Genomic DNA, 56,032 nt, shown 5'->3' with positions numbered 1-56,032 from the left:
GCGAACGCGGCGGCGTTCCCGAGTTCCCGACCACCATCCCGGTGCGCCGGGCGGTGGTACCACGTCAGGGTTTCAGAGCCGTCGGCGGCGAGCGTTCCGCCGTCGACGTCGTCTGATTCGTTCGGGCCGCCCAGGACTTCCTCAATCCTGTGCATTGTCGCGGGCCGTGGTGTCACCCGGCCCGTCGTCCACGACGAGACGGCGGCTGGGGTGACCCCGACGAGATCGGCGAAATCCTTCCGACTCAACCCGCGGGCCTGTATGCGGGCCTCCAGCGTCGAGCCGAAGTCCTCGGTGGAACTCATCGGCGAAACCTGTCCGTTCGTTGTCGGCGGTCGGTTGGGTGATCAGCGCCCGCGGATCACGCAGGCAGCATCGACGGCGTCGGTCAGTCGACTTCCGCCTGCGCCCTCTCGATGATCGCCTTCTTCTGCTGCTGTCGATTGATCGTGGTGAAGGTGATGAGACGTCCGTCGGCGGGGGCCGCCGTCACCGGCAGTTCCAGCCGGAAAGCGAGCACCACCTGCCCTGGATCGATCGCCGCCCCCGCCGGCACGGCATTGATATCACACTGGGGAACCGGGTAGATGAGCATCCGGGCAGCCGAGCTGTCGGCCCCGTCGGTGCTCTCCGCCGGCGTGCATTCGCGGTGCTTCGGGTCACTGATGAAGCCGTAATGATCGTCGCGGTCTGGGCGGCGCTGGCGATCGAAAAGACTGAACGGTCCACGTCCCTGGATCTTCGCCGCGGGTTCCCCTTTACGGGCTCGTTGTGGCAGAACGATGTGCCAGTGAGAGATCTGGCTCTCTCCCAGGCTTTCGAGCCAGCGAAGATCTGGCAGGAAGCTGTCGGGCACCTTCCACTTGAGCTGCGCCAGCGAGCTGATGACGAGCGAATGGGGGGCGGTCCCGAAGTAGGCACTGAACCTCTGTTTCTCGGTCCGCATGGTGGTCACTTCTTCCGCGAGGCTGTCCAGGATCGGCAGCATGGCCTCGGTATTGCTGCGGAGGTGCTTCTCCTCCGTCGGATAAGCACCGGGCTCGACAGCCCCGCCCGGAGACCTGCGCTCGACCAGCCGGACGTTGTACATCTTGCTCGCCGAGGTCGGCTTCAACCAGGGGAGGCGCTGCGCCACCAGCGGCGGGACCTGCTTCGGGGTCACCTGTTTCTGCCCGTGCACCGGCTTCGCATAGCGCTTGAGCTCGTTACGGAAGTACTGCTCGTCCAGCGCGATCGCCTCGAACCCCTCGTACAACTCCTCGTTGAGGAACAGGCGCATCAGGTCCGTGTAAGAGCGCCGGAATCCGAACCAGCGTCCCATCTGCATCATGGCATCGGCCATTTTGGTCTTGCGGAGGAAGTAAGCCACGGTGAGACCTTCGACGGTGAACCCACGCGCCAACTTGTTGCCGCCGACCAGGATTCGCCACACGTCGTCGCGGTCGAAATCCAGGTGCTCGGTTGCGGCGTCCTTGTCGCTGTTCACGACCAGGACGGGGTCGAACTGTCCCACGCGAGACACGGCCTCCGTGATGTACGGCCGTAGTTCGTCGAACTCGGGAACCGCCGCGGAGCTTTCCGAGCGGGCCAGCGAGACCGGCCTGATGTCCGCATCGAGCAGCCGGCGAAGTCGCTGCTCTGCGCCCGTCGAGTAATAGCCAGCGCTCTTCCACATCGTGCGGATTCGTCCGGCCTGCATGCTGTGATCCGCCGTGCGCATGGTCTCGTGCACCAACATGGTGTGGTGCCGGAACGTGCCCGCGCCGTGCTCCTGCCGATACAGCTTCACCGCACCGGTCAGTACGAACGTGTCAATTGCTTTCCGCAGCGTCTCGTCGTCCTCACCGCTCGGTTCGTGCACGAACCTGATGAACGCCTCGCGCTTCGAGTTCGCGTATGTTCGGTCGGCCTTGTCGAGGTCGCTGTCGAGATCGTGGAAGGCTGCGGCTCCGGTGTAACCGGGCGGTGGGTCCAGAGAGAGGATGAAGTCCTTCGGGAAGATGTCCTCGGTGTCGCTCGGGTCGATGAACACGTTGGCGAACGGGGTTGCGCTGTAGCCGACGTACTGGGCGCGCGGAAGCGCGTCGAGCAGGTGCGAGATGAGGCCGTTGATCGTCGTGCGCTCGACTTCGCCGTTCGTCCAGTTCTTCGGATTGCTGGTGTTCACCGAGGCTTGGTCAGACTCGTCGTCGATGATGAGCGCGGGGATCTCACCGAGATTGGTCTTCTTCTTGATCCGGTGCAGGTCTGACGCCAGTTTTTTCAGTACTGTGGCGTTCTTCTTCACGATCGCCACCTTGGCGTCGGCGGGGAGTAGATTCTCCAGCTCGAAGAAGCGCTTGCGCCGGTCCGCCTTCGGGAAGTTGAGTGCCTCGATGCCCTGCTTGAGGCTCTTGTAATCGCCAGCATAGGTAGTGAGTCGGTGGATCGCGGGGCGGTCCACGTCGTTCGGCTGAAACCCGTGGCTGAGGAACTTCCCCTTGATCCAGTCCGGGTCGTCCTGGTAGTCGACTCCGTCGAGCGAGTCCGCGTCGTCCGGATCGATGCCGCCGAGGATGTTCTCGACACCGATCAACTCCATGTCCAGCCTTCGTTGCGTTTGGCTGCGCAGCATGTCGGTCGTGCCGGTCAGAACGATGATCAGCCTGTATCCAGCGTCGATCGCCTTGGCTACCACGCCGGTGAAGTTTGCGGTCTTGCCGCTCTGCACGTGCCCGACGACGAGTCCCTTCGACTGGAACGCCTCCGGACGCGAGGGGTCTGACAACCGCTCGATCACCTGGTCGGTCGCCCCATCCAACGCGGTGACGGCATCGGCGTCCCAGCCCTTGCCGGTGAGCAGTTTTTTGTAGCTGCTCCAGTAGAAGTCCCGGGAGGATCGGATCTCAGGGGTGTACCAAGGCTGCCAATCGTCGTCATCCGCGATCAGGACTTCGTCTCTCACGACCACGCGGAACTTGTCCGAGAGGAACGCGCCCATCTCGTCCTCGACCTGCAACAGCCGCAGCACGAGTGCACGTCGCTCCTCGGTCTGCCGCTCCGTGTCCTCCGTCCACGCCGCCTTCTCGACCGCGTCCCAGGTGAGCAGCGACTGGTGCAGGCGTTTGCGCAGCGGATCTTCCCGGTCCGCGGCCACAAGGTGTGCATGCAGCGTGTCGTCGGTCGCCATCACACCCTCGGCTGCACCCATGAAGCGTGCCGTCTCGTGCAGCGGCATCGGACGCTGCTTGCCCTCCATTGCCGAGAGCGCTGCGAGATAGGCGTCAGTGAAGGCGGAACTGCTCATGCGAAATCCTTCGTGCTGAGTGCGGCGGTGAGGAAGTCGGGAATCGCGCCCGACGAGGACAGGCCGGTCAGGTCGATCTCGTAGTGGACGTTCGGAATCCGGCTGAGGTCGACCTCGGCTCGGGTCAGAGCATCGGTGGTGATGGCCGGGAAACCGGCGCCGACCTCGAAGGCGAGTCCGGCCGTGCGCTTTCGCCACTGGGTCGGGTACGCGCCGGATCCCGGACCCGACAAACCGGCCTGCTCCAGTAGCGAGTCGAACCGCCCGCGCTCGGAGGGCTCGACCTTCTCCCGGACGTACCGCACTTGGTCAGGCAACGTGCGGCCGCCGTGTGCGGTCCTGGTCAACTGGTAGGACACGAGCAGCAGCGGGCGTTCTGGGGAGGGCTGGAGTTGCTCGGTCGAACCGATATCGTGCCGCCGCCGTTCCGCGGCGGTTGTCTTCACCTCGAGGTCGAAGGTCGGGAGGGCGAAGTCGTGTTCCTCGCCGGTCGGTCCCAGCCAGGACTTCAGTGCGGCCGTTGGTCCGAGCGTGTCGCAGAGCCCTTCGAGCAGCAGTAGTTCCCCGAATAGCCCGATCTCGCGCTCGACGGGGAGCGTCTCCTGTCGCTGCAGCAACTGCCCGAGCACCCGCATGGTGATCGCCAGCGCCTCCTCGAGGGGCCGACCATCGAGCTGCATGCGGTCCGTGATCGACAGCAGCACTGGATAGCCGTCGAGGAAGAGACGGTCATCATCGACGTAGATCTCCGCCTCCCGACGGCCGCCCCGGTAGATCCGCCGCAGCGAGATGTTCCGCCAGCCGCTATCGGTGAGCCCAGACGCCTCCGTGACCGGCATGCGGATGCCGATCGCCGGTCGTTCCGGGTCGATGAACACCGACATGGGCGGTTTCCCGTCGATCGAGTACTCGACCGGGACGCCCTGTCGCAGGTATTCATCGAAACCGACCGTGCTCAGGTGTCTTTCCGTCATTCCTTCTCACTCTTGGCGGCGGTGGTCAGGACCTCTTGCCAGAGGCGGATGTTGTCCTTGTCGCGCGGGCCGAGGTACTCGCCTTGGAAGACCTCTTCGACGAGCAGGTACAAAGTCGCCTTCAGGAGAGGGGCGTCGTTAAGCCCGCTGCGCCTGCCTCCGAGTACCCGGGGCCGGTAGAGGTCGTTCAGCCACAGCGTGCGGTTGTCACGGTCGACCTCGAAGAAGTCGTCGTCTTCGAACCTCCGCCACCGGATCTCGATGGGCCGGTCCTGGTCGTCGGTGAACGGAACCTCCGCGCCGAGAGTCCGGCGCAAGGCAGGTGTGAACCCCCTGCCCGGCGGGATCATTGGGCGTCGGGTCCGCGTGCGCTTGCGGGATTCACGGAAAGCCTGTTCCGCGGTCTCGAGGTAGCCACCGAAGGTGGTGCCATCCGCGGCCTCCGCAGTCTCAGCCAGCCGGACGAATTCGGGCCCCGCTTGCACCAGCGACTTCTCCGGGTTCATACGGAAGAGCCCAGACATGTCGTCGTCGATGTCGACCGCGACCCGCGCCAGTTGCAGCCGCCTTCCACGGATCGCGAGTCCGCCCCAGTCACCGCCCGCCTGGATCAGCCGATCCCGCCGGTAGATGTAGAGGCCCTGGTGACGTGCGGGATCGGAGGAAAGTCGGAATTCCTGCATCCCGGATCGGCCCGGCCAGATGTGGCAGCGGAAGTTGAGCCGCGCGTCGGAATCTATCGTGGTGAATTCCTTGGGGTACCCGGAACGACCCGATCTGCGGTAGCCGAACGGGTCCAGCGGACTCACCTCGAAATGACCGCCGACCTGGTGCGAGTCCACGTCTTCGACGTCCAGGTGAATCGCGACCCGGTTCGCCGCGAGGATGCGGTGGTAGACGAGTCCGAGGTGGCCGGTTACGGAGCGCACCGCCTCCGAGATGAATTCCTCGACGCGGGAATCGTCGGTTGCCGCAGGGAATCCGGTGACGTCGTCCCACCTAACGACGGTGCCGTGTGCTCCGATTTTTATCGACCAGTCTCGGCCGAGTTCTCGTTCCGCGAAGGAGCTCGGCACGACGTCGGCGTGGAAATCCGAACGTTGGTGCAATGCGAGCCGTCTGCCGACTGCGTCGCACCCGGCCGCCCGAGATAACACCGTGAGTGTCCTTGCCTGGCTGAACGACGCGCTCTGCAGCCCCATCCCGAAATGACCGAGATCCTGGTCGTGGTACGTGCGACGCCCGCCGATGGTCATGGCATGGTCGATGGCGGCCGAAGACATTCCGCGGCCGTCGTCGACGACGTACAGCGAACAGATCCGCTCGCTGTGCCGGATGAATCGGATCAGCACGTTCTCGGCGCCCGCGTCCACTGAGTTGTCGACTAGATCGGCGAGCGCGGTCGCGAGCGAGTGGTTCCGGCCGAGGCTTTCCAACGCTCGTGGATCGGGGGTCAGCGGCACTGTGCCGTCGGTCGGGACGTCCGCGGCCCACCCCGACATCGCATGGTCTTCCCACGCATGGAGGTGCGGTCCCGGCCGTTCCGCGCCTGTATAAGTGCGGTGAGGCGCAGCTGCTTGTGCCATCGGGTCGAAGGAGTGGGAAGGACGAGGCGACATTGTTTTCGAGTATAGGCCTCACGTCGATCTCGGCGTTCGGCTTTGATGCAGGCAGCCGACAGGTAACTCCGAATGGCCGATCGGCTCTGATGTGATCGCGTTACAGATGAACCATCAGGGATACATTCTGTGATCAGCTGGCGCTTGGTTCACGCCGATGGACGCTTTGGTTGATCACGGTGCGTGCGCGTTCGAGCGCACCTTCGAACAGCGCGCACATTTGATGCGGCCGGTTCTTGCTACTGGGGATGTGGGAAGGCGGCTAGGAGTGTGGATAGCGGCGGTGCAAGCTCGATGTGGAGCCTCGGGTGACCGCGCCGGACACGCCACGGGAGCGGCGGAGAGAAATATCGTCGGGCACCGCCGCCACGCCCTTGGCTGCGCTGACGCCGCTCGCCTCGCCGGCTACACCGAAGACCTGCTCGGCCAGCTGGTCCGCTGAGGCCTAGTTGGGAGCCGCCGTGTTGTTCGGGAGCTGGCGAAGCTGTGTGTCGTCACAAGGCGCTCATTTCGGTCAAGCGAGACACCCGGAATATGACTCACACGATTTGGTGATTCATTTCATGATCACGGGGTGTCGCGCCGTATTTGGGAGTGCTTGGTTTCCCCGACAAAGGAGAACACGCATGCGTGACTACCTGCGACCCACGGCTCTGGAAGCGGTGGAGCGCCGGTTCAACGAGTTGACCGCAGCGCCGGCGCCGTTGGCCTTGGATGGCTGCACCATCGGTCATGGGTTGCCGCCGCGATCGATTCCGCTCGACGAGCTGAGGATCATCCTGCTGAAGAGGCAAACGAGCTGGCATGCCAAGGATGCCGCCTGGACCGAGCTGGTGCGGCGGGCACAAGAACAAGGCGAGCCGTGGATCACTGCTGCTATGGGGATGATGATGCCAGCACTGAAGAAGATTGCCGGCAACGCGGCGCGTGGCTTTCGTGGCGAGATCGCAGACTTCGACTCTGAGATCGTCGAAGGGTTCCTCTGCGCGCTGAACACGGTGGACGCAGCTGCACCGAAGGTCTACTCGTCGCTGTACTTCATGGCCAGGCGATATGGACAAGAGGCTCGCATCGGCGCGGATCGGCTCAATGGAAGGTCCGCTGAATACGACGAAATCGGTTCGGCAGGTTATCGGCCGGTCGTTGCAGGGCACCCCGATCTCGTGTTGGCACGCGCTGTGCGCGACCGCGGGATCAGCAGCGAAGAGGCTGATCTGATCGCAATGGCGCATCTTGATGGCGAAGGTATGTCGAAACTGGCTGAGGCGCAGGGGACTTCGCCCTACTTGGTGCGCCGTCGGCTGGCTGGCGCGGAGGAACGTTTGGCGAGGTTCCTCTCAGACTCGTTTCCGCGGGAGGCTGCCTAGCTAGCCGGCTACTCGTTGCGACGAGGCATGGAGCTGACTGCGTGCCTCGTCGCCTTCGGCTTTCCTCCTGTCGCTCTGCCCACCTGCCGTGCGGCGTCGGTTGCTTGCGGTGTCAGGCGAGGCCGGCGTCGTGGGCTAGGAGGGCTATTTGGGTTCTGTTGGAGCACGATGCCGGCGAGCACGATGCGCTTCTGCACGCGGCAAGGGTAGGTCGTGCCCCGGGGACGGGACATCAGACCAAAGTCGATGTCCGCCTAGACCGCGGTCGATCCGGCGATGGCCGTCGGCCCGACGCGGGAATCGAGCTTTCGCGGCGGGCATCTCCCGCCATGACGAGGACTGATCCGGTGGTATCGCGGGGAAAGCCGCCGACCAACCGCAAACGCGCTTTTCATCGGCACGGCGTGCGCTGCCGCCGTGCTCGCCACATCTCTCGCATCGTGCGCGGAGGAACCCAGCAGCGCGGGATCGGCCATGGCCGCATTCACCGGCAACGGCGGTCAACCCGGCGAGCTGGTGGCGACCGAGCCGCTGGTTTCGCTGGATGCGGGCGCGCTCGCCGATTACCTCGCGCAGCAGGGTTTTGCGCCCCCCGCATCCGCTAAGGCGTCGACGCGTACCGGTACCTCTACCGCACGACCAACTTCGCGGGTGAGCCGACGGTCGCCGGCGGCGTGGCCGCGTTCCCGCGAACCGAGCGGGAGGTGGAACTGCTGCTCACCGTCTACCTGCACGGCACCAATCCCGTTCGCGGGATGGCTGCGTCCGTCGCGGACACCCCGGACCGCGCCGGTGTCCTGCTGTTCGCCGGCACCGTCCAGGCCGCCACCGCCCCGGACTACTCGGGGCTCGGCATCGGGTTCGGCCACCCCGAGTACATGCTCGCCGAGCCGACTGTACGGAACTCGCTGGACAGCCTGAGTGCCACCCGCTCGATCGCCGAACGGGAGGGCAGGGAGCTGAGCAAGGCCGTCAACGTCGCCGGGTTCTCCCAGGGCGGGCAGGTTTCGATGCCGCTCGGCAAGGCGTTGCAGGACGGGACCGATCCGCGTTCGACGCTCCACGCGATCGGCGCCGTGGCGGGGCCGCACGACATCTTCGCCACCGAGCTGCCGGCCGCCTTCGATGGCCGGGTGGATCCGCGCGAGGGCGTGTTCTACCTCGGATACTTCGTCACCGCCTGGAATCGCGCGTACCACCTGTACGACTAGCCCCAAGGCCGTGTAGTTAGGGGGTTGTAGTGATCGTCAAGGGTCTGTGGGTGTGAGGATGTTGATGTTCAGGGTGGCTTTGTAGCTGGTCCGGTCGATTGCGGGGCCTCGTGCCTGGTATTTGGAGATAGCGCGTTTGACGACGCGGGGGCAGACCCGCAGTCGTCGAGCGAGCAGGAGGTTTGCCAGGACATGCCGTCCGATCGTGCCCACCAGATCGATGGTGGTGTCGGCGATGACGTTCGCGGCGTGGATGAGCTGGTCGCGGGCTGTGTGCCAGGCGATGCTGAAACTGGCCCGGTCCGGATCAACATCGGCTCGGGTGCTGGTGGCGTCGGCCATGGCGGTGCGCAGCAGTTGGTAGACCACCAGCAGGGCGTAGATCTCCTGCTCGACCCCGGTGGGGGTGCGGGCGCGCAGGACACGACCGCCGAGGATGCTGGATTTCAGTTCCAGATAGGCGGTTTCGATCTCCCAGCGTTCGTGGTAGAGCCGGAACAACTCGGCGGCCGGGTAGTGATGGTGGTCGAGCAGGGTGGTGACCAGCCGGTAGACCCCGGTGTGCTGGCCCGTGGTGGTGGAGATGCTGATCTCGCAGTCGACAACACGCACGCGAAGCCCTGCCAGCATCGACAGGTAGGAGCCATCGGCATAGCGGGCCAGCACCGGCATGATGCGGTTGTTTTTCAGGCGTAGCAAGAAATCCGCTCCACCCGCCGCGATCTCGGCCGCCAGCGCCTGGGTGCCGAAGTTACGGTCGCCCAGCAGGATCATGCCTGGCCGCAGGCTACGCAGCAGGTGCGGTGCGTAGTTGGTCTCACCGGTGGTGGTGGGGCCGAAGACAGCGTCGATGACGGTGCGGGTACCGCAGGCCACCAGTGCCAGCAGGCGAATCTGCGGGTAGCCGGCGCCGCCGTGATTGCCGGCCTGTTTGGTGAAACGGCTGAGCATGTCCGGGTTGTCGAGCACGGTCAGGGTGGTGCCGTCGATCGCGCATACCAATAGCCCGCGCCACCTCGTTCCCGGTACGCGTACCGTGGCTGCTGGGCCGCGCAGCAGGTCGAACAACCATTGCAGCGGTGCTGTCCCGATACGGCGACGGGCCTGAGCCAACGCGGCACCGGTCGGCGTCGCCGTGGGTATACCCCGCAGTCCTGCGGGGAACAGACCCGCTGCCAACAGCAGATAGACCACCACCCGGGACGGCAGATCCCTGACCCGCTGCTGCACCGTCCGGGTCTGGGTCAACGCCTCATCGATCATCTCGAACGGCACAAGTTGGGTCAGCTCGCCCAGATGACCGGGCGCGAACCGGCCCCCGGCCACGGTGACCGTGCGAGTAATGACAGACTGGGTATCCAACGGAGTTCCTGCACTTCAGCGATCTTGGTCGACGCTGTTCTAGCAGGACCTCCGTTGCTCGTTTCAGGCGGCTTGACAACTACGCCCAAACCCAAACTTCACGGCCTTGCGACTACCCCGCCGAGGCGTTCAAGGCGCCGTACGACCAGACGATGGACGCGTTGTTCGACGGAACGCATTCCTTCGCGGAAGTCCAGCAGGGCGTGCCCGCGTCGCCGCAGGAGCTACTGCAGCCCGAGATGGTCCGGCTGCTGTCGCAGCCCACCGGGAAGTTGGCCGAGGCCGCCAAAGCCAACGACGGGCTGTGCGCGGGCTGGGAGCCTGAGATTCCGGTGCGGCTTTACCACGGCACCGCCGACAAGGACGTGCCGTTCGCCAACTCCGAGCGCTGCCAACAGCTGTTGGCGGCCTCCGGCGGCGAAGCCGAGCTCGTGAACGTGGGCCCGCTGGACCACAACGGCTCCGCGTTCGGGGCCATCCCGCAGATCGCCGACTGGTTCGCCGAGCGCGGGTGAACCGAGCCGTGCGCGTTTTGAGTCGCTGTAGCAGCACAAAACGTGCACGGGCACCTGGGGAAACGGAACTCGCTGACTGGAAGGGAAGATCTGATGCCCGAGCTGTCCCTGGCCGCCAAGGCGTTCCTGCTGGCCTACGACGCGGACAAGCAGGACCTGACCCGCAAGCGGCACCTCGGGATCGTGCTGCGCGGCGCGGTGCTGGCCGAGCTCGCGATCGCCGGACTGCTGGTCGACTCCGGCGGGAAGGCCGAGGTGTCGGCAGCCTTCCGGCCCGCGGACCCGTTCCTCGCCGACGCCTTGGCCGAGATCGGCGACTCCCGGCTGGCCGGCTGGAAGAGCTTGGTGCGGCGCAACGGCGGCGCGACGTATGCGCGGGTGCGCGACTCGCTGGTCGAAAGGGGCGTCATCCGGATCGGCAGCCGACGAGCGCTCGGCGTCGCGCCGGTCGAGCAGATCATCGCGACCGATCCCGCCGGAGTGCGTGAGCTGCAGAGTCACGTCGTCGGCGTCCTGCGCGGAGCCGTTCCGGTGCATGAGGTCGCTCGCGAGGATGCTGCGTTGGTCGGTCTCGCTTCGGCAGGCAGGCTGCTGCGCAAGCGTTCCGTCCGAGGAACTGTGGAGGCACCGGGCGCGCATCAAGGCGCTCGCCGCGCTCGGCGGTGAAGCGGTATCGGCCGTAGGCGCGATGATCGCCGGAATGCTGGCCGGGCTGGCGGCCAGTGCCGCCGGCAATCACGGCGGCTGAGCGACGAGCACGTTGATGTCGTTTTTCCGCTAGCACTGGCTCGGCGCTGCGGTGATGCTGGGTGGCATGCACGAGGATGTGGCGCGGTGCGTTCGGGCCGTTCAGTCGAAGGACGCTCGGTTCGACGGGTGGTTCTTCACCGCCGTGATCAGCACCGGGATCTACTGCCGGCCCAGCTGTCCGGTGGTGCCTCCCAAGGTGGAGAACATGCGGTTCTACCCGAGCGCCGCCGCAGCTCAGCAGGCCGGGTTCCGGGCCTGCAAGCGGTGCCGGCCGGACGCCAGTCCCGGGTCGCCGCAGTGGAACGAGCGGGCCGACCTGGTCGGGCGGGCGATGCGGCTGATCGCTGATGGCGTCGTCGATCGGGAGGGCGTTCCCGGGCTCGCCGCGCGGCTGGGCTACAGCGTGCGGCAGATTCAGCGGCAGCTGTTGGCCGAGTTGGGCGCCGGGCCGCTCGCGCTGGCCAGGGCGCAACGCGCGCAGACCGCGCGGCTGCTGATCGAGACCACTTCCGTGCCGATGAGCGATGTCGCTTTCGCCGCCGGTTTCGCCAGCGTGCGGACGTTCAACGACACCGTGCGCGAAATCTTCGGCCTCGTCCCGACCGAGCTGCGGGCGCGCGCTTCGAAGCGGCAGCCCGCCGCCGCCGGATCGTTGGCGCTGCGGCTGCCGTTCCGGGCACCGCTTTGCCCGGACAACCTCTTCGGGCACCTCGCCGCCACCGCCGTGCCCGGCGTCGAGGAATGGCGCGACGGGGCTTATCGCCGCACCTTGCGCCTGCCGCACGGGCACGGCGTCGTCGCGCTTCGGCCGCAGCCCGAGTACATCGACTGCCGGTTGACCCTGACCGATCTGCGGGATCTGTCGGCCGCCATCACCCGCTGCCGCTGGCTGCTCGACCTCGACGCCGATCCGGTCGCCGTCGACGATCTCCTGCGCGCGGATCCGGTGCTCGCGCCGCTGGTCGACAAGGAGCCGGGGCGACGGGTGCCGCGGACCGTCGACGCCGCCGAGTTCGCGGTGCGGGCCGTTCTCGGGCAACAGGTTTCCACCGCGGCGGCCCGGACGCATGCCGCTCGGCTGGTCACTGCCCACGGCGAGCCCGTCGACGATCCCGCTGGCGGGCTGACCCACCTGTTCCCGGACGCGGCGGCGCTGGCCGAGCTCGACCCGGAGACGCTCGCCTTCCCGCAGTCGCGGCGGAAGACGATCACCACGCTGATCGGTGCCCTTGCCGCCGGCGGCATCGACCTCAGCGTCGGCAGCGACTGGCGCCTGACCCGCGCCCGGCTCGCCGTGCTCCCCGGTTTCGGCCCGTGGACCGTCGAGACGATCGCCATGCGCGCCCTCGGCGATCCGGATGCCTTCGTGCCCACCGATCTCGGCATCCGGTACGCCGCCCGTAACCTGGGGCTGCCCTCTACACCTGCGGCGCTGACCCGGCATGCGGCCGCTTGGCGCCCCTGGCGCGCGTATGCCGTGCAATACCTGTGGGCGACCGGAGACCACGCGATCAACCGGCTTCCCGCCTGAGGAGAGGATTCCCGTGCATTCGGTGAAGACCGTCATCGACAGCCCCGTCGGGCCGCTCACCCTCGTCGCCGTCGACGGGGCCCTGACCGGGCTCTACATGGAGAGCCAGCGCCACCGCCCGCCCGAGGAGGCCTTCGGCGAGCCGGACGCCACGCCGTTCGGGCCGGTGATCGAGCAGCTGGGCGAGTACTTCTCGGGGCAGCGCAGCGAGTTTGACCTGCAGATGGCGCCGGCGGGCACCCCGTTCCAGCGCACCGTTTGGTCTGCGCTGTGCGAAATCCCTTACGGCGAAACGATTACCTACGGAGAGCTGGCCGGGCGGATCGGGAACCCCAGCGCCTCGCGGGCCGTCGGCCTGGCCAACGGCAAGAACCCGATCGGCATCATCGTGCCCTGCCACCGCGTCGTCGGATCCACCGGCAACCTCACCGGTTACGGCGGTGGGCTGGACCGGAAGCAGCACCTGCTCGACTTCGAGCGGCGCAACACCGCTGGCGCTCAGGCCGAGCTTTTCGCTGGCTACCCCACGAGCTGATCGGACCGGAGCGGTGGTTGGGCGGTGGTCACCTAGCCTGAGCTCATGGAATCGGCGTGGGCGTCCACCTGGCGGTTCATCCGCCGCCACCACAAGATCATCATGGCTGCGCTGTGGTTGGTGCTCCCGCCGTTGACCTGGCGGGCGCTGCACTCGTTCGCGCATTACGTCGACACGCTGGACTGGGACTGCGGTGGCGGTTCCTGCGCGACCAACGACGGCCTGGGCGGCGCGATGCCCTTCGCGATCGTGGGCGGCATCGCCGCGTCCATCGTGGGCGGTTTCGCGTTCGGCGCCATCGCGCCGGCCATCACGCTGGGCGGCCTCGGCGTCTCGTTCCTGCTCGGGCTGCGGGCCGCCGTCGCCGATGGCTACACGCCGGAGCACACCATCGGCGTTCCGAAGGGCTTCTCGATCGCCCTGGTGGTGATCGGCGGCCTGTTCCTGCTCGGCGCCATCGCGGGCTGGAAGGGAAAGCTCGACCGGCGCCGCGCCCGCGCCGCCGGCTGAGTCGTGAGTGTTTTGGAGCGCTATAGAGCCTGTTTCCAAACTCGTCCTGATATAGCGGTGCGGGTGGCGGAACCTCAGAGGTCTTCTCGCTGTGGGATCCCCGACATCATGAATGACCAATTCACTACGTCGGGGCTGTCCTCGCGAGAAGGCCTCTGAGAACCCGCGGCGGTGCGGGTTGCGTGGGTGGGCTAAGCGGCTGCGCCGCTTCAAAGACAAAACGCCCGCGTTACCGCATCCGCACGTCGCCACATCCAAAACAGCCTCTACAGCACTCCAAAACACTCACGAGCGGAGTGACCAGCGGAAACAAGCTCTCGGTCAGGGCGCCCAGGTGGGGTTCCGCCCGGTCAGCCCGAGGATCTGGTCCAATGTGGACGCCGAGGTCGGGACGGTGACCTCGGTGCCGTAGACGCCCATCTCCCGGCCCTGGTCGGCGGTTTTCGCGACTTCGCCGCGCACGTAGTCGAGGAGGTCGTCATCCTTCGCCACGTGTTGGCCGGTCGCCCGCGCCAGATCCCAGCCGTGCACCACGAGCTCCACCACGACCATGCCGCCGACCAGCGATGCGGGCAGTTCCGTCGGGCCGCCCATGTGCGTGGTGCCCTCCCATGCGCCCGGCTCGCTCCAGGCGTCGGCGGTGCGGTCCAGGAGCGCCACCAGGTCCGCCGCCCAGTCGCCGCCGGTCAGGTCCAGGTCCTGCTCGGCTTCGGCCGGCGGTGGCACCGTCTCCTTGCGCGCGGCGGCCCCCAGCGACGGCCCCCAGAACAGCAGGTGCTTCACCAGCTTGCGCACGTCGTATTCGGCGCACGGCGTCGGGGCGCCGAGCTGGTCGGGCTTGATGTTGCGAACGACTTCCCGCAGCGACGCGGCCGCGCGGGTCAGGCACTGTGCTTCGGACATGGCCCCAGGTAAGCACGGTGGGCGACCGTCGTCTTGAACGAACGCGACATAGGATCCACCCGTGACCAGGGACGCCCGCGGACTCGGTGGTGCGTGGACGAAGTACCAGCGCCACGCCTTCCACGCCCCGTCACCGGACCTCGCTCGTTACGTCGAGCGCTACTGGGTCGTTTCCTGGGATTACCGCGAGCCCTACCGGCAGCTGGTCGTGCCCTACCCGAACGTGCATCTCACGTTCCAGAACGGCAGCGCGACGGTGAACGGCGTCTCCAGCGGGCACCGGATCAAGGTGCTGGAAGGCCGCAGCGGGGTGTTCGGAGTGGCGTTCCGGCCCGGCTGCTTCCGGCCGTTCCTCGGCGCATCCGTCTCGACGATCACGGACCGGTCGATCGACGCGCGCGAGATTTTCGGCCCGGAGGTGCCGGACGCACCGGATGTGGCTGCGGTCGAGCGGTTCCTCCGGGCTCGCTTGCCGCAGCCCGACCCGAAGGCGGATGAGGCTGCGGAAATCGTCGCGAAGATCGTCGCGGAACCGGAGATCAGCAGGGTCGACGTGCTCGCCGGAGAGCTCGGCACCAGCGTCCGGCAGTTGCAGCGGCTGTTCGCGGAGTACGTCGGCATCGGGCCGAAGTGGGTGATCCGCCGCTACCGGTTGCGCGAGGCGACCGAGCGGATGGCGAAGGGCGCGGAGCTGAACTGGGCGTCGCTCGCGGTCGAACTCGGCTACGCCGACCAGGCGCACTTCGCCCGGGACTTCAAGGACATGTTCGGCGAGCCCCCGACCTGGTACGCCGAGCGGTGCTAGCGCGAAATCGCCGCCCCGGGATGTGGAGCGGCGATTCCGCGTGAAGTCGGCGGTGTCAGCGACCGGCCCAGAAGTCGCAGTGGTGCTCGGCCGCCAGGTCGACCGGCCCGATCCCGCCGGGAGCGAGCGCCTGGGTGTGCGGCGGATTCCCGTCCGCGCGGAACCTCGGCCAGTCGGTGCCGCCGGCCTCCGCCGGGTCACCGAACCCGGCGAAGCTCGTCCAGTAGTCGATAATCTGGTCAGCGAGGCGCTGCTGCTCCGGGGTGAACGGCGAAGGCATGCCGCCGAGGTCGAACAGCGACCAGACGTCGGAGGTGTGGTACGCGCCCATGAGCATCGGCGGCGGCCCGGCCCACATCGGCGGTGGCGCCGGATCGGCGAATTCGTACTGGTAGAACGGTGTGTAGCGGGCGAGTTTCCGGGGCGTGCCGTACTGCGTGCAGGTCCACTTGCGGTCGGTCATGATCGCGGCCCACGCCTCGGCGGCCGAGCCGTACGACGCCCGCGGGTACTCGGCCTCGACCGCCGGCCGGTCCGTGCTGAAGGTTTCAGTGAGGACCTCGTCGCAGATCCGCTCGGTGATGGGGACCTGGCCGTCGTACCTGGCGGCGGACTGGGTTCTCTCGTCGCGGGTGGTGCCGTTCGCCATCCGCTGCGCACCGCTGGTGCGGGCGATGTCGAAACTCTCGGCGCGCGACCGGGAAGGCTTCCTCGCTGGGCTCTCGGCCTGGGCGGACGAAGAGCGGGCGATGGGCGTGCCCGGGCGCGGTTGACCACATTGGACAGTTCGAGGGCGTCGTGACACCGGGGCTGGAACTCGACGACCGCTACCCGAGTTCCAGCCGCACGCTTGGTCAGCGGGGTAGGTGCCGGGCGAAGAACGTGCGCACGTGGTCGCGGATCGCGGGCACGGATTCGGCCGGGTCGATCGCGCCGACCAGCTTCGCCCGGTCCTCGGCGCTCATCAGCCCGGCGTCCTGGAGCTGCGGTGCCATGCTGCCGTAGTCGGTGAGCACCCAGTGCGTGGCGTTGTCGAGCTGCCGCCAGTGGGTGCATCCCTGCTGGTGGGCGAGCATGGCCGACCAGGAGCGCTCGATCCGCTCGTCGCGGAAGCCGTCGGTGCCGAGCAGCAGCAGCGGCCGGTCCGTGCCCTCCCGGGCGATCGAGAGCAGCTCGCCGTCCTGGCCGGGCTCCTCCGGCATGTAGTCCAGGTAGCCCTCCATGTTGGCCGCGGCATCGATGCGCCGGTCCTCGTGCATCGCCTCGGCCGCGGTCGCCCCGCCGGCGGAGTGGCCGTAGCTGCCGATCCTTCGCAGATCCAGCGCCCGGTCGAGGTTCTCGGGCAGCTCGCGTGCTTCCGCGTCCGGGTTCCGCCCGGCGGCCAGTTCGCCCAGCTGGTCCAGGACGAACCGGGTGTCGGCGACCCGGGTGTCGAGCATGGTGCGGAACAGCTTCGGATCGGTCCGGGGATCGCCGGGGATGTCGATCGTGCGCACCCGGCCGCCGGGGAACTCGACCTCGCTGGTTTCGCCGGGATGGTCGATGGTCACCACGACGTTGCCGTGGCTGGCGAGTTCTTCGGCGAGCCCGGTGCCTATCGTGCGCGGGTCGGCGCCGCCCGGGCTGTAGAGCAGCACCGGGCGCCGGACGGGTTGCGCGGGCGCGCCGGTGTGCGAGTGGGTCGCGGTGGCCGCCCAGTCCACGCCCTCGTCCGGCAGCTCCGGATGCAGGTAGACCGGGTCGAGGCCCTTGAACACCTCCGCCGCCGCGGGCGTCAGCTGCGGTGCGACCGGGTATCCGCGGACGGTGCTCGCGGGGTAGAACACCGTGACCATCAGTTCCCTGGCGGTGCCGTTCCACGGGTCGGTCCGGTCGTGGTCGACCAGGTGCAGCATCGTGGTGCCGAGCCGGTGCGGGCCGGTCGGCGCCGGCAGCCGCAAGGTCGTCGGCTCCGCGTGCGCGATGCCGCCGGTGGCGAGTAGCAGCGCGGTGGCCAGGATTGTCGTTCTGCGCAACATGTTTTCCTTTCCGTCCCCAGGGCATGACAGGTCGAGCCCGCAACTTCCGTTCGGGCTCTTCGTCTAACCGGCTGGGTTTTGGGTCAGTTCTCCCGCAGGGCCGCGTAGGCGCGGTCCAGGTAGTCCAAGAAGTCCTCGCCGAACACGAAGCCCCGGTCGTCGGGGGCGGCGCGTTCCCGCAGGAAGCGGAGCATCGATTGCAGGATCGCGGGCTCGCCGCCGGTGAACATGTCGCCCAGCTCGAACAGGCGCCGCGTGGTGCGCTGCACCTCGGGATCGTCCACCGGGTCGTCGGCCAGGCAGTGCCGCACCAGCTTCGCCGCCGCCAGCGGCCATTCCGCGTCCAGCAGCTTCCTGCCCTCCGCGCCGAGCGCGTCGGCGCGTTCGTCCAGGACGGCCTGCTGCTCGTCGGTGATGTACTGGTCGATCGTGGTCATCCGCCCCAGCGCGGTGAGGAATTCGCCGCCCTCCGGGCGCCACGAGTCGTCCAGCTGCTCCAGCAGGTTCCTGGTCCGGTTCCGCAGCGCGTCCAGCCGGATCGCCTGCTCGTCGAGCTGGTCGAGGTGGCCGACGAGCACCTCGCGCAGCGCGGCGGGATCGGCCAGCACGTCGCCGATCTCCTCCAGCGACATTCCCAGCTGCCGCAGCAACCGGATCTGGTAGAGCCGCTGCAGGTCGTGCTCGGTGTACCGGCGGTGCCCGGACCGGGTTCGGGCACCGGCCCGCAGCAGCCCGAGCTCGTCGTAGTGGTGCAGCGTGCGCACGGTCAGGCCGGTCGCCCTGGCCAGCGCCCCAACGCTCCAAAGCGGCTGCTTCTCGCCCCCGGTTCCGGTCACGGAAACGACACTAGAACCTCCCGCTACGTCAGGTTCAACACCGGCGCCGGAAGAATCCACTTCGGACGTGTGGCGGAGGGCCTTGCGGCCCTCGATCGGCCGCCTTACGATCCCTGCTACTCGATCGATCGATCGACGGACAGATCCGATCGAATCGGCTCGCGGCGGGAGTGATGGGATGCAAAGCACCAGGGAACTGCGGCGAGTGGCTTCCGCGGCGTTCATCGGCACGGCGCTGGAGTGGTACGACTACTTCCTCTTCGGCGCGGCCGCCGCGCTGGTCTTCGACCGCGTGTTCTTCCCGGACCTGGATCCGGGCGTCGGCCTGATCGCCTCCTTCCTCACGTTCGCGGTCGGCTTCGTCGTCCGGCCGCTGGGCGGAATCCTGTTCGGGCACATCGGCGACCGCCTCGGCCGCCGCCAAGCGCTGACCATCACCCTGCTCATCATGGGCCTGTCCACGGGCGCGATCGGCCTGCTGCCCGGGCATGAGCAGATCGGGTTCGCGGCCCCGCTCCTGCTCGCCGTTCTGCGCTGCCTGCAAGGGCTTTCCGCAGCTGGCGAATGGTCCGGCGCGACGCTCATGGCGGTCGAGCACGCGCCCGAGGGGCGGCGCGGCTGGTACGGCGCGATGCCGCAGTACGGGGCGCCCGCAGGCACGCTGCTGTCCAGCGGCGCGATGGCGTTGGCGACGCTGCTTCCCGAGGAGCAATTCGTGGCGTGGGGCTGGCGGATTCCGTTCCTGGCTTCGTTCGCGCTGCTGCTGGTCGGCTTCCAGGTTCGGCGCCGGATCGAGGAATCGCCGCTGTTCGAACGGGAATCCCGGGAGAAGGTGCCTGCCCTGGCGGTGCTGCGGGGCCACTGGCGGGAGGTCCTGATCGCGTTGTCGGCGACCATCGCCAACACCGGCGGCCTGTACCTGCTGACGACGTTCCTGGTCGGCTACGGCACGACCGCGCTGGGACTGCCCAGGCACGTGATGCTCGCGGCGACGCTGATCCCGGCGGCGCTGGAGTTCCTGGTGATGGCGCTGAGCGCCAAGCTGGCCGACCGGTTCGGCCCGGGTCGGATGTGCGTCGTCGGCTCGCTGCTCTCGGCGATCACGGCCTTCCCGGTGTTCCTGCTGGTCGACACGCGATCCCCGGTGCTGGTGGTGCTGGGCGCGGTCGTCGGGATCAGCATGCTCACCATCACCTACGCGGCGCTGGGCACCCTGATCGCGTCGATCTTCCCGCCGCCGCTGCGGTACACGGGCGTCGCGATGGGCGTCAACCTCGCCGGGGTCGTCGGCGGGCTGCTGCCGTACTTCGCCACGCAGCTGCTCGTGTTGTCCGGCAACGCTTCCTGGCCCGCGGCGACGCTGCTGCTCGTGATCGCGGTGTGGAGCCTGCTCGGCAGCCTGGCCGCGCAGCGCCGACTGGGGGCGAAAACCGAAGCGCGCCAACCCGAATCGGTGTCCTGACCGCGACGAGAGGAAACAACATGCCCAGCGTGATGACCGCATCCGGTTCGGTCGACCGCGACCGGCTCGGCCCGACCCTGCCGCACGAGCACCTGTTCATCAACCTGCTCCGAGAACGCCGCGGCGACGGCCTGATCACCGACGAACAACTTGTCACCGCGGAAATCGGCGCGTTCGCCGAGCTCGGCGGCGGCACGATCGTGGACCTCACCTCCGCCGAACTGACCGTCGGAGCCGCGCCGGATCCTCGCCGCGACGCCGCCGGAGACACCCGCGATCCGGAGAACGTCCTGGCCATCGCGCGCGTCGCGAAGGCCGCCGGGCTCAACGTGGTGCTGGGCACCGGGCACTACCGGGACCCGTTCCTGGACCGGGACTGGTTCGACCGGCACGACCCGGACCAGATCGCCGAGCAGCTGGTCCGGGACCTGACCGAAGGCTTCCCGGGGACCGGCACCCGGGCCGGCATCATCGGCGAGATCGGCGCCGACAAGTGGTACATCTCGGCGGCCGAGGAGCGCTCCTTCCGCGCCGCCGCCCGCGCCCACCGCGCCACCGGGGCGGCGATCTACACCCACGCGGCGCGCTGGCCGGTCGGGCTGCCGCAGCTCGACCTGCTCGCCGAGGAGGACGTCGCGCCGGAGCGGATCGCGATCGGCCACTGCGACCTGGTCGAAAAGCCCGGCTACGCACTGGAAATCGCGCGGCGCGGGGCCTACGTCGGGATCGACACCATCTTCACGGCGAACCAGCACGAGGTGCGGCGGCGGGTGGCGCTGGTGGTCGAGCTCGCGCGGGCCGGTCATCTCGACCAGATCCTGCTGTCCCACGACGTGTGCGTGAAATCGCAGCTCAGCGCGTATGGCGGCACCGGCTACACCTTCGTGCGGACGGTTTTCCGGGATGCCTTGCGCGAGGCCGGGATCGACGACGGCGAGTTCGAGCACATCACCGTCGCCAACCCGGCCCGGCTGCTCTGCGGCTGACCCTGCCGACGGTGCGCGCGAACCCGTCCGGGGGCGAGAACGCCGCTTCCAACGCCAGACGACATGAGCGCGGTCAGCACGGTCACCCTGATCGTGGGTTCACCCGGCAGTTGGTGTGGAGGTATCGGGCAGCGCCGTCCGCGAAGTCGTAGATCGCGACCGTCTGGGTGTCCTCCAAGGAATCCGCCGGCGGCATCAGGAAATTCGTCTCGCTCAACGGGAGCAGCTCATACCTGATGCGGTCCGGTTTCTGGAGGAACTCCGCCTGCATCGGGTCGAAGACCAGGGTCAGGTGCAGCTTTCCGTCTTCGCGCGAAACCTCGTACCGTGCGCCGGGGCGCTCGTAGACGCCAACGTAGCGGGACAGGTCGAGGTTCGGCCTCGCGTCCGGTGCGGGCAGGTCCGGGATGGTGACCGTGCCGAGGTCGGTCAGGATCTCGTTGAACACCTTGCGGTAGAAGCTTTCCCGCGGTCCGCCGTTCGTCAGCATCGTGATGGCGGTGCCCGAGTCCGGCAGGATCCGTAGCCGGGCGTTCTGGCCGATCGTGCTGCCGTCGGCCGCGTAGACGGTTTCGCCGTGCCAGTCGCACACGATGAGACCGAGCGCCCATTCCGGCCCGAACATGTACGGATCCGGTACGGGCACCCGCGAACGCATCATCTGCCGGATGCCCTCGGCCGAGACGATCCGCTTTCCGTTCGCCGCCGTGCCTTCGTCGAGCAGGACTTGCGCCATCGCGAGCACTTCCCGGGGCGTCGAGGTGATGCCCCCGCCGGGATCGAAGGCGCGTGGCAGGTAGTCCACCGGCGTGACGATGGGGCCTTCTTCCGGGGAACGGATCAGGTGGCCGGTCGCTGCGCGGGTTTCGTCCACCTCCTCGCGCCGGCTGCTCGTGCTGGTCAGGCCAATGGGATCGAAGAGGCGATCCCGCATGACGTCGTCCCAGCGCTTGCCGTCGTGCACCTCCAGGATCCGCGCGAGGATCGCGTAACCGAGCGCCGCGCTGTAACCGTGGGTGTGGCCGACCGGGAAGACCTGGGGCGCGTCGGCGATGTTCTCGACCATGCGCTCGTAGACGTCGTCTTGTTCGCCGGGATCGCCGTAGGTTTCCTCGATACCGTTGGTGTGGCACAGCAGGTGCCGTGGGGTGACCGTGGCGCTCGCCTCCGGATCGGCAACCGTGAAACCGGGCAGGTAGGTCCGCACCGGCTCGTCCAGATCGACCTTCCCCTCGTCGACGAGCTGCATGAAGGCCAGCGCGGTCCACGTCTTGGTCATGGAGCCGCACTGGTAAACGGTGTCCGCCATAACAGGTTCCCGCGTTTCCACGTTCTTGACGCCGACCGCGAGCTCGGTGAGTTCTCCGCCGTGGAGCACACCGATCGCGGCGCTCGGGATTCCGTACTCCGCCAGGAGTTCCGCGACCCGGGCTCGAATCCGCGGCACGTCGATCGTCATCGCGGGAAACCGACCGCGTTCGCGGCGTCCGCTTCGAAGTACTCCGTCGTGGCGTAGGCGCCGGTGTGGGCCTCGAAGAAGTCCCGAACGGCATCGATGGAGTCGTGGTTGATGACGTTGACCGCCTTGGCCCCGTCCTTGCTCGCGACCGCCAGCTTCCACTTGGCGCCCTTGGGGAGCTTGGCGTGCGCCTTCTTCAGGCCACTCCAGAACTTGCCGTCGTCCGAGACGGTCGACACGGCCATTACGTGCATCGTTGTGCCCCTCTCTTTCCAGATGAGAAAAAGCTACGTTGCGTTTCAAATTTCGTCAACGAACTGAACGCCCAACATAGGAGTAAAAAGCCAATTGTTGCAACAGGATTGATAGTAAATGCAACTGCTCGAACCGGGCCGTTGCAATGTACTGTCGATGAATGCAAGAGGAGGTGTGCCGGTGCCAGGAGGCAGGCTGACCCACGAGGACCGCCAGCGGATCGCGGCATGGCTGGCAGACGGGCTCGGTTACGCAGAGATCGGCCGGCGGCTCGGTCGGCCGACGTCCACGATCAGCCGCGAGGTGGCACGAAACGCCGCATCAGGCGACTACCTGGCCGACCATGCGCAGCAGGCCGCCGGCCACCGCGCCCGCCGGCGCAAGCCGGCCCGGCCGGCCGAGCCGGCGACCGACGGGCAGTCGACCGAGGTGGTGCGCGGCTTCGTGGACCAGTTCGCGGCCCGGCTGGCCGCGACCGGCCTGCCCCGGATGACCGCCCGGGTGTTCGTCTGCCTGCTCACCGCCGACGCGGACGGCCTGACGGCGGCCGACCTGGTGCACCGGCTGCAGGTCAGCCCGGCGTCGGTGTCCAAGTCCATCGGCTACCTCGAAGGCATGGAATTGGTGGTGCGCCAACAGGATTCCGGTGGGCGCCGCGAGCGGTACGCCATCGACGACGACGTCTGGCTCCGGGCGTGGCAGGCCGACACCGGCGCACACGGCGAGATCGCGACCGCCGCACAGCGGGGCATCGAGATCTTCGGCGCCGACACGACCGCTGGCGCCCGACTCGGCAAGATGGGCCGGTTCTTCGCCAGGCTCAGCGAGCAGATGAGCGGCAGCACCCTCACCGAGGCCGTCGTGCACGACATGCTGACCGTGCTCGCCGCCCTCGTGCACGCCGGCCGGCCGCTGACCCTGGACGCGCTGGCCACCGCGCTCGACTGGCCCCGGGAGCGCGCCACCGCCGCGCTGGACGTGATCCAGCATCAACCGGCCATCGCCGATCCCCTCGCCGTGCGGGCCACCGGGCCCGAGACGTATGCCCTCACCACGAGACCGGACCGCCTGAGCCCGGCGCAACGCGCAGCACTCGAGGAGTGAGTCGGCGCATCCTCGATATGGGCGCCGCGGCGTGGTGTTTTCGCGCGAAAACGTCACGACCACGCGTGCCGGACGCCGGCTTCGCGCGAAAACGCCGCCGGGGACGCGCCCCCGGCGGCGCATGACCGACGGCGCGGCGGGGCACACCGCGCCGTCGGCGGCTCTTACTCGGTCAGGCTTCCGCCGTCGGCCACCACGTGGCCGTTGTGGATCACCGTGCGGTCGCGGCCGCGGTCCATCACGGCGGAGACCACGGTGTCGCCGTCGACGAGCAGCAGGTCGCCCCGGTCGCCGACGGCGAGGCCCGGGCGGTCGGCGACCGACGCGACGCGCGGCAGCGAGCGGTCGAGGATCGACGCGCCGCCGCGGGAGGCCACCGCGTAGCAGTGCTCGATGAGCTCGTCGGCGCGGAACTGGTTGGTGAACGCGAGCTGCCACGTGCGGTCGAGCATGTCGGCGTTGCCGTACGGCGACCAGTAGTCGCGCTGGCCGTCCTCGCCGAGCCCGACGCGGACACCGGCGGCGGTGAGCTCGGCCAGCGGCAGCGAGTGGTGCCGCGCGGGCGCGACGGTGGCCATCGAGATGTCCAGCTCGGCGAACTCCGCGATCAGCCGCCGGGTGGTGGCCTCGGAAACGCTGCCGAGGCTGTAGGCGTGCGAGATGGTGACCTGCCCCGCCATGCCGAGCGCGCGGGTGCGCTCCAGGATCAGGTCGACGGAGAACACGCCGAGGTCGCCGGGCTCGTGCAGGTGGACGTCGATCGGTGCCTGGTGCTTCTCCGCCAGTCCGAACAGGACGTCCAGGTGGCGCACCGGATCCCGGTCGAGCGTGCACGGGTCGATGCCGCCGACCACGGCGGCGCCCGACGCGAGCGCCTCGTCGATCAGCGGCGGCACGCCCTTCTCCCGCAGCAGACCGGCCTGCGGGAACGCGATGATCTCGACGTCGCAGCGGTCGCGGTGCGCTTCCTTCGCGGCCAGCACGCCCTCGAACCGCTCCAGCTTGCAGTCCGCATCGATCTGCGCGTAGCTGCGCACGCGCGTCGTGCCCTGCTCGATCATGCGGCGGAGCGTGTAGGTGGCGCGCTCGGCGATGCTCCACTCGGCGTCGCGCCAGTTTTCGCGGTCGTTCATGACCATCGGCCAGATGCCCGGGCTGCCGGTGTGCGGGCGGAACGGCAGGCCGATCCGGGTCGAGTCGAGGTGGCAGTGCACGTCGGAGAACGAGGGCAGGGCAAGCCGCCCGCGGCCGTCGACCGCGTCGGCGCGGTCGGCGTGCGGGGTGATGGCGGTGATCCGGCCGTCCTGGATCTCGATGTCCGAGGGCCGGCCGCCCCACGGGCGCACGTTGGTGATCAGCATTGGCTCTCCGTTGGTCACTTCGCTGGGAGTACGTCGGCGAGGCTGGCCAGCGAGGGCGCCCGGCCCAGCTCGATGTGCGAGAACGCGAGCGCCGCCGCCAGATCGGCGTTGCCCGCGTAGATGGCTTGGCAGATGTCCTTGTGCTCGGCGCACTGGACGCGCATGTCGCGATCCGAGGTCATGGTGAACAGCCACTGCATCAGGCCGAGCGAGGGCTTGAGCGCGCTCTCCAGCATCCGGTTCCCGGTCATCGCGACGATCTCGGCGTGCAACGCGGTATTGGCGGCCGGGATCTCGTCGCCGTCGCCGCGCCGCGTCGCGTCCTCGGCGGCGTCCATGAGCTCCCGCAGCCGCGTTCCGCCGCCGCCTGCCGCGACGGCTTCGGCGGCTCTGCGCGCCGCCATCACCTCCAGGCTCAGCCGCAGGTCGAAGAGCTCGTCGACGTCCTTGAGCGTGAGGCTGCGGACGGTGGCGCCGCGCCGGGGCGAGGCCACGACGAAGCCGTCGGCTTCGAGCCGGGCCAGCGCCTCGCGCACCGGGATGCGGGAGATGCTGAGGGCCTCGGAAAGATCGCGCTCGCGAAGCCGGTCGCCGGGCGCGTATTCGCCGGCGAAGATCCGGCGGCGGATCTCGTCCGCGGCGCGGACCGCGGTGGGCGGCCCGAGGTCCTGGCCCGGGCGGCGATCGGTGGCAGCTGGACCGGTCATGTGCCGACCCTACGCGCGGCCCGCTTCGTGCCTGCGGAGGTCACTGCTGCTCCAACGGCTTTCCGCCCTGCCCGAACGCCGGGTACGTCGGCGGGAACAGCTCCGCGGCGGGCCGGCGCTGCACGTCGCGCTCGGAGTAGGCCTCGCGCATCTTCTCGAACAGCAGCTGAGCGCGTTTCCGCAGGTCTTCGAGGTCGACGCCGGGAATGCGGGAGTCCGCCAGGACGGTCCGGCCCGCGACGACCGAGTGCGTCGCCTGCCGCGCGGTTCCGTTGAGCAGGAAGGTGCGCACCGGGTCGTCCAGCACGCCGTCGCGGATGTCGTCGATGCGGAATGCCACCACGTCGGCCTGCGCGCCCGGCTCCAGCCGGCCGAGATCGCCGCGGCCCAGCGCCCGGGCGCCGCCGAGGGTGGCGGCGTCGAGGTAGTCCTCGGCCGGCGCGGCGTCGAACCGGTCGTCCAGGACCTTCGCCAGGTGGATGCCGACGTCCATGCCCCGGATCAGGTCCGGCGGGAAGGAGTCGGTGCCCAGGCACAGGTTGACGCCCGCGCTCCGGTACGTGCCGAAGGAATGCAGCACCTTCCCGTAGCGCAGGGAGGTCTGCGGGCAGTGCACGATCGAAACGCCCGCCGCCGCGAGCTTCGCGAGGTCGCCCCGGTCCTCGCCGTGGACTTCGGGGTGCCGGTCGAGGACCAGGCCGTGCGGGACGAGCAGGTGGGTGCCGAGGAGCCCGGTGCGTTCGATCATCTCCAGCGGCGTGACGCCGTGCTGGCGCTCGACGAGATCGCGTTCGAGCAGCCCCTGCAGGCAGTGCAGCCGCACGATCGCGTCGCGCTGCTGGGCGGTGGCGGCGGTCTCGCGCATGAGTTCTTCGGTGAGCGTCTCGATGCGGCAGGGCAGGAGAACACCGGTCAGCAGCGGATCGGCGAGTTCGGCGGTGTGGTCGAGGAACCGCACCGCGTCCTGCAGCCCGGCGCGCCCGCGCTCTTCGTCGATCGCCACGTCGCGACCGCCTTCCGGCAGCGCCACGTTCACGCCCGAGCGGTAGGCGGGGCCGAGGTAGGCGCGCAGGCCCAGCTCGCGCGAGGTCTCGGCCATGGTGACGAGCTCGTCGTAGGGCTCGGCCCACGAGCTGTGGATCTCCGAGGCGATCGGCATGTACGTGGTGATGCCGTGCAGGGCGAGCTGCACGAGGGCGTACTCGCGGATCGTCGCGCGTTCCTCGGGGGTGAACACGTCGCGGCGGCGGTGCTGGAAGTAGTCCAGCGACCACTGGAGACCGTCGGCCCGCTCCGGCGTGGGCCAGGAGTCGAGCACCAGGTGGTCGATGTCGGTGAGGGCGTCCAGGTCGATGAGGCCGGGCAGCACCAGCGATTCGCCGAGGTCGAGCTCGGCGTCGACGGGCCCGTCGTAGCCGTGGCCGACGTGGACGATCACGTCGTCCTCCCAGACCACCTCGCCGTCGCGCAGGAGCGCGTGGTGGCCGTCCTGGTGGGCGAGGATGTGGCTGGCCCGCCAACGCGTGCGCATGGGATCTCCTCGGGCTCGGTTCTCGGTGGCCTGGAAGCGCCTCGACACTAGCATTTGGCATACCAAACGCGAACCATCTTCTCGGTGAGGTTCACCGGGCGAGGCGATCTGAGGGCGTTCCGTAGCGGTAAACGCCTAGCCAAATCGGTAAAGGTTAAGCCGAGGTAACTCTTCATCTTCGCGATCTGGCGATTTCGGAAACTGCGGTTACCCTCCCGTCGGTATACCAGATAGCTAGGCCCGACTGGTCCGATCGCGGACCGTGCCCTGGAGGCAGCCATGGACCAAAGCACCGGCACGACGCCCGCGACGGGGCAGCCGATCACCCGCGCGAACTGGATAACCGCGATCGTGCTGTCCACTGTGATCTCGGTGGTCTCGGTGCTGATCGGCGAGTACAAGTTCCAGGTCGGGCCGGCCGCGATCGCGCTGTTCCCGATCATCTGGGCGGTGCTGATCGGCGCGATCATCGGCATCCAGCGATGGCGACCGGTGTCCGGCGCGACCCGTTCGGTGGCGACCGTGATGCTGGAGATCAGCATCCTGCTGTTCCTGGCGAAGCTCGGCACCGAGATCGGCCCGTCGCTGGCGAAGTTCCAGAACCTGGGCCCGGCCATCCTGCTGCAGGAGGTCGGACACATCTTCGGGACGGTCATCATCGCGCTGCCGGTCGCGGTGGCGCTGGGCCTCGGGCGGGCGGCCATCGGGGCCACCTGGTCGATCGACCGCGAGTCCTACCTGGCGTTCGCGATCGAGCGCTTCGGCGTCCGGTCGCCGGAATACCGCGGCGTGTTCTCGGTCTGGCTCATCGGATCGGTCTTCGGCGCCCTGTACGTCTCGGTGCTCGCGGGATTCATGGGGAGCCTGGGCATCTTCCACCCGCTCGCCCTCGCCCTGGGCCTCGGCCTGGGATCGGGCTCGATGATGCTCGGCGGCGTCGGCGCGCTGTCGCTGATCTACCCGGAGCAGGCGGCGGAGATCGCCGCCCTGGCGGCGCTGTCCAACCTGGTCACCAACATCGTCGGCTTCTACTCGGGCGTCTTCCTGGCGCTGCCGCTCTGCCGCCGGCTTTACGCGTTCTGGAGCCGCGTGTTCGGCCGTGAGGACGAGGGCAACTGGCGCCGCGCCGCTTCCAAGGCGAAGGCCCAGAAGAAGCAACAGGTGCTGGAGGTCGTCCAAGACCCCGAAGTCAAGGTCACCCCGCGCCTGACACTGCTGTCGTACGTTGTCGTCGGTGCGGGCGGACTGCTGGCCAGCGCGATCGGAACGCGCTCCTTCGAGATCAAGGATGCGGTGGGCATCGTCGTCCTGCTCGTCCTCACGTGGGTGTGCGTCCGCCTGGCGAAGCTGGTGCCCGCGGTCCCGGCGAGCGTGTTCGTGCTCGGCATCGGCACGCTGCTGTCGGCGAACTTCCTCCCGACCGGCCCGCTGGTGGCGGACCTGATGGAGAACATGAAGGTGATGCTGATCGGCCTCCCGGGCCTGGCCCTGATCGGCCTGACGCTGGGCCGGGACATCCACGCGCTGCGCCAGCTGAGCTGGAAGGTCGTCCTGGTCGCGCTGCTGACCTACTCGTCCTCGTTCCTCGCGGCGGCGGCGCTGGGCCAGTCGGTCCTCCACCTCTGACCACAAAGGACAAAGCACGTCGACCCTCGTCGTTGCGCGCCAGGCTGCCCAGTCTGGCAGAATCGATTGATTTTCGATAGATATCGATCGATAATCGATGCATGAACCGCATCGTCATAGTCCTGCTCCGGATCGGCATCGTCGCGGCTGCACTGCTCGGCCTCTTCGGCCAGATCGTGGTCATCCCGACGACGGCAGCCGACGAGGTCGACAGCTTCCCCCCGTACGCCCCGTTCGCCGCGCCCTACGCGGCGGTGGCGATCGTCGGCGTCGCCTGCGTCCAGGTCGTGCTCGTCGCTGTGTGGATGCTGCTGTCCATGGTTCGACGCGATGCGATCTTCACGCCGCGGGCCTTCCGGTGGGTCGACATCATCATCGGGTCCTCGGTGGTGGCGACGCTGCTGGCGATCGGGGTCGCCGGGCATCTGTCCGTGGCCAGTATTCCCTCGCCCGGCGACGGCATGGACGTCATCAGCGCCCTGGCCGCCGCGGTCGCGAGCGTCGGCGTGGGGGTGTTGTTCGCGATGCTCGTCGTCGTCATGCGAAGCCTCCTGCGCAAGGCGACGGATCTGCAGACCGAGATCGCCGAGGTGATTTGATGGCGATCATCGTCGACCTCGACGTCCAGCTCGCCAAGCGAAACCTGTCGGTCGGCGAATTCGCCGCCGCGGTGGGCATCACGCCCGCCAACGTCGCGGTGTTGAAGAACGGCCGAGCGAAAGCGGTGCGGTTCACGACGCTCGACGCGATCTGCCGCACGCTCGAATGCCAGCCCGGCGACGTGCTGCGCTGGGTACCCGACGACGCCGCGAACGACGGCTAGGCGAATGAGGGCATGACGTAGCTCCGGCGAAAGCCAGACTGGAACTCCGCCCGCAGACCGACGATGGGAAGCCGATGCTCGTTCGCCGCGCCTACATCCCCGAAGCCCAGCGGCCGGCCTCGCTCGACACCTGGCCGTACACGGTGCCGTGCGTCGCCGATCTCGCCGAGCACGGCCTGACGTTCAACGCGCCTGTGACGATGCTCGTCGGGGAGAACGGTTCCGGGAAATCGACGCTGGTGGAGGCGATCGCCGAGGGCTTCAAGCTCGACGCGCACGGCGGGCGGGCGAGCCGCAAGTACGGCAACGACAGGCCCAAGACCGCGCTCGGCGGCGTGCTCAAGCTGGAGACCACCCCGGCCGGGAGCCGAATGCTGTCCGGACCGAGGTTGCGGCGCAAGGGTTTCTTCCTGCGCGCCGAGACCGCGTTCGGGCTGATGAACACCGTCAGCGGCGTGTACGGCTACTGGGACGAAGACACCGCGACCATGTCGCACGGCGAGGGTTTCCTGACCGTGTTCGCATCGATGTTCCGGGATCGCGGTTTCTACGTCATGGACGAGCCCGAGGCGGCGCTGTCGTTCGAGTCCTGCCTGAAACTGGTGGGGCTGATGCACGAGCTCGGCGAGCGCGGTGCGCAGATCATCTGCGCGACGCACTCACCGATCCTGGCGGCCACGCCCGGGGCGGACGTCATCGAAGTCGGCGAGCACGGCACCCGCCGGGTGAAGTGGGACGAACTCGGCCTCATCGACCACTGGCGCCGCTACCTGGCCGACCCCGGCCACTACCTGCGCCACATCACCGATTGAACCGGGTTGCTACGCCACGTGTTCCTGTCTCAGGGGGATCGGTTCGCCTCGCCTGGCGTGCTGGAGCAGGCGTTGGATCTGTTGAAGGTGCTCGATCAGGTGGTACCGGTCCCGCTGGGCGGGTAGGCGGCGGACCTCCAGTCGGCGCTCCTTTTCCTTCTGGCTGCCCACGTGTTCGAGGTTCAGTGCTTGGTAGTGCGGGCTGTCGAGTGCAGGTTGGCCGGCGAGGTTGTCTTTGAAGACGCGCTGGATCAGTTCCTTGGCTAGCCGTTGGACGTCCCAAGGCTGGCCTTTCTTGGTTGCGTCTTGAAGGTCCTTCTTGACGCCCTTGTACTCGCTGGCCATTTTCTTTGCCGTCTTTTCGTCGAATTCGTCAGGAAATGGTGCGTTCGTTTTGTCTGAATCCTGTTCTTTGAAATAATCCGCGTGCTCGAAATATGCATCGATGAACCGCAGTAGTCGCTGGGAATCGTTCCCGATGGTGCTGGCGAGATCCAGGTTGACGTGGCCGCCGCCGAGGGTGTCATCTGCTTCGAGGCCTGCCATTCTCGCGGCTCCGAAGATGTACTTGTCGAAGATCTCGGCCAGGATGTTTCCCGTTTCCGCGCCGCCGGCGGTATATGGTGACGTGACGACCTCGATGACCCTGTTGTCCATGGTGACGTCGTAGTGGAACTCGCTTGGCAGCTCGCCGCCGGGGAGCGGGCCCGCGGGAAAGGTGTACCGGTCCACGACTTCCCCGTACTTGCCCTCTTCCTGGGTTATTTTGGGCATGCCTCGGGCCTTGTTGTCCTTTTGCTTTGCGATGGCTTCTACGGCCTTCCGCCACGCCTTCCGTGCGGCCTCATAATGCGGCAGGTGGGCCGCGTAGACGATCTTTGAATCGTTGTTCGCCGGCGTCACTTCGCGGAGGGCGTTGTTGGTGAAGGTGAACTCGCTGCCGACCGGAACGCGTGCCACGTATCCGAGCTCGGAAGCGAAATTCGCAGCGTATTCGTTGATGCTGTCGGCGACGTTTTCGATGCGCGCTCGACGATTTTCGGAACTCAGTGTTCCCCATTCGTCGCGTAGTTCTCCGATGAGGCGAAATGGGTCGGAGTTGCCGAGTAGGGAATCTGGAAATTCTGCCTTCTTCTGGGGATTTTTGATGCCTTTGAAATCGGCGAGGCTGTTTGTTTCGTCCAACAGCCTGGTCAAGAGGGCGGCGTACACCTTCTTGGCGTCATCTTGGGCGCAGAGCGTGTTCATCTGCTTATCGCTGATTCCGACCATGCGCTGAACCGCAGGCGCGGCCGTGGCGTGGGACGCGGCGGCTTCGTGGGGCGCATCTGTCCGATGTGGACCGTTGGTGGACGCGTCGGCCATGGCCCGGGTGGCGGTGGCTTCGGCCTCCTTCTCGAACCGGTCGCCGGGATCGGAGACGCGGAGGCCGTCACCGCGGTCGGTGCCGGCGACCGGCCCTGAGCGCTGCTGGATGACGTGGGTGAGTTCGTGGGCCAGCGTGTGCTTGTCGATGCCGCCGGTGCCGGTGACGATGTGGCGGCCGGAGGTGTAGGCGCGGGCTCCGACCTCGGTGGCCGACTGCTGGGCGGCGGCGTCGTTGTGCAGGCGCACGTCCGAGAAGTCCGCACCGAGCCGGCCCTCCATTTCCTCCCGCAGCGGGCCGCTGAGCGGCGTGCCGGGTTGGCTCAGCACGTCGGGCACGGTGGATCGCTGCACCGGTTCGTCGTGCCCGCCCTGAGCGGTGAGCAGACGGGCGACGGCGGCGTTGCCGATCGCTCGCTGCAGCGCCACGACAGCCTGCGGGGACAACGGGCCGCCCACGGCCGGGCCAGGGGATTTGCCCGCAGGCTCCGCCGCCCGGGGCGTCCGATCCGAGGCCTGTTTCTCCGAACTCCGGTCGTGTGCACGCATGGCTCTCCCTAAGCGTTCCGCGGCCGCCTCAAGGTTCGCCCGCAGGACGGCATCGGCAGAAGGACTGGGAGGGCACGATCGGGCCCGCAGGGCGTGCCCAAAAAGGCAGCGCCATCCCGGAACCAGTGGTTCATCGGGTGCGGTGGCTGCCGGTTTCCCGGGCCAGGTGGTCATTTCGACTCGGCTGCGCACGTGATCAGAAAGATCGCAAAGAAGTGTTTGCAAATGGCTCTTTGCAATCGTACCTTGGCGGCATGGCGGACTACGGACGAGATCTGCAGATGGTCACCCTCGATGCGAAGCGGCTGCGCGCGCTCGCGCATCCGCTGCGGGTCCGGTTGCTGGGAGCCCTGCGGCTGGACGGGCCGGCGACCGCGACGGCGCTGGGCAAGCGCTTGGGCGAGAACTCCGCGAACACCAGTTGGCACCTGCGCCAGCTGGCCGAAGTCGGGCTCGTCACGGAGGACACCCAGCGCGGGAACCGGCGGGAACGCTGGTGGATCGCCGCCCAGGACCGCACCAAGTTCGACCCGGGCGAGCTTTCGGAGAACCCCGAGCTTTCGGGCTCGCTGGCGACGTACCTGCACGCGGTCAACACCGTCCACTACGACCAGGCCGGTACGTATCTCGCGTCGATGCAGGACTGGTCGAAGGAGTGGCGCAGCGCCGCGGAGCTGTCCGACTACCGCTTGTCCCTGTCGGCCCGAGAGCTCTCGGAGCTCAACCGGCGAATCCAGGCGGTGGTCGAGGAGTACTGGCGCGAACCGGAACCTGGCGATGTCGAGGTGGTCACCCACTGGCACGCCCTTCCGCTGCGCCACCAGGAACGTGACGCCGACACCACCGACATATCGTGAGGCTCCCACTCGTCGGGCTCATCACCGCGACGACGATCTCCAGCGTCGGCACCGGGATGACCATGCTCGCGATCCCGTGGTTCGTGCTGGAGGCGACCGGCCGCGGCGTGGACACCGCGCTGGTCGTGATGGCCGAGGTCGTCGGTCTGCTGCTGGGTTCGGCGTTCGGCGGGCCGTGGATCGACCGGCTGCGCCCCCGCCGGGCGGCCGTGCTGTTCGACCTCGCAGCAGCGGTCCTGGTGTTCAGCATTCCGGTGCTTCACCAATACGACGCGCTCCCGCTGTGGCTGCTGGGCGCGCTGGGTCTGCTGCTGGGGCTATCCCGAGCGCCCGGCGATGCCGCACGACAGGTGCTGATCCCGGACATCGCCCTTCGCACGGGCATCGCGGTGGAACGAGTCAGCACCGCCTACGACGCACCGAACCAGGGCGCGCGGGCGCTCGGTGCACCGATCGCGGGCGCGGTCATCGCGATGCTCGGCGCCCCGGCGACGCTCGTCGTCGACGCGGCGAGCTTCGTGCTCGCCGCCGCCATCACCCGCTTCACGCTCGACGAAGCCGTGATCGACACCGCCGACGGCGGTGGTTACCTGCGGCGGCTCGGCGAGGGATTCCGCTTCCTGCGCAACGACCGCACCCTGTTCGCGATCCTCTGCATGGTCGCGGTGACCAACGGGCTCAACAGTGGCTTCTTCTCCGTCCTCGTGCCCGTTTACGGACAGGAGGTCCTGCACTCGTCGTTCGGCGTCGGGCTCGTCTTCGGGGTGGCCGGCGCGGCGATGGTGCTGAGCTCGATCCTGTTCGCCTGGATCGGCCTGCATTGGCGGCGCTGGCCCGTTCTGGTGGTCTGCTACCTGCTGGTCCTCGGGCCGCGTTCCGGAATCTTCCTGCTGCAACCGGATCTAGCGGTCCTCGTCGCCGGAAGCGGTGTCGTCATGCTCGCGTTCGGGCCGTTGAACCCGATCATCGGCGCGGTCAAGGCCGAACGAACGCCGCCGCAGTACCGGGCACGCGTCTTCGGCGCGATATCCGCGGGAGCGCTGCTGGGGATGCCGATCGGAACGCTCATCGCGGGACTGCTCAGTGACCACATCGGACTGGTGCCCAGCATCGCGGTGTTCACCGCCGCGTCCGCGGTGATGTCCCTGTGCCCGCTGCTGTTCCCGGCGTGGCGCGGCGTCGACAAAAGGACTTCCCCTGCCCTCGCACGGGCCGGGGAAGTCCTTTGAGGACGGATCAGGCGACGTAGTCCGCGAGGTGCTCGCCGGTGAGCGTGGAGCGGGCGGTGACCAGGTCGGCAGGTGTGCCTTCGAAGACGAGCTGCCCGCCGTCGTGGCCGGCGCCGGGACCGAGGTCGATGAGCCAGTCGGCGTGCGCCATGACCGCCTGGTGGTGCTCGATGACGATGACCGACTTGCCGGCGTCGACGAGCCGGTCGAGCAGGCCGAGCAGCTGCTCGACGTCGGCGAGGTGCAGGCCGGTGGTCGGCTCGTCGAGGACGTAGACGCCGCCCTTGTCGGCCATGTGGGTGGCCAGCTTGAGCCGCTGCCGCTCGCCGCCGGAGAGCGTGGTGAGCGGCTGGCCGAGGCGGAGGTAGCCGAGCCCGACGTCGGCGAGCCGGTCGAGGATCTTGTGCGCGGCCGGCGTGCGCGCCTCGCCGTCGCCGAAGAACTCCTCGGCCTCGGCCACCGACATCGCGAGCACCTCGCTGATGTCCCTCCCGGTGTCACGGCCGCCGAGTCGATATTTCAGCACGGATGCCTGGAACCGCTTCCCCTCGCACTCCTCGCAGGTGGTTTCGATGCCGGCCATCATCGCCAGGTCGGTGTAGATGACACCGGCGCCGTTGCAGTTGGGGCAGGCGCCCTCGGAGTTGGCGCTGAACAGCGCCGGCTTCACGCCGTTGGCCTTCGCGAACGCCTTGCGGATCGGGTCGAGCAGCCCGGTGTAGGTCGCCGGATTGCTCCGCCGCGAGCCGCGGATCGGGGTCTGGTCGACCGCGACCACGCCGTCGCGCCCGGCCACCGAGCCGTGGATCAGCGAGCTCTTGCCGGAGCCCGCGACCCCGGTGACGACGACCAGCACGCCGAGCGGGATGTCGACGTCGATGCCCTGCAGGTTGTGGGTGCTCGCGCCGCGCACTTCCAGCGCCCCCGACGGCTTCCGCACCGACGGCTTCAGGGAGGCGCGGTCGTCCAGGTGCTGCCCGGTGAGCGTTCCGCCGGCCCGCAGCCCCTCGACGGTGCCCTCGAACACCACCTCGCCGCCCTTGGTGCCGGCACCCGGGCCGAGGTCGACGACGTGGTCGGCGATCGCGATCGTCTCCGGCTTGTGCTCCACGACGAGCACGGTGTTGCCCTTGTCGCGCAGCCGCCGCAGCAGGTTGTTCATCCGCTGGATGTCGTGGGGGTGCAGCCCGATCGTCGGCTCGTCGAAGACGTAGGTGACGTCGGTGAGCGACGACCCGAGGTGGCGGATCATCTTGGTGCGCTGCGCCTCGCCGCCCGAGAGCGTGCCCGTCGCGCGGTCGAGGCTGAGGTAGCCGAGCCCGATCTCGACGAACGAGTCGAGCGTGTGCTGGAGCGCCTTCAGCAGCGGCGCGACGGACGGTTCGTCAAGCTCGCGCACCCACTCGGTCAGGTCGCTGATCTGCATCGCGCAGGCGTCGGCGATGTTGATCCGCTTGATCTTCGACGATCGGGCCGCCTCGCTGAGCCGGGTGCCGTCGCACTCGGGGCAGGTGGTGAAGGTGACCGCCCGCTCCACGAACGCGCGGATGTGCGGCTGCATCGACTCCTTGTCCTTGGACAGGAACGACTTCTGGATCTTCGGGATCAGCCCCTCGTAGGTGAGGTTCACGCCCTCGACCTTCACCTTCGTCGGCTCCCGGTAGAGGAAGTCCTGCATCTCCTTCTTGGTGAACTTGCGGATCGGCTTGTCCGGGTCGAGGAAGCCCGACTCGGCGTAGGTCCGCACCGTCCACCAGCTGTCCGACTTCCAGCCGGGGATGGTGAACGCGCCCTCGGCGATCGACTTGGAGTCGTCGTAGAGCTGGGTGAGGTCGATGTCGTTGACCGTGCCCCGGCCTTCGCAGCGCGGGCACATGCCGCCGGTGACGCTGAAGCTGCGGCGCTCCTTCACGGTCCGTCCGGCGCGCTCCATCGTGACCGCGCCCGCTCCGCTGATCGAGGCGACGTTGAAGGAGAACGCCTGAGGCGAGCCGATGTGCGGCTTCCCGAGGCGGCTGAAGAGGATGCGCAGCATCGCGTTGACGTCGGTGGCGGTGCCGACCGTGGAGCGCGGGTCGGAACCCATCCGCTGCTGGTCGACGATGATCGCGGTCGTCAGCCCTTCGAGCACGTCGACCTCGGGCCGCGCCAGCGTCGGCATGAAGCCCTGCAGGAAGGCGCTGTAGGTCTCGTTGATCAGCCGCTGCGACTCCGCGGCGATCGTGTTGAACACCAGCGAGCTCTTGCCCGAGCCGGAGACGCCGGTGAACACCGTCAGCCGGCGCTTCGGGATCTCGATGCTGACGTCCTTGAGGTTGTTCACGCGCGCGCCGTGCACGCGGATCAGCTCGTGGCTGTCGGCGGCGTGCGGCGCAGGCGACTGCGCGTCCGTCCTCGGGGCCATGCTCATCGTGTCTCCATCTTGTTGGGCGGGGCCGCCTTCGCGGTCTCCGTCGGCGTCGCCTGGCTCGATCCGACCAGCTTCGAGCGTCGGTGCGGTCGTGGCAGCGGTCCACTGCCTGACCTGCGGTTTCGGTCGGGGTGACGCGGCGCCCGTCCGGCCGGGCCAAGTATCGAGGCATCCACGCCGCTTCGGCCGTGGAGCCGCTAGGCCCCGGCCACGCGGCGCGCCATCAGGCCCGGATGCGGCGCGGCCATCAGCTCGGCGCCGGTGGCCACCAAGCGGCCACCGGCGTCGTGCGCGGGCTCCACCACGTTACCGTCCGCGCAGGTCACGGCCGCGAACGCCGGACGGCTCAGCGCAGTTCCTGGATGCGGACCATGTTGCCCGAGGGATCGCGGAAGGCGCAGTCGCGAACGCCGTACGGCTGCTCGGTCGGCTCCTGGACGACCTCGGCGTCGCCGGCCTGCAGCCGCTCGAAGGTGCCGTCGAGGTCCTTGGTGGCCAGGACGATGATGCCGTAGGTGCCCTTGGCCATCATCTCGGCGACGGTGCGGCGCTCGTCGTCGGTCATGCCGGGGCTGGCGGCCGGCGGGAACAGGACGAGGGACGTGCCGGGCTGGCCGGGAGGACCGACGGTGATCCAGTGCATCCCGCCGTATTCGACGTCATTGCGGACCTCGAAGCCGAGGGCGTCGCGGTAGAAGGCCAGCGACGCGTTCGGGTCGTCATGCGGGAGGAAGGTCGAGTGAATGCTGATGTCCATGGAGGTCAGGCTATGTGCGGCCCGATGACCGCGCTTCTCGATTCCTGATCGGTCTGGTCACCTGCTTCGCCACGCACGACGGCATCCCCGCCGTCGCGCGCGCCGCGTGGTTCCGGTAGGCGCTGGGAGGCATGCCGACCAGCTCGGTGAAGCGAGTGCTGAACGTGCCCAGCGAAGAGCAGCCGACCGCGAAGCAGACCTCGGTGACGCTGAGATCGCCGCGCCGCAACAGCGCCATGGCGCGCTCGATGCGCCGCGTCATCAGGTAGCCGTAAGGCGACTCGCCGTAGGCGAGCCGGAACTGGCGGCTGAGGTGCCCGGCGGACATGTGCGCGTCGCGGGCGAGCGCCTCGACGTCCAGCGGTTGCGCGTACTCCCGGTCGATCCGGTCGCGAACACGGCGTAGCCGCGCGAGGTCGCTCAGGCGCTGAGCCGCGGAGGTTCTGCTGGTCACCTGCGAAATCGTGCCACAAGCGACGGCAGCGCAGTTCTGTCGACGTGTTTCTCGGAGAGCACGCCGGTTCGCCGACGAAGCGCAGTCCGCTGCTGGCTGATCGCGAGGTCGGGACACACTCTGCGGCTGCCGTAGTAGAACGTCGCGCCAAAGCCCCGCTCTGCGAGGCGATTTGACAAGAGGTGCAAAATAAAAGGTCGGCGTGTCTTCCAAAAGAATGGAAAACCCGTCGAACCTAGCATCAGGCTAGCTGCTGTGAGGGGCATGTGTCAACTCAGGGGTACGAAGACGAATTGCGGTCCGAGCGGGGCTACGTGGCCGGGCTCTACACGCGGCTCGACGCCGAGCGCGCGCGGGTGAAGGGCGCGTACAACGCGGCGTTGCGCGGAAACGGCGCGACACAAGTGGAACGCGATGTCGAGGTGCGCGCGCTGGCCAAAGAGGCGAAGCGGCTGGACGTGGCGGACAACGGGCTGTGTTTCGGCCGGTTGGACGCCCTTTCCGGCGAGCATTCGTACATCGGCCGGATCGGCCTTTTCGACGAGGAGAACGAATACGAACCGGTGTTGCTCGATTGGCGGGCGCCGGCGTCGCGCGCGTTCTACGTCGCCACCGCCGCGACCCCGGAGAACATGCGTCGGCGCCGCCAGTTCCACACGCGCGGGCGTCAAGTGGTCGAATTCACCGACGAGATGCTCGGCCGTCCCGGTGTTGACGCGCAAGGAGACGCGGCCCTGCTCGCGGCGGTCAACGCGCCGCGCGGTGACGGGATGCGCGACATCGTGGCGACGATCCAGGCCGAGCAAGACAAGATCATCCGGCTCGATCACCCGGGAGTGCTGGTGATCGAGGGTGGCCCGGGCACCGGGAAGACCGTGGTGGCGCTGCACCGCGTCGCGTACCTGCTCTACACCCAGCGGGAGCGGATGGAACGCCACGGCGTGCTCGTGGTCGGGCCCAATCCGGCGTTCCTGAACCACATCGGCCGCGTTCTGCCGTCGCTGGGCGAGTCCGACGTGGTGTTCATGACCACCGGCGACCTCGTGCCCGGTCTGCGCGTCACCGCCGAGGACGCCCCGGAGGCCGCGCGGCTCAAGGGCTCGCTGAAGATCCTGGACGTGCTCGCGGCGGCGGTCGCCGATCGGCAGCGGCTGCCGGAGCAGCCGCTGCCGATCGAACTGGCGGACGTCGCGGTGCGGATCGACGCCGAGACAGCGGAGTGGGCCAGGGAGGAGGCGCGCGCGAGCGGGCTGCCGCACAACGAGGCTCGCGCGGTGTTCACCGAGATCGTCACGTGGGTGCTCACCGAACGGGCGATAGCCCGGATCGGCCGGGGCTGGCTGACCCGGGAGGACCGCGAAGCATGGGAGAACCTGCGGGCGGACCTCCTCAAGGAGCTCGCGGAAAACGACAAGTTCACCGCCGCGCTCGACGAACTCTGGCCGGTGCTGACGCCGGAAACGCTGTTGGCTCCGCTGTACACGTCCCCCGAGCGACTGCGAGCGGCAGGCGCCGACCAGGCGCTGCTGCGCGCCGATGGTGACGCCTGGACGGTGTCGGACGTGCCGCTGCTCGACGAACTGGTCGACCTGCTGGGCCGCGACAAGTCGGCGGACCAGGCCGCCGAGCAGGAACGGAAGGAAGAGGCCGAATACGCCGCCGGCGTGCTGGAAATCCTCAATACCGAGCGCCAGGACATGATGGACGACGAGGACCACCTGCTGGCCCAGGACCTGCTCTTCGCCGAGGACCTGGCGGATCGCTTCATCGAGCGCGACACCCGTGAACTCGTCGAACGCGCCGCCGCGGACCGGGACTGGACCTACCGGCACGTCGTGGTCGACGAGGCCCAAGAACTGTCCGAAATGGACTGGCGGGTGCTGATGCGGCACTGCCCGAGCCGATCCTTCACGGTGGTCGGCGATCTCGCCCAACGCCGGTCGGCGGCCGGAGCGACATCGTGGGGCACGATGCTGGATCCGTACGTGCCCGGCCGCTGGGTCTACCGGTCGCTGTCGGTGAACTACCGAACCCCGGCGGAGATCATGACCGTCGCCGGCGCGCTGCTCGCCGAGTTCGCACCCGGGGTCCAGCCGCCGGAGTCGGTCCGCGCGTGCGGCGTCCAGCCGTGGTCCAGGCGGGTCACCGAGGACGAATTGCCCGCTGCGATCGAGGAATTCGCACGGGACGAAGCCGGTCGCGAAGGCACCAGCGTCGTGATCGGGCCACCGGGTGTGCCGGGCGCGGTGGTGGCGTCGGACACGAAGGGCCTGGAGTTCGACGCCGTCCTGGTCGTGGAGCCAGAAAGGATCCTCGCCGACGGCCCGCGCGGCGCGGCCGAGCTCTACGTCGCCCTCACCCGCGCCACCCAACGGCTCGGCGTCCTGCACCAGGGCCCATTGCCGCAGGCCCTGACCGGGCTCGCGGAAACCGGGACACCCGCCCAGGCCGGGAATCAACGGCTGGCGTAGCGATTCGCGTTCGCGGCCGGCCCGGAGCCAGGGCCGGCCGCGAACGCGATCCTGGCGATCAGCTGCGCACTCTCGATGTGGCCCGTGAGCTGACTGCTTGATGGGGTGGCGGGCTCCGGTGATCACTGGGCCGCGTGCCGCGCAGTCGTTTGAACGCCACGCTCAGCGCGAAGGCGTTGGCGTAGCCCACTTTCCTCGCGATCGTGCCCACCGTGTGATCGGTCTCCCGCAGCAGGTCCGTGGCCAAGGCGATCCGCCAGCCCGTGAGGTAGGCCATCGGCGGTTCGCCGACCAGCGCGGTGAACCGCCGGGCGAGCGCCGCCCGCGATACTCCCGCCTTGACCGCCAGGTCCGCCACCGTCCAGGGGCGGGCGGGCGCGTCGTGCAGCAGCCGCAGCGCGGTACCCACCACCGGATCGTCCAGCGCACGGCACCAGGCCGGGGCATTGGCGTCCGGGTTGTCGAACCAGTTGCGCAACGCGGAGACCAGCATCAGGTCCAGCAGCCGGTCCAGCACCAACTGCTGTCCCGGCCGGCCTCTGGCGACCTCCTCGGCCACCACCTCCACCGACGGGTAGGGGCTGTCGTCGGCCGGCACCACCAGCACGGCGGGCAGGGCCTGCAGCAGCCGTTCGCTGAGCTCTCCCCGGCGTTCGAAAGCCCCGCTGAGCAGCACGGCGGCCCCTTCGGCGGGAGCTCCGCAGGTGCGGGCGGGTCCGGAGGCGTGCTCGACGCCCTCGGCTCCCGAGCAGTAGTCGGCGCTGGTCACCACCAGCGAGGGTGTGGTCGCGGGGTCGTCGGCCACCGCGTACGGCACGTCGCCGCGGACGACGGCGATGTCGCCGACTCCGATGCGCACCGGTTCGTGCTGGTCGGGAACGATCCAGGCATGGCCGCGCAACATCGTGGCCAGCGTCAGCGGGGCACCGCTGGCCATCCGCAGCGCCCAGGGCGGCCGCATGATCGTCTGCCGGAAGATGGCGCCACGCGCCCGCACCTCCGCCAACAGCTCCGACACGGCGTCCATATCTTCAATGTAGACGCCCAGACATCAAATGGAGCTTCTCAGCCATGGCTCGTCTCAGTAGGGGCCAGTTGACTGGCGTCATGTCTGAACATCCAATTCTGGTCACCGGAGCGACCGGCAAGTCCGGCCGCCGCGTCGTCACCCAACTGCGGGCCAAGGGACTGCCGGTTCGCGCGGCGGCCCGGGCCGGCGCGCACGTCTTCGACTGGACCGACCGCAGCACCTGGGATGCCGCCCTGGAGGGTGTGCGGTCCGCCTACATCGTGCAGCTGGACGGCACGAAGCTCGTCCGCCCGTTCGTCGAGCGGGCGGTGCGGCATGGGGTGGAGCGGATCGTGCTGGCTTCGGGGCGCGGGATCGACGATCCGGACTACGCGAAGGACAGCAGCGGTTTCTTGGAGGGCATCGTCGACAGCGAAGCCGCCGTCCGGGAGAGCGGTCTGGAGTGGACGATCAGCAGGCCGGGCTGGTTCGCGCAGAACTTCAGCGAGGGCTTCTTCGCCGATGCCATCCGCGCCGGTGAGCTGCGGCTGCCCGGTGGCGATGGGGCTGCCACCTTCGTCGATGCCGAGGACATCGCGGCGGTGGTGGTCGCCGCGCTGACCGAAGACCGGCACGGGGGCCAGATCTACGAGTTGTCCGGCCCCCGAGCGGTGACGCTGGCCGAGGCGGTCGCCACGATCTCCGAGGCCAGCGACCGAGAAGTCCGCTACGTGCCGCTCACGGTCGAGGACTACGTCGCGGAACTCGTCCAGCAGGGATTGCCACCCGCAGACGCGGAAGCCTTCGCAGATGTCATGGAGCCCCTCAGGGAGGGCACGGACGAGTACGTCTCCGACGGCGTGCAGCGAGCCCTGGGCCGCCAGCCGAGAACGTTCACCGAGTTCGCCAAGTCCACCGCCGCCGCAGGCGGCTGGCCGACCTGACCGCAGATGGCGAGCAGCCGGTCCGGGAGGCGGAGCGATCCCGCCCCGAAACAGAAAGGGTCCCGCGATGGAGCAGCCTGACTGCTCCTCCGGGACTGTCTGCGTGGCGCCCCTGAGGACAACGCCGCCTCCCGCACTGTGTCCACCAAGCTCGGCTACCAACCCGACGGGCTCCAACGCCGCGCCCTTCGTGGACGGTTGACAATTGAGCATCGACTACGCCTGAGCCGAGCGGCGTGGGAGCGGTATCGCACCATCCCGGTCGACGTTGAGGAGCTTGGCCCGTGCCTGCCGCTGCTGGGTCTCAACGCTACGTAACCACTGGCGGCCAGATACCTCCCCACCAACTGGCCGCGCGCGGCGAGGCGATCATGATCATCGTATGAGTCAGCGCTCGGTAACCTTAGGAAAGATCGTTTTCGCGGATTGGCAGGCCATTCACTCGTGGGCGTGCCTCGCGGAGGTGTGCCGCTACCAGCCCTGGGGGCCAAACACACAGGGCCAGACGCAGGACTTCGTGGACTCCGCAGTCAAGGCATGGTCGCATACCCCGCAACGCCGGTTCCCTTATGTCGCCCGCGTCGGGCAGGATGTGGTGGGCATGGGCGAGCTGCATGTCCGCAGCCATGCACAGCGCCAGGGCGAGATCTCATACATCGTGCATCCCCGGGTATGGGGGCAGGGCATCGGCACAGAAATCGGTCGGCAGCTTCTTGCGCACGGGTTCGACGAACTGGGGCTTCACCGAATCTATGCCACCTGTGACCCGCGGAATCTCGGCTCCTCCCGAGTGCTGTCCAAGATCGGTATGACGCACGAGGGACGCCTCCGCCACACGGCGCTGCTCCACGACGGCTGGCGAGACTCCATGATCTTCAGCATCCTCGAAGGGGAATGGCGATCCGCTGCATAGAAATCCAGCCAGCGTGGGTGCTGTCGAAACTCGTAGACAGGATCAGATCTCCGTCTCGGCGGCTTCTGCGGGGCCGCCCTTGATGGAGTAGAGAAAGTTTGAACACGCGGACTGCGGGGCCGTGAGGAGTCGTCAGGGCCCGAAGAGCAGGTTGGACGGCATGGGTGGGTGCCGGATCGCGCGGAGCTGGTCTGCGAGCTGTTCCTTGGGGGCCTTGAGCTGCTCGGGTTCTGGGGTGTCCTCGTTTACCAGCGGTTTTGCGCCCCCGGCAGGATTCGAACCTGCGACACCCGCTTTAGGAGATCTTGCTTCCGGTCCTTTCCGGACAGAAGCGGATTTTCCCTGTGAACTCAACGGATTCCGATTGCGAACGCTGGTTACTCGGCGTTGGGGACATTTCCGGTTGATTCTTGGGGGTAAGGTGGGGGCTCGTATCAGGATCACGGGTAGGCAGCCGCTGTCTCGTCGCCGCACCCAAGCAGCTCCTGATCAGTGTTGAAGCGCTGCCTTGACGGCCACGATGATCAGGCCGAGCGCGAGGTTGACGGTGCCGACGGACACCAACTCCCACCGAGAAGCGCCCGCCCGCAAGACTGCCGCGCTGGCCCACATGACTTGCTGGGTCACAGCCACACCGAGCGCCAGCCACGCCGCACCCCTCGGGCCCAGGTTCAGCAACGGGCTGATCGCGACAGCGGCGGCCGGCAGAACAGCTGCCTGCACGATCGGCCATTCCCGGGCGCAGACGTCCCAGATCTCGTGCCGCGTCACGGGCTCGTGCCGCAACCGGTCGCCGACGAAGTTGGCGTAGGCGTGCGCGGCCCAGAACACCACCCCGGTGCAGAGCAGGAGCAGCACCAACTGGAGACGCGGGTACTCGCTGTGCGTGCTGGCCCCGACCACCACCGACGCGGCCAGCAGCGAGCCGTAGATCGCACCGGTGTAATCGGTCTGGGCCGTGTCAGGCGGTCGGTGGGCTGCGGAATCTTCGTCGTTGGTGCCTCCGGTCACTCTCGTAGGATCGCCGGAAAGGCCGCGCGCCGCCTGACGTCCGTTTGTTCCAGACCCACCGACCGCCAGCTCTTGCTGGGCAATCGAACCCTAAACCCGCGGATTCTGAGGCGACGCTTCCGGACGTTTGACGACACACGCCAGCACCTAGCACCGCCTGCATTGATCACGAAAGCAAACGTTCGCTAGAGATGGTCGCCTGCGGACGTTTGACGTTGTTTTGTGCACCAAAAGTGCACTGACCGACATCCTGTGAACTCCAGCCGGAGTCAAAGGGCAGCTCGTTCGGGGGGCCGTGCGCCACGTGAAGGCCGCAAGCGGTGTTGTGTGCACGTCGGGCGTGTCGGCTGATGACCGAGAAGCGAAGGTTGCTCGCGACCGGTTAGCTGAGGCGCTGGCGACATATCGCCGCACGCTTCTTGAGGAGCGTTGAGAAACGCCGCCAGTGCCTCAGCCAGCCAGTGAGCGTGAAGCGAACCCACCATCTGCAGCAATCAGTCACTATGGATGCCGTGCAACGACTTTGGTCCCGCCTTAGGGCGCTTCGTCGCTTCGTGCCGCGATCTATACATTGGCCCACACTGGTGGTGGCTGCGTTGGTGTTCGCCGTAGCCGCGGGATTCTTCGTAGCGTGGCTCTTATGGCCCGAAGGTTCCCTCCGAGAAACCCGACCCAACGCTCCCGCACTGAAAGAGCCTGAGCTCACGCGGATGCAAACCGAGGCAATCCGGACAGGATTGACTGTGGCTGCCACTATCGGCGGAGCACTAGTGCTATTTGTAACTGTGCGTCGACAGTGGCATGCCGAAATTGATTCTCGCCAGCAGCAAATTACTGAACAGTATTCCAAAGCCGTGGAGCATCTAGCGAGCGACCAAGCTCCCGCCAGGATTGTCGCCTTGCACATGTTGGAACGGATCGGCCAAGATAATCTTGAATATCGCCAGCGGGTTGCTGACGCGCTCTGTGGTTATCTTCGAATGCCCTACTATCCACCAGTAACGCAGTGCATTCCCGGACATAACGATGGGCCAGATCAGAAATGCGCCGCATGCGACTCGCTTCGCGAAGAACAGGTGCGACGAACCGTCGAGCAGATTTTGAATACGCACGTGAGCCCGGGAAACGGAAGCAAAGGTAAGGCGCCCGCCTCGACCTACTGGGGACCGCTTCATCTTAACCTGTCGGGAGCCGTGTTTTATGACTTTGCATTTGTCGGCACTCAGATTGCCAGCCTTAATCTAGCGAACGCGCGAGCCATTAATCGGCTTCACATAGAACACACTCACATCGCAGGCAATGCTGACTTCACGGGAGCAAAGTTCGACGCTGGAGCCATACTGTTCGATGTCACTTTCCACAGAGATCTGAGAATGCGCGATGTCGACGACAGCGAAGTCTTTCTCGTTAGATGTACGATTGGTGATTTTTGCGAACTGCGAACACCCGGCAAAACGGGAGGGCCTTATGTTCAAGATTGTCTAATAAGAATAGACGCTAGCGACTTTGCTGTACGACACAGGAAGCTTCCGCGTGGCTATACGATCAAAGAAGTGGAGAGTCCAGAAGGCCTGACTACCCCGGGACAAAAAGGCAAATGGGGGCTGCTCGATAAAGCAGATAGCAAAGAAAAGGCGTCGCCGAAAACCTCTTCATGAACGGCAGCCGGGAGCAGCCAATGAGGCGACCACAAGCAGGCAACCCTCCTCGGAGCGCTACTGGTCGATGGCAGCGGAAGGGCCAAGGTGACTACCCTGCCCACGTGCCCAGCACCGATCTTTGAAGGCTAGCCCAAGCGACCAGTGCGGTCAGGACGTCCGTGGTTCAAGGTCTCCACTTCTGCGGCTTCTGCGGGGCCGCCTGCCTTCCGCTCGCGCCATGACGAGGCCGTCGACCTTTCCGCTCGCGCCCGGCCATCGACGGCTTGGCCGGGCTCGCATACAGGAAGGCAGGCGGCCTCGTCATGGCTCGCAAACAGCAGGCAGGCGGCCCCGCAGGGGCCGCCCTTGATGAAGTAGAGAAAGTTTGAGCACGCGGACTGCGGGGTCGTGAGGAGTCGTCAGGGCTCGAAGAGCAGGTTGGGCGGCATGGGTGGGTGCCGGATCGCGCGGAGCTGGTCTGCGAGCTGTTCCTTGGGGGCCTTGAGCTGCTCGGCTTCTGGGGTGTCCTGGTTGTCGTTCCAGGTGGTCCAGGCTTGGTAGAAGTCGTTGACCAGAGCGCGGTAGGCAGGGTCTTCGTCGCCTTCGAAGTTCGCGCTGCATTCAGCCGGAGGGCTGACGCGAAGATGGGGGTAAAGCGGGTGTTGATCTTGAACTAGATCAGCTCCCGCTTCGTTCACCAGCGGTTTTGCGCCCCCGGCAGGATTCGAACCTGCGACACCCGCTTTAGGAGAGCGGTGCTCTATCCCCTGAGCTACGAGGGCTTGGTCTTCGACCTTCTCGGAGCGTACCTGCCTCGTCGTGCTCCTCCGACACCCGGTTGGCGTCCCCTGCGTCCCACCGGCCGCAGGCTTCCGTCGCGTATCGTCAGGTGATCGTTACCGTTCGGCGCCACTGGGGTGGGTATGGGCAACGAGAACAGCGGTCCGGTGCGCAACCTCGTGCAGGCCGGGGCCATCTACGGCGACGTGCACTTCCACGGGAAGCAGGAGGTGCCTGCGCCGCAAGAGGCACCTGGGCAGTTGGTGGCGGAGCCGGTCAACTTCGTCGATCGGGAGCCGGAGCGCGAAGCGCTGGACGCGTTGCTGGCCGAGGCGCGCGGTGCTCGGGCCGGGTGTGCCGTGATCAGCGGGATTCGCGGGGTCGGCAAGAGCGCCTTGGGCACCTACTGGTCGTACCGGGTGATCGACTCGTTCGAGCACGGCCAGGTGCGGTTCGACTTCGGCCTCGGGCAGCGGTCGCTCGGTGAGGCCGCCGAGCACTGCTTGCGCTCGCTCGGTGTTGGCGGCGACCGGATTCCGTTGTCTGAGGACGACAAGATCTCCCTGCTGCGCACCAAGACCAGGGGCCGGAAGCTGCTGTTCTTCTTCGACAACGTGGGCGACCTCGCGCACGTTGCGAAGTTGCTGCCCGCCTCGGCGGAAAGCGTGGTGCTGTGCACGAGCCACCACGACGCCGCTGATTTGGTGGTGGACGGGATTCGGCCGATCCGGTTGGCCGCGCTCGATCCCGGGCATGCCCTCGACTACCTGCGGCGGAGCGGTCTGCGGGAGCGGATCGACGCCGAGCCCGCCGCTGCTGCGGAGCTCGTGGACCGGTGCGGCAGGCTGCCGCACGTCCTTCGCCTGGTCGCCAAGCTGCTCCAGCGCCGGACGTCCTGGAGCATCGCGCGGGCGGTTCGGGAGCTGTCCGACAAGAGGCGGCGGCGCAATCACCTCCACGAGGCGTTCGCGGCCCTCGACCTCGCGGTCGAGCAGCTCCCGGCCGCCGAAGCGAAGCTTTACCCGTGGCTGGGGCTCTTTCCCGGCGTCTTTCCCGGGCCGGTGTTCTCAGCGGGGGCGGTGGCGGCGTTAGCCGATCTCACCGAGTTCGATGCCGAATCCCGTCTCGCCGAGCTGCACAGGACTTGTCTGGTGGAAGAGAACGACCAAGAGCAGTACCTCCTTCACGACCTCGTGGGCGAGCACGCCTCCGAAGCCGCTCGCGCGCTCGGCGCCGCGCGGCGCGACGACGCGTTGCGGCGCCTCGTCGGCTGGTATCGGCGGCAGGGTGCGTTCGCCGATCGGATGGTGATGGAACCCAGCCGGCTTCGCGTCGTCGATGACGAAGTCGACGGCGAGAACCCGTTCACGCGGGAGGAAGCGCTTGCGTGGCTGGAGCGGGAGCGGGTCAACCTGCTCGGGATGGTTCGACTGGCCGCCGAAAGCAATTGGCACGTCGATGTGATCGCCCTCTGTGATGGTCCATTGTGGGCATTGCACAACCAGCACAAGCACTACTCCGACACGTTGCCGGCCTTGCTGCTGGCGATCGCCTCCGCGCAGGAGATCGAGGATCTCGCCGCGGAAGCGCGGATGCGGAGCCTGCGCGGCCAGCTGCTGATGGAGTGCGGCGAGCTCGACGAGGCGCACGAGGAGTGCGCGAAGGCGGTCGCGGCGGCCGAGCAGGCCGGGCACCGGCGAATCCTGGCCTCCGCGCTGGAGTTCCAGGGCAAGGTGCTGCACGCCCGCGACGAATTCGCCGAGGCCGTCGGGAACTTCGAGCGGGCTCGGCGGCTCAACGAGGAGCTGGGGCGGCGTCGCGGCATGGCGTTGCAGGAATACCTGATGGGCAAGTCGCTGTCCGGGCTCGGTCGGCACGACGAGGCCCTGGCCGTGCTGCGGACCGCCCTGGACCGGCTGGCGGAATTCCCCGAGGACAAGCGGACTCCCGGCCGGATCGGGGTCGCGGCGGCGCGGGCGCACCAGGCGCTCGGGCAGCACGAGCCGGCCATTTCGGCGCTTCGCGAGGCCATCGCCGCGACGCGGGAACGGCAGGCTTCCTTCGACCTCGCCGAGCCGCTGGAGCTGCTCGCCGACTCGCTCACCGCGACCGGGCAGCCGGGCGCGCGGGACTGCCTTGCGGAGGCGCTGGAGATCTACGAGCAGGCGGAGAGCCCGAAGGCGGAGCGGGTGGCGCGCAAGCTCGGTCGTGAGTGATCACTCCGGTTCTTATCGCAACGATCACTCACGAGTGGAACGGGTCCACCGGCTCCGGTCGGGCCGGCCACGGCGGCTCCGGAAGGTCCAGCTGCCGGTAGATCAGCTCGCGCAGACGTTGGTAGGGGCGGTCCTGGAAGGCGAGGTCGGCGAGCTGCCGATGATCCGGGACCGGCCTCGCCGCATCGATCTGCGCCCGCACGTTCCCGGCCGGGTCCAGGCGCTCGACCCGCTCGCCCAGCAGCGCCATCGGCGAGCCGGGCGCCACCTCGCCGGCACCGAAAGCGGCTAGCAGCAGGGGTTTTCCCAGCGCAGCAGCATAGAAGGACAGCGAGCCGTGATCGGAGACGACCACGTCCGCGGCGACCAGCGCTGCCTGCCACTTGCGCAGCCGGGGGACCAGCACGAGCCCGTTGCGCAGGGCCGTCCGCAGCCAGGTTTCGAGCTGCAGGCCCTCGTGCCTGCTCCAGATGTTCGGGTGCAGCACCAATGCCACCTGATATTCGGCGGGTAGCGCGGCGACCAACTGTCGCGCCAGCCCGCCTTGCCGGCGGAACAGCGAATTCGGGCCCCAGGTCGAGGCCAGGACCACGAGCTTTCGCGGGCCGGTGCCGAGGGCGGCGCGGTACTGCTCTCGCATCGGCAGGCTGACCTGCAAGCGCGCGAAGCACGGATCGCCGATCACCTCGGCGCGCGGAACCGCTGCTGGGCAGTTGCGCCGCAGCTCGACCAGCTGGTTCGGGTGGGAGAGGCCGACGACCGCCGGGACGACCCGGCCCTCGTGCATCAGCTGCGCGGCGGACAGGCCCGAAACTTCAGCCGCCACACCGGTTTCCGTGGCGCGGAGCTTGTGGTGCCCGGCGCCGTGCGGCAGCGTCAGCACCGGCACCTCCAGCTCGTGCAGCGAGCCGTTGCCGCTCGGTGAGATCGCGAAGTCGAAGTCCTTGCCGGTGGCTTGCTCCCAGCCCACGACTTGCGCCTGCGAGCGGTGCAGCTGGTCGGTGAGGTTCGCGGCGAACTCCGACCCCGCCGCCACCGCGAAGCGGGTCTCCACCCGCATGTCGTCCGCGAGCACCGGGAGCACGTCCAGCAGGCGATCCAACGCGGCCAGAGTTCTTACGACGCCGAGAACTCGGCGCTCCACCGGCGCGGTGTCCCAGCGGCCCGCCCGCTGCGGCTCAGCAGGCGACATGACCGCCACCGCAGGGCTTCCGGGCTTCCGGGCTTCCGGGCTTCCGGGCTTCCGGGCTTCCGGGCTTCCGGGCTTCCGGGCTTCCGGGCTTCCGGGCTTCCGGGCTTCCGGCGTCGATTCTACCTTGCTGCGCAGGGGAAAACTGTCGCTCGGGGATCGCAGCGCGGTGGACATGGCGCTCGATCCTAACCGAGCCGGATGCGCCTCAACTCGTGGTCGAGCTGTCCGCGGTCGGCCGGTCCCCATCGATCTCCCAGCGGTTGCGCCCGGCCCGCTTCGCCCGGTACAGCGCGATGTCGGCGGCGGCGAACAGGTGCTCCAGGTTCGCCGGACCCGCCGCGACGCCGATGCTCACCGTCGGCGCCTTGGTGAGCCGCCCGAGCACCAGCCGCCAGTCGTGCCGTTGCACCGCGGCGCGGATCCGCTCGGCGACGAGCGGGCCGGCGTCGCGGGATTCCTCGGAGGCGTCGACGAGCAGCACCACGAACTCGTCGCCGGCCCAGCGGCAGACGAGGTCGTCGGCGCGGCATTCGCGGCGCAGCAAGTTCGCGACTTCCTGAAGCACGACGTCGCCCGCGGTGTGCCCGGCGAGGTCGTTGACGTCCTTGAACCAGTCCACGTCCAGCAGCAACAGCCACGGCACCCGCCCGGCCGCCGCGGTGCTCTCCAGCAGCACGGGTGCGCGCCGCTCCAAGCCGAGGCGGTTGGTGAGGCCGGTCAGCGGGTCGCGCAGCGCGGCTTCGCGGGCGGCCACCGCCATGCGCTGCGCCTGCACCGCCACCCGGCGCTGCTCCAAGGCCTGCCCCAGGCCCTCCTGCAGCACGTCCACCGCCGTGCTGCTCGCGGCCACCGTTCGCCGCAGCGCGGCGGATTCGCCGACCGGGTCGGACAGCTCCTCACAGATCGCCGCCAGGTCGAGGGAGAACTGCATCATCAGCATGGTGTCGCGGATCGTTTCGGCGCCCTCCAGCGCTCGGCTGGCGAACGTGCGGGCCTCCTCCAGCCGGTTCTGCTCGCGGCGCACCACCGCCAGCACCCAGTTCGCCACCGCTGCGGTGAACCAGTCGTCGGCGCCGCGCCCCAGCGCCAGCGCCTCCAGGGCGGTCCGCTCCGCGGCGGCCGTTTCGCCGACGCCGGCCAGCGCCCGCGCGAAACCGGCCAGCGCCGATCGCTTCACCTGCCCGGGGTTGGCCAGCGCCTGCGACTCGTCGAACAGGTCGCGGGCCAGCGCGAACTGCGCCGCGCTGGTCTCGTCGGGGCGGGTCACGGCGCGGAACACCCGCGCGTTGCCCTCCCGGCTCAGGCAGTGTGCCAGCGCCGCCTGGTCGTCGGAGTCGCGGGCGATCTGCACCGACAGTGCCATCAGCTCCAGCGCCGGGCCGCGGTGGCCGATCGTCTCCAGCAGGTAGCCGAGCATGCTGATGGTGTGCGCGGCTGCCGAGCCTTCGGGGCGGTCGACGTCGAGATCGGTCCAGCCCTCGGCGATCAGCTCCAGAGCGAGCGGGATGCGCCCCAGCCGCCACGCCAGCAACGCCCGGTGCACCAGCACGGTCGGCCGGTTCCAGTGCTCGCCGACGTCGCTCGTCCCGGCTTTGATCAGCTCGTCGAACGCCGCGTTCGCCTCGGCGAATCGGCCGGAGTCCAGCAACAACCGCACGTGGCGGTCGTGAGTCGGCAGGTGGCCGATCATCAGCGGATCATCCTGCACCGCGTCCTCGCAGGAGCGAACCTAGTAGTGGAACCGCGTGCCGGAGCGGTTTTCGTGCCATCCAGGCTACCGGTTGCGACCTTGTCCGTACTTGTCGTAGTGCACGACTCGTTCCAGCGGTAGCCGCTGGCGCCAGCCGTGCCGTTCCAGGTCTGGTGTGTCGGCCAGGGCGCGCACCGGCCCTACGCACAACCATGCCGCCGGACGCACTCCCTGCGGAATGCCCAGCAGCCGGCGAAGGAATTCCTCGCGGTAGAAGCTGACCCAACCGACGCCCAGGCCCTCGGCGGTGGCGGCCAGCCACAGGTTCTGGATGGCCAGGCACACCGAGTACAGGCCGGCGTCGGCGATCGCGTGGCGGCCGAGCACCTGCGGTGCGCCGCGGTTCGGGTCGTACGTGACGGCGATGCCCAGCGACGATTCCACGATGCCCTCGACCTTGATCTTGGCGAAGGTCTCGGCGCGTTCCCCGTCGAGCTGGGCGGCGAACACGCTGCGTTCGGCCAGCACGTGCTCGCGGAAGGCGCGGCGGGTGGCGTCGTCGCGGACCAGGACGAAGTCCCACGGCTGGGACAGGCCGACGCTGGGCGCGCTGTGTGCGGCGGTCAGCACGCGACGCAGCACCGGGTCGGGCAGCTCGCCGCCGGTGAACTCCCCTCGCACGTCGCGGCGGCGGTTGATCACGTCGTAGAGGTCGGCGGCGGGGGCGGTGTCGGTCAACTTGGAGGCTCGTCCGGCGATCGTCATCGCCGACCATCCTGCCGCTCCGCCGAGGGCCGCGAGGCGAGGGGCACCGGACGGCAGGTTTTGCCTGCTCAGGTGTCGTGAGTGTTTTGGGCTGCTATGGCGGCCCAAAACACTCACGAGCATCTACCTGGGCAAATGGTTCATTTGCGACCGTTCGCGGGGTAGGGGAGCAGGGCCATTTCGCGGGCGTTCTTGATCGCCTTCGCCACCTCGCGCTGCTCCTGCACCGTCAGGCCGGTGACGCGACGGGAGCGGATCTTGCCCCGGTCGGAGATGAACTTCCGCAGCAGCGCGGTGTCCTTCCAGTCCACCTGGACGATGCCTTCACGCTGGAGGAGGTTCGGCTTGCGGCGCACGCCGCGCCGGTCGTTGTGCGCCACGGCTCACCAACTCGACTTCGTCACGCCGGGCAGCTCGCCGGAGTGCGCCAGCTCGCGCAGCCGCACCCGGGAGACGCCGAACTTGCGGAAGTAGCCGCGCGGACGCCCGTCGACGGCATCCCGGTTGCGCAGGCGAACCGGGCTCGCGTCGCGCGGCTGGCGCTGCAGCTCGCGCTGAGCGGCAACGCGCTCCTCGGAGCTGCTGCCGGGAGCGACGATGATCTTCTTCAGCTCGGCCCGCCGCTGCGCGTATCGGGCGACGATCTCGCGGCGCTGCTCGTTGCGCGCGATCTTGGACTTCTTGGCCACTCGGCCGTTCCTTTCGGTATTCGGCGCTCGTGAGTGTTGGTTCCGGTAAGAACCGGAACCAACACTCACGAGCAGGGTTCAGGGACTGGAAGATCAGTGGTGAGCGCGCTCGACCATGACTCCCGCAAAGCAAGCGGCGCAGCCGCTTCCGTTGTCCGCGAGCGCAACCGCAGCCGCGACGCTCGAAGTTGTGCTCGGAGTGCTGTCGCAAGCGGCGAAACCGCTTAGCCCACCTTTGCAACTTGCACCGCCGCGGGTTCTCAGACTGTGCCCGCCCTAAGTGGGCTCTCGGCGAGGACAGCCCCGACGCGACGTATTGGGCATACGTGTGTCGGGGATCCCGCAGTTCCGCTACCCGCACCGCCGCGCAAGACATGCCTGGAAACCCGAACTCAGCGTTCTTCGCGGAATTCGACGTGTTTGCGGGCTACTGGGTCGTACTTGCGCAGGACCAGGCGATCCGGGTTGTTTCGGCGGTTCTTGGTGGTCACGTAGGTGAAGCCGGTGCCTGCGGTGGATCGCAGCTTGACCACCGGACGGACGTCGGTGCTCTTGGCCATCAGACGCGTTCCCCTCGCGCTCGCATCTCGGCCACCACGGCCTCGATGCCCTGCTTCTCGATCGTCTTCATGCCCTTCGTCGACACCCGCAGCCGGATCCAGCGGCCTTCGGACGGCAGCCAGTAGCGCTTCCGCTGCACGTTGGGCAGCCAGCGGCGGCGGGTGCGGTGGTTGGAGTGGGAGACCTGGTTGCCGTAGCCGGGTTTCTTCCCGGTCACCTGGCAGCGGATGGACATGACCTTCCTCTCGATAATGACATCCATTTTCATTTCGTCGCCGACGAGGGTAGCGTGTGTCCACGTCAGATGAAAACCGTTGTCGATTGAGGTGGGGATGGGAACCGAGTCGTCCGCGAACCGGCGGATTCCGCTGATCATGGTGGCCGGGATCCGCGCGGAGCAGGTCGCGGCGGCAGCCGAAGCGGCGTGGCGGGAAGACCCGGCGGGCACCGCGCTCGTGCACCACGACCTGCGCGAAGTCGCCCAGGGCGTGGTTCGGCGCCTGGTCCGGCACGGCGACGCCGAGAGCATCGAGGTGCTGGAGCTGGCGCACGGTTGCGTGTCCTGCACGCTGCGCCTGGACATGCTGCCGCTGCTGCGCAGGCTGTCCGCCGCGCCCGATGTGACGCGGATCGTCGTGCAGCTCGACCCGGCGCTGGAACCCGAAACGATCTGCTGGGCGTTGCAGAACGTCCTGGTGGACGACCGTCCGCTGGTCGACGACGTCGACGTCCATGCCGTGGTCACCACCGTCGACCTGGCCACCTGGTTGTCCGACGCGACCGGCGAGGAGGAGCTCGTCGAGCGCGGCCTCGGCGGCAGCGCGGACGACGAACGCACCGTTGCCCAGGTCGCGGTGGGACAGGTCGAGTTCGCCGACGCCATCGTGCTCGCCGGCCGCGCCGGCGACCGGTGGAACCAGGCGCGCACCGAGGCGGTGATCTCCCGGCTCACGCCCAACGCGCCTGGTGCGCACCTGGACGACCTGGAGGTTTCCGCGCTGCTGGCCGAGGTGCCCGCCAACGCGCGGCGCGGTGTGGTCGACGGGCCGCAGGGCCGGTTGCTGCGCGGGCAGCCGTCGCTGGACGCCGACGCGGGAGTGTCGGTGGTGCTGTTCGAGGAGCGTCGGCCGTTCCACCCGGAGCGGCTGCACGAGGCGATCGACGTGCTGCTGGACGGCGTGGTGCGCACCCGCGGCCGGGTCTGGGTGGCCAGCCAGCCGGACGTCGCGCTGTGGCTGGAGTCCGCGGGCGGTGGGCTCGGCGTCGCGCACGCCGGGCCGTGGCTGGCCGCGCTGGAGCCCGGCGACTGGGCGGACGTCTCGGCGGAGCGCCAGGTCAGGGCCTCGCTGACCTGGGACGACTACTACGGCGACCGGATGCAGGAGCTGGTCGTGATCGCCCACGAGGCCGATCCGCAGGACATCGTCCACGCCCTGCGCCGCGCGCTGCTCACCGACGACGAGCTCGCCGCGGGCGAGCGGGCGTGGGCGAACTACGACGACCCGTTCGGCGAATGGCACACCGATCCGTGCGGGGACGACCCGGCGGAGACCACCGCGGACGCCACCGGCGAGACGGGCAAGGCGTAGCGGGCTGCCAGGACGCAACGCCGGGAGCGGCGTTTTCGCACGAAAACGCCTCATTTCGCGCGTGGCCGTCAGCGGCTTCGCGCGGCAGAGGATCAGACCTTGGAGGAGAACTCATGAAGCCCGGAATCCATCCCGAATACCGGCCGGTCGTGTTCCAGGACCGCACCACCGGCGACCGTTTCCTGACCCGCTCCACCGCCACGTCCGACGTGCGGACGGAATGGGCGGACGGCAACTCCTACCCGCTGATCGTGATCGACGTGACCGCCTACTCGCACCCGTTCTGGACCGGCAACCAGCGGGTGCTCGACACCCAGGGCCGGGTCGAGAAGTTCCGCCGCCGCTACGGCGACCGGATTCGCTGATCAGCACCCGTGTGCGTTTTGTGTCGCTATGGCAGCACAAAACACGCACGGCCCGTGCACAGCGGAAACGCGAGAACCACGAAAGGACTTCCCAATCGTGATGTCAAGCCGCAGCAGTGGCGGGAGGTGAAACTTGATAGCGCTGGCCGTCGCGGATCATCGCCCACAGGACGTTGAGGCGTCGGCGGGCGAGCGCGAGCAGGGCTTGTTTGTGGCCCTTCCCTTCGC

52 protein-coding genes, 1 tRNA gene and 2 pseudogenes (1 of these 55 cut by a window edge) are annotated in these 56,032 nt (G+C 68.1%); 25 read left to right on the top strand and 30 right to left on the bottom strand.

The genetic code is table 11. The features are described 5' to 3' along the window. The 4 genes from AB0I53_RS14375 to AB0I53_RS14360 all read right to left on the bottom strand — a co-directional run. Positions 1-305: the start of a helix-turn-helix transcriptional regulator gene (locus AB0I53_RS14375; protein ID WP_358601722.1), read on the bottom strand. The gene continues 1,765 nt to the left of window position 1, outside the view; only the first 305 of its 2,070 coding nucleotides appear in the window; its start codon is at positions 303-305; the stop codon falls past the left edge of the window. Positions 306-388: 83 nt separating this feature from the next. Further along, entirely contained in the window at positions 389-3,286 is a 2,898-nt protein-coding gene (locus tag AB0I53_RS14370) for a Z1 domain-containing protein (RefSeq protein WP_358601719.1), read from the bottom strand. After that, positions 3,283-4,260, bottom strand: a complete 978-nt coding sequence (locus AB0I53_RS14365) for a PD-(D/E)XK motif protein (protein ID WP_358601716.1) — start codon at positions 4,258-4,260, stop codon at positions 3,283-3,285. Before AB0I53_RS14365 ends, AB0I53_RS14370 begins: the two co-directional genes overlap by 4 nt. After that, a complete protein-coding gene (locus tag AB0I53_RS14360; protein WP_358601713.1) occupies positions 4,257-5,762 on the bottom strand; it encodes an ATP-binding protein in 1,506 nt (501 codons plus the stop codon). Before AB0I53_RS14360 ends, AB0I53_RS14365 begins: the two co-directional genes overlap by 4 nt. A 743-nt stretch (positions 5,763-6,505) precedes the next feature. Here AB0I53_RS14360 and AB0I53_RS14355 point away from each other — a divergent pair. Together AB0I53_RS14355 and AB0I53_RS14350 are read left to right on the top strand one after the other, a co-directional pair. Then, a complete protein-coding gene (locus AB0I53_RS14355; RefSeq protein ID WP_358601710.1) occupies positions 6,506-7,246 on the top strand; it encodes a hypothetical protein in 741 nt (246 codons plus the stop codon). 674 nt (positions 7,247-7,920) lie between these two features. Beyond that, positions 7,921-8,457, top strand: a complete 537-nt coding sequence (locus tag AB0I53_RS14350; RefSeq protein ID WP_358601707.1) for a hypothetical protein — start codon at positions 7,921-7,923, stop codon at positions 8,455-8,457. Positions 8,458-8,493: 36 nt separating this feature from the next. Here the strand turns inward: AB0I53_RS14350 and AB0I53_RS14345 are convergent, their stop codons facing one another. Then, positions 8,494-9,819 carry an IS4 family transposase gene (locus AB0I53_RS14345; RefSeq protein ID WP_358601704.1) on the bottom strand — a complete coding sequence of 442 codons (1,326 nt, stop codon included), beginning with the start codon at positions 9,817-9,819 and terminating at the stop codon, positions 8,494-8,496. A 152-nt stretch (positions 9,820-9,971) separates the two neighbouring features. Here AB0I53_RS14345 and AB0I53_RS14340 point away from each other — a divergent pair, with 152 nt between their 5' ends. The 5 genes from AB0I53_RS14340 to AB0I53_RS14320 all read left to right on the top strand — a co-directional run bounded on the left by AB0I53_RS14340 (position 9,972) and on the right by AB0I53_RS14320 (position 13,660). Continuing rightward, entirely contained in the window at positions 9,972-10,334 is a 363-nt protein-coding gene (locus AB0I53_RS14340) for a lipase family protein (protein WP_358601701.1), read from the top strand. 93 nt (positions 10,335-10,427) lie between these two features. Continuing rightward, the gene (locus AB0I53_RS14335; protein WP_358601698.1) at positions 10,428-11,000 is read left to right on the top strand and encodes a GPP34 family phosphoprotein; all 573 of its coding nucleotides are present in this window, start codon (positions 10,428-10,430) and stop codon (positions 10,998-11,000) included. Between the two features lie 148 nt (positions 11,001-11,148). Further along, positions 11,149-12,615, top strand: a complete 1,467-nt coding sequence (locus AB0I53_RS14330; RefSeq protein WP_358601695.1) for an AlkA N-terminal domain-containing protein — start codon at positions 11,149-11,151, stop codon at positions 12,613-12,615. Positions 12,616-12,628: 13 nt separating this feature from the next. Then, complete coding sequence (locus AB0I53_RS14325) at positions 12,629-13,150, top strand: methylated-DNA--[protein]-cysteine S-methyltransferase (RefSeq protein WP_358601692.1); 522 nt, start codon at positions 12,629-12,631, stop codon at positions 13,148-13,150. A 45-nt stretch (positions 13,151-13,195) separates the two neighbouring features. After that, positions 13,196-13,660, top strand: a complete 465-nt coding sequence (locus tag AB0I53_RS14320) for a hypothetical protein (protein ID WP_358601689.1) — start codon at positions 13,196-13,198, stop codon at positions 13,658-13,660. Positions 13,661-13,981: 321 nt separating this feature from the next. Here AB0I53_RS14320 and AB0I53_RS14315 read toward each other — a convergent pair whose 3' ends face one another. Continuing rightward, positions 13,982-14,563 (bottom strand): TIGR03086 family metal-binding protein, encoded by a 582-nt coding sequence (locus tag AB0I53_RS14315; protein WP_358601687.1) that lies wholly within the window; start codon positions 14,561-14,563, stop codon positions 13,982-13,984. Positions 14,564-14,624: 61 nt separating this feature from the next. Here AB0I53_RS14315 and AB0I53_RS14310 point away from each other — a divergent pair, with 61 nt between their 5' ends. Further along, positions 14,625-15,368, top strand: coding sequence for a helix-turn-helix domain-containing protein (locus tag AB0I53_RS14310; protein WP_358601684.1), 744 nt, complete (start codon positions 14,625-14,627; stop codon positions 15,366-15,368). Between the two features lie 55 nt (positions 15,369-15,423). Here the strand turns inward: AB0I53_RS14310 and AB0I53_RS14305 are convergent, their stop codons facing one another. From AB0I53_RS14305 to AB0I53_RS14295, 3 genes are all read right to left on the bottom strand, one after another. Continuing rightward, positions 15,424-16,017: a carboxylesterase family protein gene (locus tag AB0I53_RS14305; RefSeq protein ID WP_358601681.1), complete on the bottom strand. Its 594-nt coding sequence runs from the start codon at positions 16,015-16,017 to the stop codon at positions 15,424-15,426. 205 nt (positions 16,018-16,222) lie between these two features. Next, complete coding sequence (locus AB0I53_RS14300) at positions 16,223-17,386, bottom strand: alpha/beta hydrolase (RefSeq protein ID WP_358601679.1); 1,164 nt, start codon at positions 17,384-17,386, stop codon at positions 16,223-16,225. Positions 17,387-17,469: 83 nt separating this feature from the next. Continuing rightward, positions 17,470-18,222 carry a MerR family transcriptional regulator gene (locus tag AB0I53_RS14295; protein WP_358601676.1) on the bottom strand — a complete coding sequence of 251 codons (753 nt, stop codon included), beginning with the start codon at positions 18,220-18,222 and terminating at the stop codon, positions 17,470-17,472. Between the two features lie 178 nt (positions 18,223-18,400). On the opposite strand from AB0I53_RS14295, the gene AB0I53_RS14290 reads away from it, so the two are divergent. Both AB0I53_RS14290 and AB0I53_RS14285 read left to right on the top strand, forming a co-directional pair. Next, positions 18,401-19,684 carry an MFS transporter gene (locus AB0I53_RS14290; RefSeq protein WP_358601673.1) on the top strand — a complete coding sequence of 428 codons (1,284 nt, stop codon included), beginning with the start codon at positions 18,401-18,403 and terminating at the stop codon, positions 19,682-19,684. Between the two features lie 20 nt (positions 19,685-19,704). After that, a complete protein-coding gene (locus AB0I53_RS14285) occupies positions 19,705-20,670 on the top strand; it encodes a hypothetical protein (protein ID WP_358601670.1) in 966 nt (321 codons plus the stop codon). Between the two features lie 82 nt (positions 20,671-20,752). On the opposite strand, the gene AB0I53_RS14280 is transcribed toward AB0I53_RS14285, so the two are convergent. Further along, on the bottom strand, positions 20,753-22,129 hold the full coding sequence (locus tag AB0I53_RS14280) for a serine hydrolase (protein ID WP_358601667.1): 1,377 nt from the start codon (positions 22,127-22,129) through the stop codon (positions 20,753-20,755). Next, complete coding sequence (locus tag AB0I53_RS14275; protein WP_358601664.1) at positions 22,126-22,374, bottom strand: hypothetical protein; 249 nt, start codon at positions 22,372-22,374, stop codon at positions 22,126-22,128. Before AB0I53_RS14275 ends, AB0I53_RS14280 begins: the two co-directional genes overlap by 4 nt. A 127-nt stretch (positions 22,375-22,501) precedes the next feature. On the opposite strand from AB0I53_RS14275, the pseudogene AB0I53_RS14270 reads away from it, so the two are divergent. Continuing rightward, positions 22,502-22,777, top strand: a pseudogene (locus AB0I53_RS14270) (helix-turn-helix domain-containing protein); the annotation flags it as partial. 96 nt (positions 22,778-22,873) lie between these two features. Then, on the top strand, positions 22,874-23,488 hold the full coding sequence (locus tag AB0I53_RS14265) for a MarR family transcriptional regulator (protein ID WP_358601933.1): 615 nt from the start codon (positions 22,874-22,876) through the stop codon (positions 23,486-23,488). A 164-nt stretch (positions 23,489-23,652) separates the two neighbouring features. On the opposite strand, the gene AB0I53_RS14260 is transcribed toward AB0I53_RS14265, so the two are convergent. From AB0I53_RS14260 to AB0I53_RS14250, 3 genes are read right to left on the bottom strand one after another with little or no spacing between them, the layout of a single operon-like run. Next, positions 23,653-24,849 carry an amidohydrolase gene (locus tag AB0I53_RS14260; protein WP_358601661.1) on the bottom strand — a complete coding sequence of 399 codons (1,197 nt, stop codon included), beginning with the start codon at positions 24,847-24,849 and terminating at the stop codon, positions 23,653-23,655. Positions 24,850-24,863: 14 nt separating this feature from the next. Continuing rightward, on the bottom strand, positions 24,864-25,556 hold the full coding sequence (locus AB0I53_RS14255; RefSeq protein WP_358601658.1) for a GntR family transcriptional regulator: 693 nt from the start codon (positions 25,554-25,556) through the stop codon (positions 24,864-24,866). A gap of 40 nt (positions 25,557-25,596) precedes the next feature. Then, positions 25,597-27,087 carry a chlorohydrolase family protein gene (locus AB0I53_RS14250; protein ID WP_358601655.1) on the bottom strand — a complete coding sequence of 497 codons (1,491 nt, stop codon included), beginning with the start codon at positions 27,085-27,087 and terminating at the stop codon, positions 25,597-25,599. Positions 27,088-27,366: 279 nt separating this feature from the next. On the opposite strand from AB0I53_RS14250, the gene AB0I53_RS14245 reads away from it, so the two are divergent. From AB0I53_RS14245 to AB0I53_RS14230, 4 genes are all read left to right on the top strand, one after another. Further along, positions 27,367-28,713 (top strand): DUF3100 domain-containing protein, encoded by a 1,347-nt coding sequence (locus tag AB0I53_RS14245; protein WP_358601652.1) that lies wholly within the window; start codon positions 27,367-27,369, stop codon positions 28,711-28,713. 101 nt (positions 28,714-28,814) lie between these two features. Beyond that, on the top strand, positions 28,815-29,312 hold the full coding sequence (locus AB0I53_RS14240) for a DUF2975 domain-containing protein (protein WP_358601649.1): 498 nt from the start codon (positions 28,815-28,817) through the stop codon (positions 29,310-29,312). Then, entirely contained in the window at positions 29,312-29,536 is a 225-nt protein-coding gene (locus AB0I53_RS14235; protein WP_358601646.1) for a helix-turn-helix transcriptional regulator, read from the top strand. Before AB0I53_RS14240 ends, AB0I53_RS14235 begins: the two co-directional genes overlap by 1 nt. A 74-nt stretch (positions 29,537-29,610) precedes the next feature. Continuing rightward, positions 29,611-30,348 (top strand): AAA family ATPase, encoded by a 738-nt coding sequence (locus AB0I53_RS14230; protein ID WP_358601643.1) that lies wholly within the window; start codon positions 29,611-29,613, stop codon positions 30,346-30,348. A gap of 9 nt (positions 30,349-30,357) precedes the next feature. Here the strand turns inward: AB0I53_RS14230 and AB0I53_RS14225 are convergent, their stop codons facing one another. After that, a complete protein-coding gene (locus AB0I53_RS14225) occupies positions 30,358-32,262 on the bottom strand; it encodes a DUF4157 domain-containing protein (protein WP_358601640.1) in 1,905 nt (634 codons plus the stop codon). A 254-nt stretch (positions 32,263-32,516) separates the two neighbouring features. Here AB0I53_RS14225 and AB0I53_RS14220 point away from each other — a divergent pair, with 254 nt between their 5' ends. Both AB0I53_RS14220 and AB0I53_RS14215 read left to right on the top strand, forming a co-directional pair. After that, positions 32,517-33,119: a helix-turn-helix domain-containing protein gene (locus tag AB0I53_RS14220; protein ID WP_358601637.1), complete on the top strand. Its 603-nt coding sequence runs from the start codon at positions 32,517-32,519 to the stop codon at positions 33,117-33,119. Then, positions 33,116-34,348 carry an MFS transporter gene (locus AB0I53_RS14215; RefSeq protein ID WP_358601634.1) on the top strand — a complete coding sequence of 411 codons (1,233 nt, stop codon included), beginning with the start codon at positions 33,116-33,118 and terminating at the stop codon, positions 34,346-34,348. The genes AB0I53_RS14220 and AB0I53_RS14215 overlap by 4 nt, the downstream gene beginning before the upstream one ends. Before the next feature lie 7 nt (positions 34,349-34,355). On the opposite strand, the gene AB0I53_RS14210 is transcribed toward AB0I53_RS14215, so the two are convergent. From AB0I53_RS14210 to AB0I53_RS14200, 3 genes are all read right to left on the bottom strand, one after another. Next, on the bottom strand, positions 34,356-36,758 hold the full coding sequence (locus AB0I53_RS14210) for an excinuclease ABC subunit UvrA (protein ID WP_358601631.1): 2,403 nt from the start codon (positions 36,756-36,758) through the stop codon (positions 34,356-34,358). Positions 36,759-37,104: 346 nt separating this feature from the next. Continuing rightward, positions 37,105-37,524: a VOC family protein gene (locus tag AB0I53_RS14205; protein ID WP_358601930.1), complete on the bottom strand. Its 420-nt coding sequence runs from the start codon at positions 37,522-37,524 to the stop codon at positions 37,105-37,107. Between the two features lies 1 nt (position 37,525). Further along, positions 37,526-37,969, bottom strand: coding sequence for a helix-turn-helix transcriptional regulator (locus tag AB0I53_RS14200; protein ID WP_358601628.1), 444 nt, complete (start codon positions 37,967-37,969; stop codon positions 37,526-37,528). A 266-nt stretch (positions 37,970-38,235) separates the two neighbouring features. Between AB0I53_RS14200 and helR the strand changes: the two genes are divergently transcribed. Then, complete coding sequence (gene helR / locus AB0I53_RS14195) at positions 38,236-40,440, top strand: RNA polymerase recycling motor ATPase HelR (protein ID WP_358601625.1); 2,205 nt, start codon at positions 38,236-38,238, stop codon at positions 40,438-40,440. 58 nt (positions 40,441-40,498) lie between these two features. Here helR and AB0I53_RS14190 read toward each other — a convergent pair whose 3' ends face one another. Beyond that, positions 40,499-41,467: an AraC family transcriptional regulator gene (locus tag AB0I53_RS14190; protein ID WP_358601623.1), complete on the bottom strand. Its 969-nt coding sequence runs from the start codon at positions 41,465-41,467 to the stop codon at positions 40,499-40,501. A gap of 80 nt (positions 41,468-41,547) precedes the next feature. Here AB0I53_RS14190 and AB0I53_RS14185 point away from each other — a divergent pair, with 80 nt between their 5' ends. Together AB0I53_RS14185 and AB0I53_RS14180 are read left to right on the top strand one after the other, a co-directional pair. Then, complete coding sequence (locus AB0I53_RS14185; RefSeq protein ID WP_358601620.1) at positions 41,548-42,393, top strand: NAD(P)H-binding protein; 846 nt, start codon at positions 41,548-41,550, stop codon at positions 42,391-42,393. Positions 42,394-42,775: 382 nt separating this feature from the next. Continuing rightward, complete coding sequence (locus AB0I53_RS14180) at positions 42,776-43,306, top strand: GNAT family protein (protein WP_358601617.1); 531 nt, start codon at positions 42,776-42,778, stop codon at positions 43,304-43,306. 489 nt (positions 43,307-43,795) lie between these two features. On the opposite strand, the gene AB0I53_RS14175 is transcribed toward AB0I53_RS14180, so the two are convergent. Continuing rightward, a complete protein-coding gene (locus tag AB0I53_RS14175; protein WP_358601614.1) occupies positions 43,796-44,317 on the bottom strand; it encodes a hypothetical protein in 522 nt (173 codons plus the stop codon). A 743-nt stretch (positions 44,318-45,060) separates the two neighbouring features. On the opposite strand from AB0I53_RS14175, the gene AB0I53_RS14170 reads away from it, so the two are divergent. After that, a complete protein-coding gene (locus AB0I53_RS14170; protein WP_358601611.1) occupies positions 45,061-45,975 on the top strand; it encodes a hypothetical protein in 915 nt (304 codons plus the stop codon). Between the two features lie 401 nt (positions 45,976-46,376). On the opposite strand, the gene AB0I53_RS14165 is transcribed toward AB0I53_RS14170, so the two are convergent. Next, positions 46,377-46,655: a hypothetical protein gene (locus AB0I53_RS14165; RefSeq protein ID WP_358601608.1), complete on the bottom strand. Its 279-nt coding sequence runs from the start codon at positions 46,653-46,655 to the stop codon at positions 46,377-46,379. Positions 46,656-46,666: 11 nt separating this feature from the next. Then, a tRNA-Arg gene (locus AB0I53_RS14160) sits at positions 46,667-46,739 on the bottom strand. A gap of 141 nt (positions 46,740-46,880) precedes the next feature. Here AB0I53_RS14160 and AB0I53_RS14155 point away from each other — a divergent pair. After that, positions 46,881-48,953, top strand: coding sequence for a hypothetical protein (locus tag AB0I53_RS14155; RefSeq protein ID WP_358601605.1), 2,073 nt, complete (start codon positions 46,881-46,883; stop codon positions 48,951-48,953). Positions 48,954-48,981: 28 nt separating this feature from the next. On the opposite strand, the gene AB0I53_RS14150 is transcribed toward AB0I53_RS14155, so the two are convergent. The 7 genes from AB0I53_RS14150 to rpmB form a co-directional block, all read right to left on the bottom strand. Further along, entirely contained in the window at positions 48,982-50,145 is a 1,164-nt protein-coding gene (locus AB0I53_RS14150; RefSeq protein WP_358601602.1) for a hypothetical protein, read from the bottom strand. Positions 50,146-50,350: 205 nt separating this feature from the next. Then, positions 50,351-51,835: a diguanylate cyclase gene (locus AB0I53_RS14145; protein ID WP_358601927.1), complete on the bottom strand. Its 1,485-nt coding sequence runs from the start codon at positions 51,833-51,835 to the stop codon at positions 50,351-50,353. Positions 51,836-51,919: 84 nt separating this feature from the next. Continuing rightward, positions 51,920-52,600 (bottom strand): 5,6-dimethylbenzimidazole synthase, encoded by a 681-nt coding sequence (bluB, locus tag AB0I53_RS14140; protein ID WP_358601599.1) that lies wholly within the window; start codon positions 52,598-52,600, stop codon positions 51,920-51,922. Between the two features lie 140 nt (positions 52,601-52,740). Beyond that, a complete protein-coding gene (rpsR, locus tag AB0I53_RS14135; protein WP_358601596.1) occupies positions 52,741-52,980 on the bottom strand; it encodes a 30S ribosomal protein S18 in 240 nt (79 codons plus the stop codon). Between the two features lie 3 nt (positions 52,981-52,983). Continuing rightward, entirely contained in the window at positions 52,984-53,289 is a 306-nt protein-coding gene (gene rpsN, locus AB0I53_RS14130; protein WP_358601593.1) for a 30S ribosomal protein S14, read from the bottom strand. Between the two features lie 392 nt (positions 53,290-53,681). Further along, positions 53,682-53,849, bottom strand: a complete 168-nt coding sequence (gene rpmG, locus AB0I53_RS14125; protein ID WP_132492926.1) for a 50S ribosomal protein L33 — start codon at positions 53,847-53,849, stop codon at positions 53,682-53,684. After that, positions 53,849-54,085, bottom strand: a complete 237-nt coding sequence (rpmB, locus tag AB0I53_RS14120; RefSeq protein ID WP_358601590.1) for a 50S ribosomal protein L28 — start codon at positions 54,083-54,085, stop codon at positions 53,849-53,851. Before rpmB ends, rpmG begins: the two co-directional genes overlap by 1 nt. Before the next feature lie 97 nt (positions 54,086-54,182). Here rpmB and AB0I53_RS14115 point away from each other — a divergent pair, with 97 nt between their 5' ends. Together AB0I53_RS14115 and AB0I53_RS14110 are read left to right on the top strand one after the other, a co-directional pair. Next, entirely contained in the window at positions 54,183-55,439 is a 1,257-nt protein-coding gene (locus AB0I53_RS14115) for a GTP-binding protein (RefSeq protein ID WP_358601587.1), read from the top strand. Positions 55,440-55,552: 113 nt separating this feature from the next. After that, positions 55,553-55,804 carry a type B 50S ribosomal protein L31 gene (locus AB0I53_RS14110; RefSeq protein ID WP_358601584.1) on the top strand — a complete coding sequence of 84 codons (252 nt, stop codon included), beginning with the start codon at positions 55,553-55,555 and terminating at the stop codon, positions 55,802-55,804. A 103-nt stretch (positions 55,805-55,907) separates the two neighbouring features. Here the strand turns inward: AB0I53_RS14110 and AB0I53_RS14105 are convergent. Beyond that, a pseudogene (locus tag AB0I53_RS14105) lies at positions 55,908-56,032 on the bottom strand (IS110 family transposase); the annotation flags it as partial.

Origin of the sequence: Saccharopolyspora sp. NPDC050389, assembly GCF_040655595.1 — a bacterium.
In the GTDB taxonomy this organism is placed as follows: Bacteria; Actinomycetota; Actinomycetes; order Mycobacteriales; family Pseudonocardiaceae; genus Saccharopolyspora.
Note: the sequence above shows the minus strand (reverse complement) of the source record. Positions and strands in the feature narration are given on the sequence as shown.

Bases quoted from the DNA above. Each gene is read 5' to 3' on its own strand.
- AB0I53_RS14370 (WP_358601719.1), bottom strand. From the start codon at position 3,286: ATGAGCAGTTCCGCCTTCACTGACGCCTATCTCGCAGCGCTCTCGGCA.
- AB0I53_RS14365 (WP_358601716.1), bottom strand. From the start codon at position 4,260: ATGACGGAAAGACACCTGAGCACGGTCGGTTTCGATGAATACCTGCGA.
- AB0I53_RS14360 (WP_358601713.1), bottom strand. From the start codon at position 5,762: ATGTCGGGGTGGGCCGCGGACGTCCCGACCGACGGCACAGTGCCGCTG.
- AB0I53_RS14355 (WP_358601710.1), top strand. From the start codon at position 6,506: ATGCGTGACTACCTGCGACCCACGGCTCTGGAAGCGGTGGAGCGCCGG.
- AB0I53_RS14340 (WP_358601701.1), top strand. From the start codon at position 9,972: ATGGACGCGTTGTTCGACGGAACGCATTCCTTCGCGGAAGTCCAGCAG.
- AB0I53_RS14335 (WP_358601698.1), top strand. From the start codon at position 10,428: ATGCCCGAGCTGTCCCTGGCCGCCAAGGCGTTCCTGCTGGCCTACGAC.
- AB0I53_RS14330 (WP_358601695.1), top strand. From the start codon at position 11,149: ATGCACGAGGATGTGGCGCGGTGCGTTCGGGCCGTTCAGTCGAAGGAC.
- AB0I53_RS14320 (WP_358601689.1), top strand. From the start codon at position 13,196: ATGGAATCGGCGTGGGCGTCCACCTGGCGGTTCATCCGCCGCCACCAC.
- AB0I53_RS14315 (WP_358601687.1), bottom strand. From the start codon at position 14,563: ATGTCCGAAGCACAGTGCCTGACCCGCGCGGCCGCGTCGCTGCGGGAA.
- AB0I53_RS14305 (WP_358601681.1), bottom strand. From the start codon at position 16,017: ATGGCGAACGGCACCACCCGCGACGAGAGAACCCAGTCCGCCGCCAGG.
- AB0I53_RS14300 (WP_358601679.1), bottom strand. From the start codon at position 17,386: ATGTTGCGCAGAACGACAATCCTGGCCACCGCGCTGCTACTCGCCACC.
- AB0I53_RS14290 (WP_358601673.1), top strand. From the start codon at position 18,401: ATGCAAAGCACCAGGGAACTGCGGCGAGTGGCTTCCGCGGCGTTCATC.
- AB0I53_RS14285 (WP_358601670.1), top strand. From the start codon at position 19,705: ATGCCCAGCGTGATGACCGCATCCGGTTCGGTCGACCGCGACCGGCTC.
- AB0I53_RS14280 (WP_358601667.1), bottom strand. From the start codon at position 22,129: ATGACGATCGACGTGCCGCGGATTCGAGCCCGGGTCGCGGAACTCCTG.
- AB0I53_RS14275 (WP_358601664.1), bottom strand. From the start codon at position 22,374: ATGGCCGTGTCGACCGTCTCGGACGACGGCAAGTTCTGGAGTGGCCTG.
- AB0I53_RS14265 (WP_358601933.1), top strand. From the start codon at position 22,874: ATGACCGCCCGGGTGTTCGTCTGCCTGCTCACCGCCGACGCGGACGGC.
- AB0I53_RS14260 (WP_358601661.1), bottom strand. From the start codon at position 24,849: ATGCTGATCACCAACGTGCGCCCGTGGGGCGGCCGGCCCTCGGACATC.
- AB0I53_RS14255 (WP_358601658.1), bottom strand. From the start codon at position 25,556: ATGACCGGTCCAGCTGCCACCGATCGCCGCCCGGGCCAGGACCTCGGG.
- AB0I53_RS14250 (WP_358601655.1), bottom strand. From the start codon at position 27,087: ATGCGCACGCGTTGGCGGGCCAGCCACATCCTCGCCCACCAGGACGGC.
- AB0I53_RS14245 (WP_358601652.1), top strand. From the start codon at position 27,367: ATGGACCAAAGCACCGGCACGACGCCCGCGACGGGGCAGCCGATCACC.
- AB0I53_RS14240 (WP_358601649.1), top strand. From the start codon at position 28,815: ATGAACCGCATCGTCATAGTCCTGCTCCGGATCGGCATCGTCGCGGCT.
- AB0I53_RS14235 (WP_358601646.1), top strand. From the start codon at position 29,312: ATGGCGATCATCGTCGACCTCGACGTCCAGCTCGCCAAGCGAAACCTG.
- AB0I53_RS14230 (WP_358601643.1), top strand. From the start codon at position 29,611: ATGCTCGTTCGCCGCGCCTACATCCCCGAAGCCCAGCGGCCGGCCTCG.
- AB0I53_RS14225 (WP_358601640.1), bottom strand. From the start codon at position 32,262: ATGCGTGCACACGACCGGAGTTCGGAGAAACAGGCCTCGGATCGGACG.
- AB0I53_RS14220 (WP_358601637.1), top strand. From the start codon at position 32,517: ATGGCGGACTACGGACGAGATCTGCAGATGGTCACCCTCGATGCGAAG.
- AB0I53_RS14210 (WP_358601631.1), bottom strand. From the start codon at position 36,758: ATGAGCATGGCCCCGAGGACGGACGCGCAGTCGCCTGCGCCGCACGCC.
- AB0I53_RS14190 (WP_358601623.1), bottom strand. From the start codon at position 41,467: ATGGACGCCGTGTCGGAGCTGTTGGCGGAGGTGCGGGCGCGTGGCGCC.
- AB0I53_RS14185 (WP_358601620.1), top strand. From the start codon at position 41,548: ATGTCTGAACATCCAATTCTGGTCACCGGAGCGACCGGCAAGTCCGGC.
- AB0I53_RS14180 (WP_358601617.1), top strand. From the start codon at position 42,776: ATGAGTCAGCGCTCGGTAACCTTAGGAAAGATCGTTTTCGCGGATTGG.
- AB0I53_RS14155 (WP_358601605.1), top strand. From the start codon at position 46,881: ATGGGCAACGAGAACAGCGGTCCGGTGCGCAACCTCGTGCAGGCCGGG.
- AB0I53_RS14150 (WP_358601602.1), bottom strand. From the start codon at position 50,145: ATGTCGCCTGCTGAGCCGCAGCGGGCGGGCCGCTGGGACACCGCGCCG.
- AB0I53_RS14145 (WP_358601927.1), bottom strand. From the start codon at position 51,835: ATGATCGGCCACCTGCCGACTCACGACCGCCACGTGCGGTTGTTGCTG.
- bluB (WP_358601599.1), bottom strand. From the start codon at position 52,600: ATGACGATCGCCGGACGAGCCTCCAAGTTGACCGACACCGCCCCCGCC.
- rpmG (WP_132492926.1), bottom strand. From the start codon at position 53,849: ATGGCCAAGAGCACCGACGTCCGTCCGGTGGTCAAGCTGCGATCCACC.
- rpmB (WP_358601590.1), bottom strand. From the start codon at position 54,085: ATGTCCATCCGCTGCCAGGTGACCGGGAAGAAACCCGGCTACGGCAAC.
- AB0I53_RS14115 (WP_358601587.1), top strand. From the start codon at position 54,183: ATGGGAACCGAGTCGTCCGCGAACCGGCGGATTCCGCTGATCATGGTG.
- AB0I53_RS14110 (WP_358601584.1), top strand. From the start codon at position 55,553: ATGAAGCCCGGAATCCATCCCGAATACCGGCCGGTCGTGTTCCAGGAC.